This is a genomic window from Microvirga rosea (genome assembly GCF_020595095.1).
Classification (GTDB): Bacteria; Pseudomonadota; Alphaproteobacteria; order Rhizobiales; family Beijerinckiaceae; genus Microvirga; species Microvirga rosea.
The window spans coordinates 1-57,059 of the sequence record NZ_JAJDOP010000014.1; the positions used below are offsets into that span (position 1 = coordinate 1).

Annotated in this window: 55 protein-coding genes and 1 pseudogene (1 of these 56 running past the window's edge); 31 read left to right on the forward strand and 25 right to left on the reverse strand. The window is 56.6% G+C overall.

The genetic code is table 11. From position 1 onward, the window contains the following. The 4 genes from LJD17_RS21000 to LJD17_RS21015 all read left to right on the forward strand — a co-directional run. On the forward strand, nt 1-693 hold a 693-nt coding region (locus LJD17_RS21000), incomplete at its 5' end, for a transporter substrate-binding domain-containing protein (RefSeq protein WP_227386156.1). Between the two features lie 66 nt (nt 694-759). Further along, complete coding sequence (locus tag LJD17_RS21005) at nt 760-1,482, forward strand: ABC transporter permease (RefSeq protein ID WP_227386157.1); 723 nt, start codon at nt 760-762, stop codon at nt 1,480-1,482. Continuing rightward, nucleotides 1,482-2,207: an ABC transporter permease gene (locus tag LJD17_RS21010; RefSeq protein ID WP_227386158.1), complete on the forward strand. Its 726-nt coding sequence runs from the start codon at nt 1,482-1,484 to the stop codon at nt 2,205-2,207. The genes LJD17_RS21005 and LJD17_RS21010 overlap by 1 nt, the downstream gene beginning before the upstream one ends. Beyond that, nucleotides 2,200-3,018 (forward strand): ABC transporter ATP-binding protein, encoded by an 819-nt coding sequence (locus tag LJD17_RS21015; protein WP_227386159.1) that lies wholly within the window; start codon nt 2,200-2,202, stop codon nt 3,016-3,018. Before LJD17_RS21010 ends, LJD17_RS21015 begins: the two co-directional genes overlap by 8 nt. A gap of 21 nt (nt 3,019-3,039) precedes the next feature. Here the strand turns inward: LJD17_RS21015 and LJD17_RS21020 are convergent, their stop codons facing one another. Together LJD17_RS21020 and LJD17_RS21025 are read right to left on the reverse strand one after the other, a co-directional pair. Further along, entirely contained in the window at nt 3,040-3,435 is a 396-nt protein-coding gene (locus LJD17_RS21020; protein WP_227386160.1) for a hypothetical protein, read from the reverse strand. Between the two features lie 2 nt (nt 3,436-3,437). Then, the gene (locus LJD17_RS21025) at nt 3,438-3,875 is read right to left on the reverse strand and encodes a DUF4112 domain-containing protein (RefSeq protein ID WP_227386161.1); all 438 of its coding nucleotides are present in this window, start codon (nt 3,873-3,875) and stop codon (nt 3,438-3,440) included. Nucleotides 3,876-4,219: 344 nt separating this feature from the next. On the opposite strand from LJD17_RS21025, the gene LJD17_RS21030 reads away from it, so the two are divergent. Genes LJD17_RS21030 through LJD17_RS21040 form a run of 3 tightly spaced genes read left to right on the forward strand, consistent with a single transcriptional unit; the run spans nt 4,220 to nt 7,415 of the window. Beyond that, nucleotides 4,220-4,783 (forward strand): YcbK family protein, encoded by a 564-nt coding sequence (locus LJD17_RS21030; protein ID WP_227386162.1) that lies wholly within the window; start codon nt 4,220-4,222, stop codon nt 4,781-4,783. A 15-nt stretch (nt 4,784-4,798) separates the two neighbouring features. Then, the gene (gene ade / locus LJD17_RS21035; RefSeq protein WP_227386163.1) at nt 4,799-6,511 is read left to right on the forward strand and encodes an adenine deaminase; all 1,713 of its coding nucleotides are present in this window, start codon (nt 4,799-4,801) and stop codon (nt 6,509-6,511) included. Nucleotides 6,512-6,533: 22 nt separating this feature from the next. Further along, nucleotides 6,534-7,415 (forward strand): alpha/beta fold hydrolase, encoded by an 882-nt coding sequence (locus LJD17_RS21040; RefSeq protein WP_227386164.1) that lies wholly within the window; start codon nt 6,534-6,536, stop codon nt 7,413-7,415. Here the strand turns inward: LJD17_RS21040 and LJD17_RS21045 are convergent. The 4 genes from LJD17_RS21045 to LJD17_RS21060 all read right to left on the reverse strand — a co-directional run bounded on the left by LJD17_RS21045 (nt 7,410) and on the right by LJD17_RS21060 (nt 10,880). Further along, nucleotides 7,410-8,153, reverse strand: a complete 744-nt coding sequence (locus tag LJD17_RS21045; RefSeq protein ID WP_227386165.1) for a class I SAM-dependent methyltransferase — start codon at nt 8,151-8,153, stop codon at nt 7,410-7,412. The two genes, LJD17_RS21040 and LJD17_RS21045, sit on opposite strands and share 6 nt — an antisense overlap. Before the next feature lie 2 nt (nt 8,154-8,155). Further along, nucleotides 8,156-8,920: a LamB/YcsF family protein gene (locus tag LJD17_RS21050; RefSeq protein ID WP_227386166.1), complete on the reverse strand. Its 765-nt coding sequence runs from the start codon at nt 8,918-8,920 to the stop codon at nt 8,156-8,158. 3 nt (nt 8,921-8,923) lie between these two features. Continuing rightward, nucleotides 8,924-10,216, reverse strand: a complete 1,293-nt coding sequence (gene pncB / locus LJD17_RS21055) for a nicotinate phosphoribosyltransferase (RefSeq protein ID WP_227386167.1) — start codon at nt 10,214-10,216, stop codon at nt 8,924-8,926. Between the two features lie 157 nt (nt 10,217-10,373). Continuing rightward, nucleotides 10,374-10,880: a pyridoxamine 5'-phosphate oxidase family protein gene (locus LJD17_RS21060; RefSeq protein WP_406600861.1), complete on the reverse strand. Its 507-nt coding sequence runs from the start codon at nt 10,878-10,880 to the stop codon at nt 10,374-10,376. 237 nt (nt 10,881-11,117) lie between these two features. On the opposite strand from LJD17_RS21060, the gene LJD17_RS21065 reads away from it, so the two are divergent. The 3 genes from LJD17_RS21065 to LJD17_RS21075 are packed head-to-tail and all read left to right on the forward strand — an operon-like array spanning nt 11,118 to nt 13,132. Continuing rightward, the gene (locus tag LJD17_RS21065; RefSeq protein WP_227386169.1) at nt 11,118-12,242 is read left to right on the forward strand and encodes an Mrp/NBP35 family ATP-binding protein; all 1,125 of its coding nucleotides are present in this window, start codon (nt 11,118-11,120) and stop codon (nt 12,240-12,242) included. A gap of 6 nt (nt 12,243-12,248) precedes the next feature. Further along, nucleotides 12,249-12,917, forward strand: a complete 669-nt coding sequence (gene mobA / locus LJD17_RS21070; RefSeq protein ID WP_227386170.1) for a molybdenum cofactor guanylyltransferase MobA — start codon at nt 12,249-12,251, stop codon at nt 12,915-12,917. Continuing rightward, the gene (locus LJD17_RS21075) at nt 12,914-13,132 is read left to right on the forward strand and encodes a sulfurtransferase TusA family protein (RefSeq protein WP_227386171.1); all 219 of its coding nucleotides are present in this window, start codon (nt 12,914-12,916) and stop codon (nt 13,130-13,132) included. The genes mobA and LJD17_RS21075 overlap by 4 nt, the downstream gene beginning before the upstream one ends. Nucleotides 13,133-13,178: 46 nt before the next feature. Here LJD17_RS21075 and LJD17_RS21080 read toward each other — a convergent pair whose 3' ends face one another. After that, nucleotides 13,179-13,355, reverse strand: a complete 177-nt coding sequence (locus LJD17_RS21080; protein ID WP_227386172.1) for a CsbD family protein — start codon at nt 13,353-13,355, stop codon at nt 13,179-13,181. A 427-nt stretch (nt 13,356-13,782) separates the two neighbouring features. Here LJD17_RS21080 and LJD17_RS21085 point away from each other — a divergent pair, with 427 nt between their 5' ends. Continuing rightward, on the forward strand, nt 13,783-14,481 hold the full coding sequence (locus LJD17_RS21085; RefSeq protein WP_227386173.1) for a sensor histidine kinase: 699 nt from the start codon (nt 13,783-13,785) through the stop codon (nt 14,479-14,481). A gap of 22 nt (nt 14,482-14,503) precedes the next feature. Here the strand turns inward: LJD17_RS21085 and LJD17_RS21090 are convergent, their stop codons facing one another. Genes LJD17_RS21090 through LJD17_RS21100 form a run of 3 tightly spaced genes read right to left on the reverse strand, consistent with a single transcriptional unit; the run spans nt 14,504 to nt 17,708 of the window. Then, nucleotides 14,504-15,757, reverse strand: a complete 1,254-nt coding sequence (locus LJD17_RS21090; protein ID WP_227386174.1) for a glycerate kinase type-2 family protein — start codon at nt 15,755-15,757, stop codon at nt 14,504-14,506. A 33-nt stretch (nt 15,758-15,790) separates the two neighbouring features. Then, a complete protein-coding gene (locus LJD17_RS21095; RefSeq protein WP_227386175.1) occupies nt 15,791-16,834 on the reverse strand; it encodes an aldose epimerase family protein in 1,044 nt (347 codons plus the stop codon). 31 nt (nt 16,835-16,865) lie between these two features. Then, a complete protein-coding gene (locus LJD17_RS21100) occupies nt 16,866-17,708 on the reverse strand; it encodes a DeoR/GlpR family DNA-binding transcription regulator (RefSeq protein WP_227386176.1) in 843 nt (280 codons plus the stop codon). A 180-nt stretch (nt 17,709-17,888) separates the two neighbouring features. On the opposite strand from LJD17_RS21100, the gene LJD17_RS21105 reads away from it, so the two are divergent. The 7 genes from LJD17_RS21105 to LJD17_RS21135 all read left to right on the forward strand — a co-directional run bounded on the left by LJD17_RS21105 (nt 17,889) and on the right by LJD17_RS21135 (nt 25,223). Beyond that, complete coding sequence (locus LJD17_RS21105; protein ID WP_227386177.1) at nt 17,889-18,698, forward strand: HAD family hydrolase; 810 nt, start codon at nt 17,889-17,891, stop codon at nt 18,696-18,698. Between the two features lie 178 nt (nt 18,699-18,876). Next, complete coding sequence (locus LJD17_RS21110; RefSeq protein WP_227386178.1) at nt 18,877-20,085, forward strand: ABC transporter substrate-binding protein; 1,209 nt, start codon at nt 18,877-18,879, stop codon at nt 20,083-20,085. Between the two features lie 126 nt (nt 20,086-20,211). Then, a complete protein-coding gene (locus LJD17_RS21115; protein WP_227386214.1) occupies nt 20,212-20,970 on the forward strand; it encodes an ABC transporter ATP-binding protein in 759 nt (252 codons plus the stop codon). Beyond that, nucleotides 20,963-21,667: an ABC transporter ATP-binding protein gene (locus LJD17_RS21120; RefSeq protein WP_227386179.1), complete on the forward strand. Its 705-nt coding sequence runs from the start codon at nt 20,963-20,965 to the stop codon at nt 21,665-21,667. The genes LJD17_RS21115 and LJD17_RS21120 overlap by 8 nt, the downstream gene beginning before the upstream one ends. 8 nt (nt 21,668-21,675) lie before the next feature. Next, nucleotides 21,676-22,563: a branched-chain amino acid ABC transporter permease gene (locus tag LJD17_RS21125; protein WP_227386180.1), complete on the forward strand. Its 888-nt coding sequence runs from the start codon at nt 21,676-21,678 to the stop codon at nt 22,561-22,563. Next, on the forward strand, nt 22,563-23,543 hold the full coding sequence (locus tag LJD17_RS21130) for a branched-chain amino acid ABC transporter permease (protein ID WP_227386181.1): 981 nt from the start codon (nt 22,563-22,565) through the stop codon (nt 23,541-23,543). Before LJD17_RS21125 ends, LJD17_RS21130 begins: the two co-directional genes overlap by 1 nt. A gap of 48 nt (nt 23,544-23,591) precedes the next feature. Next, nucleotides 23,592-25,223: a GMC family oxidoreductase gene (locus LJD17_RS21135; protein WP_227386182.1), complete on the forward strand. Its 1,632-nt coding sequence runs from the start codon at nt 23,592-23,594 to the stop codon at nt 25,221-25,223. Nucleotides 25,224-25,237: 14 nt separating this feature from the next. Here LJD17_RS21135 and LJD17_RS21140 read toward each other — a convergent pair whose 3' ends face one another. Both LJD17_RS21140 and LJD17_RS21145 read right to left on the reverse strand, forming a co-directional pair. After that, nucleotides 25,238-26,311, reverse strand: a complete 1,074-nt coding sequence (locus tag LJD17_RS21140) for a mannose-1-phosphate guanylyltransferase/mannose-6-phosphate isomerase (protein ID WP_227386183.1) — start codon at nt 26,309-26,311, stop codon at nt 25,238-25,240. Between the two features lie 289 nt (nt 26,312-26,600). Then, complete coding sequence (locus LJD17_RS21145; protein ID WP_227386184.1) at nt 26,601-27,290, reverse strand: LuxR C-terminal-related transcriptional regulator; 690 nt, start codon at nt 27,288-27,290, stop codon at nt 26,601-26,603. Between the two features lie 524 nt (nt 27,291-27,814). Here LJD17_RS21145 and LJD17_RS21150 point away from each other — a divergent pair. Then, nucleotides 27,815-28,063 carry a DUF6894 family protein gene (locus LJD17_RS21150; protein ID WP_227386185.1) on the forward strand — a complete coding sequence of 83 codons (249 nt, stop codon included), beginning with the start codon at nt 27,815-27,817 and terminating at the stop codon, nt 28,061-28,063. Nucleotides 28,064-28,434: 371 nt separating this feature from the next. On the opposite strand, the gene LJD17_RS21155 is transcribed toward LJD17_RS21150, so the two are convergent. The 5 genes from LJD17_RS21155 to LJD17_RS21175 form a co-directional block, all read right to left on the reverse strand. Continuing rightward, complete coding sequence (locus LJD17_RS21155) at nt 28,435-29,166, reverse strand: LuxR C-terminal-related transcriptional regulator (protein ID WP_227386186.1); 732 nt, start codon at nt 29,164-29,166, stop codon at nt 28,435-28,437. Nucleotides 29,167-29,430: 264 nt separating this feature from the next. Further along, nucleotides 29,431-30,783, reverse strand: coding sequence for an HlyD family type I secretion periplasmic adaptor subunit (locus LJD17_RS21160; protein WP_227386187.1), 1,353 nt, complete (start codon nt 30,781-30,783; stop codon nt 29,431-29,433). A 9-nt stretch (nt 30,784-30,792) separates the two neighbouring features. Continuing rightward, nucleotides 30,793-32,715, reverse strand: coding sequence for a type I secretion system permease/ATPase (locus tag LJD17_RS21165; RefSeq protein WP_406600860.1), 1,923 nt, complete (start codon nt 32,713-32,715; stop codon nt 30,793-30,795). Between the two features lie 162 nt (nt 32,716-32,877). Then, entirely contained in the window at nt 32,878-34,869 is a 1,992-nt protein-coding gene (locus LJD17_RS21170; protein WP_227386189.1) for a hypothetical protein, read from the reverse strand. Nucleotides 34,870-34,954: 85 nt separating this feature from the next. Beyond that, nucleotides 34,955-36,028, reverse strand: coding sequence for a hypothetical protein (locus tag LJD17_RS21175; RefSeq protein ID WP_227386190.1), 1,074 nt, complete (start codon nt 36,026-36,028; stop codon nt 34,955-34,957). 1,167 nt (nt 36,029-37,195) lie between these two features. Between LJD17_RS21175 and LJD17_RS21180 the strand changes: the two genes are divergently transcribed. Next, on the forward strand, nt 37,196-37,786 hold the full coding sequence (locus tag LJD17_RS21180) for a hypothetical protein (protein ID WP_227386191.1): 591 nt from the start codon (nt 37,196-37,198) through the stop codon (nt 37,784-37,786). Nucleotides 37,787-37,897: 111 nt separating this feature from the next. Here LJD17_RS21180 and LJD17_RS21185 read toward each other — a convergent pair whose 3' ends face one another. Next, a complete protein-coding gene (locus LJD17_RS21185) occupies nt 37,898-38,632 on the reverse strand; it encodes a TerC family protein (RefSeq protein WP_227386192.1) in 735 nt (244 codons plus the stop codon). Between the two features lie 257 nt (nt 38,633-38,889). On the opposite strand from LJD17_RS21185, the pseudogene LJD17_RS24280 reads away from it, so the two are divergent. The 8 genes and pseudogenes from LJD17_RS24280 to LJD17_RS21220 form a co-directional block, all read left to right on the forward strand. After that, nucleotides 38,890-39,093 (forward strand): annotated as a pseudogene (locus tag LJD17_RS24280) (GntR family transcriptional regulator); the annotation flags it as partial. 36 nt (nt 39,094-39,129) lie between these two features. Further along, nucleotides 39,130-39,660: a FadR/GntR family transcriptional regulator gene (locus tag LJD17_RS21190; protein WP_319799717.1), complete on the forward strand. Its 531-nt coding sequence runs from the start codon at nt 39,130-39,132 to the stop codon at nt 39,658-39,660. Next, entirely contained in the window at nt 39,657-40,712 is a 1,056-nt protein-coding gene (locus LJD17_RS21195; RefSeq protein ID WP_227386194.1) for an ABC transporter ATP-binding protein, read from the forward strand. The genes LJD17_RS21190 and LJD17_RS21195 overlap by 4 nt, the downstream gene beginning before the upstream one ends. After that, nucleotides 40,709-41,806, forward strand: coding sequence for an ABC transporter ATP-binding protein (locus LJD17_RS21200; protein WP_227386195.1), 1,098 nt, complete (start codon nt 40,709-40,711; stop codon nt 41,804-41,806). Before LJD17_RS21195 ends, LJD17_RS21200 begins: the two co-directional genes overlap by 4 nt. An 18-nt stretch (nt 41,807-41,824) precedes the next feature. Next, complete coding sequence (locus LJD17_RS21205) at nt 41,825-43,324, forward strand: ABC transporter substrate-binding protein (protein WP_227386196.1); 1,500 nt, start codon at nt 41,825-41,827, stop codon at nt 43,322-43,324. A gap of 69 nt (nt 43,325-43,393) precedes the next feature. Beyond that, nucleotides 43,394-44,341, forward strand: coding sequence for an ABC transporter permease (locus LJD17_RS21210; RefSeq protein WP_227386197.1), 948 nt, complete (start codon nt 43,394-43,396; stop codon nt 44,339-44,341). Further along, the gene (locus tag LJD17_RS21215) at nt 44,338-45,207 is read left to right on the forward strand and encodes an ABC transporter permease (protein WP_227386198.1); all 870 of its coding nucleotides are present in this window, start codon (nt 44,338-44,340) and stop codon (nt 45,205-45,207) included. Before LJD17_RS21210 ends, LJD17_RS21215 begins: the two co-directional genes overlap by 4 nt. A gap of 22 nt (nt 45,208-45,229) precedes the next feature. Next, complete coding sequence (locus LJD17_RS21220; RefSeq protein ID WP_227386199.1) at nt 45,230-47,023, forward strand: gamma-glutamyltransferase family protein; 1,794 nt, start codon at nt 45,230-45,232, stop codon at nt 47,021-47,023. Nucleotides 47,024-47,035: 12 nt separating this feature from the next. Here LJD17_RS21220 and LJD17_RS21225 read toward each other — a convergent pair whose 3' ends face one another. From LJD17_RS21225 to LJD17_RS21255, 7 genes are all read right to left on the reverse strand, one after another. Beyond that, nucleotides 47,036-48,271 (reverse strand): phenylacetate--CoA ligase family protein, encoded by a 1,236-nt coding sequence (locus LJD17_RS21225; protein WP_227386200.1) that lies wholly within the window; start codon nt 48,269-48,271, stop codon nt 47,036-47,038. A gap of 33 nt (nt 48,272-48,304) precedes the next feature. Continuing rightward, nucleotides 48,305-49,153: an ABC transporter ATP-binding protein gene (locus tag LJD17_RS21230; RefSeq protein WP_227386201.1), complete on the reverse strand. Its 849-nt coding sequence runs from the start codon at nt 49,151-49,153 to the stop codon at nt 48,305-48,307. A gap of 63 nt (nt 49,154-49,216) precedes the next feature. Beyond that, nucleotides 49,217-50,539, reverse strand: coding sequence for an ABC transporter substrate-binding protein (locus LJD17_RS21235; protein WP_227386202.1), 1,323 nt, complete (start codon nt 50,537-50,539; stop codon nt 49,217-49,219). Nucleotides 50,540-50,620: 81 nt separating this feature from the next. Further along, nucleotides 50,621-51,706: a branched-chain amino acid ABC transporter permease gene (locus tag LJD17_RS21240; protein WP_227386203.1), complete on the reverse strand. Its 1,086-nt coding sequence runs from the start codon at nt 51,704-51,706 to the stop codon at nt 50,621-50,623. A gap of 12 nt (nt 51,707-51,718) precedes the next feature. Continuing rightward, on the reverse strand, nt 51,719-52,675 hold the full coding sequence (locus tag LJD17_RS21245) for a branched-chain amino acid ABC transporter permease (protein ID WP_227386204.1): 957 nt from the start codon (nt 52,673-52,675) through the stop codon (nt 51,719-51,721). A 9-nt stretch (nt 52,676-52,684) separates the two neighbouring features. Then, nucleotides 52,685-53,461, reverse strand: a complete 777-nt coding sequence (locus LJD17_RS21250; protein ID WP_227386205.1) for an ABC transporter ATP-binding protein — start codon at nt 53,459-53,461, stop codon at nt 52,685-52,687. A gap of 20 nt (nt 53,462-53,481) precedes the next feature. Then, nucleotides 53,482-55,464 carry an AMP-binding protein gene (locus LJD17_RS21255; RefSeq protein ID WP_227386206.1) on the reverse strand — a complete coding sequence of 661 codons (1,983 nt, stop codon included), beginning with the start codon at nt 55,462-55,464 and terminating at the stop codon, nt 53,482-53,484. Nucleotides 55,465-55,786: 322 nt separating this feature from the next. Here LJD17_RS21255 and LJD17_RS21260 point away from each other — a divergent pair, with 322 nt between their 5' ends. The 3 genes in view from LJD17_RS21260 to LJD17_RS21270 are tightly spaced (at most 30 nt apart) and all read left to right on the forward strand, a layout consistent with a single transcriptional unit that may run on beyond the window. After that, the gene (locus LJD17_RS21260) at nt 55,787-56,173 is read left to right on the forward strand and encodes a COG4315 family predicted lipoprotein (protein ID WP_227386215.1); all 387 of its coding nucleotides are present in this window, start codon (nt 55,787-55,789) and stop codon (nt 56,171-56,173) included. A 30-nt stretch (nt 56,174-56,203) separates the two neighbouring features. Continuing rightward, complete coding sequence (locus LJD17_RS21265; RefSeq protein WP_227386207.1) at nt 56,204-56,713, forward strand: sigma-70 family RNA polymerase sigma factor; 510 nt, start codon at nt 56,204-56,206, stop codon at nt 56,711-56,713. Next, nucleotides 56,710-57,059: the 5' portion of an anti-sigma factor family protein gene (locus LJD17_RS21270; protein ID WP_227386208.1), read on the forward strand. The gene runs 466 nt beyond the window's last position; 350 of the gene's 816 nt are visible here — the first part of the coding sequence; it begins with the start codon at nt 56,710-56,712; the stop codon falls past the right edge of the window. The genes LJD17_RS21265 and LJD17_RS21270 overlap by 4 nt, the downstream gene beginning before the upstream one ends.

A 57,059-nucleotide genomic window follows, 5' to 3' on the forward strand; every position in this document is an offset into this window, starting at 1 on the left:
GAGATCGATCTGGCCAATGATCTGTGCGCGCGCATGAAGGTGAAGTGCGAGATCGTGGCGCAGGATTGGGACGGCATCATTCCGGCGCTCAACGCCAAGAAGTACGATGCCATCATGGCCGGCATGAACATCACCGACAAGCGCCTCGAGGCCATTGATTTCTCCCGTCCCTACGCCTCCGGCCTCCACGGCTTCGCCACCACGAAGGACTCCCCTCTCGCCAAGCTCGAAGGCACCGGCGAGCGCCTGAACCTCGACAAGAATCCCGACGGCGCCCAAAAGGTCATCGACTCCTGGAAGACCGTGCTGAAGGGCAAGACGGTGGGCGTTCAAGGCTCGACCGTGAATTCTCAGTTCCTTGAAAAATACCTCAAGGACGTGATCGAGATCCGTGAATACAAGACCACCGAACAGCACGACCTCGATCTGGCCGCGGGCCGCGTCGATGCGATCTTCGCCGCTCAGTCCTCCATGAAGGCGACCCTCGATCAGCCGGAATTCAAGAACATGCTGATGGCGGGCGCCGGCGTATCAGGCGGAGTTCTCGGTCGCGGCGTCGCTGTCGGCTTGCGCAAAGGCGATACGGAACTAAAGAACGGCTTCGATGCGGCCATCCAGTCGGCTATTGCGGACGGGACGGTCAAGAAGTTGACCGAGAAGTGGTTCAAGGTCGACATGACGCCGCAAAGCTGATTGCGCCTCATCATTGTCGCATAGCGTCACCCTCCCGAGGGTGACGCACAACAGGAACGATCAAGCGTGCAGCAAGTCAGCTATTTCGAGCTTATTGGGTTTGGCCCCAATGGTTGGGGGTGGTCTCTTCTGATTGCCACGGGCATGACCTTGGCGGTTGCCTTGTGCGGCTTTCTGGCGGGATCCGTTGTCGGAACTCTGGTCGCCTGGGCCAAGCTCTCGCGCAATGTGGCGGCTCGCAGCCTTGCCGACGGCTACACCACCATTCTTCGCGGCATTCCTGATCTTCTCGTCATCTACCTTTTCTATTTCGGCGGCAGCGCGGCATTGAGCGCCATCGGCAGCCTGTTCGGAGCCGAGGGCTTCATCGGTGTCCCGGCGTTCGTCACGGGCGCATTGGCGATCGGCATCGTCTCGGGCGCCTATCAGGCGGAAGTATTTCGCGGGGCCTATCAGGTTGTCGGCCGCGGCGAGATCGAGGCCGCGCGGTCCGTCGGCATGCATCGCTGGCTGATGTTCCGGCGCATTATCGCGCCGCAGGTTCTGCGCTATGCCATCCCCGGTCTCGGCAACACGTGGCAGCTGGTTCTCAAGGAATCGGCGCTGATTTCGGTAACCGGTCTCGTGGAGCTGCTGCGCCAGTCCCACATCGCGGCAGGCTCCACCCGCCGCCCGTTCGACTTCTACATCACGGCAGCGGTGCTTTACCTCGCCATCACGTGGGTCTCCACCTATCTGTTTCAGCGGGCGGAAACCCACTCCATGCGCGGCATGCGGAGGGCTTCCTGATGGATTTCGCCTTCATGCGGGACACGTTCCTGCAACTCATGACCGGCGTTCCGCTGACGCTCAATCTTGCCTTCACGTCCGTTGCCTTCGGCGCCGTGTTTGCCATGCTCCTGGCGCTGATGCGCATGTCCAACGTCCGTGTTCTCGACGGCATTGCCCGAACCTACGTCTTCGTGTTTCGCGGCACGCCCCTTCTGGTGCAGATCTTCCTGATCTATTACGGGCTTGGACAGTTTCGTCCGGTGCTTCAGGAATGGGGTCTTTGGAGCTTTTTCCGCGAACCTTACTGGTGCGCGGTTCTCGCTCTCACGCTAAACACGGCGGCCTATGCCAGCGAGATCTTCCGCGGCGGACTTCAAGCCGTTCCGCACCAACAGGTCGAGGCGGCCCGCGCGTGCGGAATGTCCGGCTTCCTGTTGTTCCGCAGGATCATCTTTCCCATCGCGCTCCGGCAAGCGCTCCCCGCCTATGGCAGCGAGATCATTCTCATGGTCAAGGCGACGTCGCTGGCTTCCATCATCACGATGATGGAGATCACCGGCCTTGCCGCCAAACTCATCTCGCAGACGTTCCGGGCCGTCGAAGTGTTTATCGTCGCCGGTGCGATCTACCTGGTGCTCAACTTCGTGATTACGCGCATCATCATGGCCGTCGAGTGGTGGCTGTCTCCTCACCTGCGGCGTCCTCCTGCCATCGAGCCAAAACTGGAGGCAGCTCATGTCTAATGCGGCCTTCTCGTCCGTTTCAGTATCCCAGGGAGTTTCGCCCGTGTCCTCCACCCCGGCAGTTTCCGTTCAAGATCTGCGCAAGAGCTTTGGGGCGCTTGAGGTTTTAAAGGGGGTGTCTTTGGAGGCTCGGGAAGGCGATGTGATTTCGATCCTCGGCGCTTCCGGCTCAGGCAAGTCCACGATGCTTCGCTGCATCAACATGCTGGAGGTTCCCGACTCCGGAGAAATCAAGATCAGCGGAGAGGCCATTCGCCTCAAGCCGACACGGCGCGGCATGGAGCCCGCCGACCAATCCCAGGTCGACCGTATCCGCTCACGGGTCGCGATGGTGTTCCAGAGCTTCAATCTCTGGTCCCATATGACGATCCTCGAGAACGTGATCGAAGCCCCGGTTCATGTCCAGAAGCGGCCCAAGAGCGAGTGCATTGCGGAAGCCGAGGCCCTGCTTGAAAAAGTAGGCATCTTCGACAAGCGGAACCAGTATCCGTCCCACCTGTCCGGCGGACAGCAGCAACGCGCCGCCATCGCCCGTGCGCTCGCCATGCGCCCGCAGGTCATGCTGTTCGACGAGCCGACCTCGGCTCTCGACCCCGAGCTGGTCGGTGAGGTTCTGCGTGTGATGCGCTCGCTTGCGGAGGAAGGCCGGACCATGCTTGTGGTGACCCACGAGATGGGCTTTGCGCGGGACGTATCGAACCGCGTCATATTCCTCCATCAGGGCATGGTGGAGGAGCAGGGAACGCCCGCAGAAGTGTTCGGCGCACCGAAATCGGAACGCTTCAAGCAATTCATTTCCAGCCATCGCTGATCGGGCGAAAAGCCGGTCCGATCAGCGCCGCTCGATTTGATAGGGCCTTTCCGTGGAAGGAGGCGTCACATCCCCGGGCGTGACGTCCCTATAGCCTGGACGCGGGTAAGCGCCGCCCCAGTCCATGGGCTCGACAGGTCGGAACGCCTTTCCAAGAACGAAGCTGACGGTGGCAGGCACGGTCAGGATCAGGACCGTGACGAGACCCCAAATCAGCACAACGGCGGCAAGGCCGAGATTTCTGAGTGATCCCAGGCCCCACGACAGCCACTCGACGGTCTCAGGGTGATTGGTGACCACATCCGCATGGCGCGCCGCCGTGCTCCCGAAGAGGTCGATAAGGCCATAGGCGCCCCACGCCAGGAGAGACCAGAGACCGACCAGAACGAAGGCAACCAGCCAGACAAATCGCTTCATCGTCAACGCTCACCCATGCGGGTTGCAGTCCCGTCGATCTCGCGAGGACCGCGCTTGGCGATCCCGAGGTGCTCATGGATGATCCGCAGGTTCCGCTGGTTCGCCTTGAAGAAAACGTCGAACACGTCGCCGGCCAGCGGGATCGCTCCGAGAGCCGTATCCAACGCAACGTTGCCGAGCATGCGCGCGATCTTCCACCGTGGCAGGCCGAGCTGATGAGCCTCCCAGACGATGTAGCTCGCCAAGGCCGCCGAAATGGCATCCCCGACCCCAGGCACCAGGCCGATCACCGCATCGAGGCCGACGCGACGATTGAGGCCGGGAATCAGGAAAGCGCTGTCCATGACCTTCGCCACCATGGTGACGCGCGCAATCGCGTCCTCACGGGTAGGACCAGCGGTCTTCACGGCCTCAAAAAAAGCGCTGCGAGCAGCGTTCATCCTTCTTTCTCCTGTCTGCCCGATAGGCAGGTTCACGCACGTTGATGTGTGTATTCCGGCTTCGGGCTACAAGATGGGAGGACAATCGAAATATAGTTTCGGTTCTACAAAGGATAGTTTCAGATCTCGATTGCATTAGAGGAGGATTATGTTCGTTCCCCTTGGGCGTAGTTCAGACAATATTCCAATCTGCTGACTTGCCACGCTCAATTTCAACCTTAGCTTGCTTCCCTGGCAGCGGCAACTTAGCCGTTACATGCTCAATGTCTTGAAACAGACGCAGCGATGCGGCTGACGGTCGCTTACGGTCTGCGCATAACGGGGGCGTACATAGGGAGGACCCTATGAGCACCAGTCGTCAAGGAGCCCTGTCGTTCCAGGGGCTTTTCCGTGCCGGTTGTCTGGTTGGAACCTTGCTTGTTGGAGGGGGTGTTTCAGCCGCCCGTGCCGAGAGCGAGGGCACGACCTTCCCAGATCCTCAATATGCAAGTCTCCCGCCCCCCGAACGAATGAAGGATCCTGCCGCGACCGGAAGCCTGCCCAACGGGGGCACCAAACTGGAAACGATCTCGCCGTTCAGCCGCTCCGTCAACATCGGTGATATCGTGCTGCGAAAAGGCGCTCCGACCGGTTGCCTCCCTTCAACCTTACGGAATGTCGTGGCGGACCTATCGGCGCGGTTCGGGGAGATCAGCGTCGAGTCCACGCACAGGAGTTCCGGACGCAACAGACGTGCGGGAGGAGCTCAACATTCCCTCCACCTTGCATGCCGTGCCGTCGATTTTCGCGTTCATGGCCGGAGCCGAGGGGTGATGGCATATTTACGCTCGCGTCCCGACGTGGGGGGTCTTAAGATCTACCGGAACGGCATCATCCACATCGACAATGGAACGCGCCGAAGTTGGTAGGAGCTCGAAGGTAGAATGGCAAGGCAGCCCGATGCGCATCTCATCGCAACCCGGATCGCTCAGGGACGTGGAAAGGCTGCTGCAGATCTCGTCATTACCGACGTACGCCTGCTCGACCTCGTGACCGGCGCGCTCACGCAGACCGATATCGCCATCTGCGGCGATATGATTGTCGGCACCTATGGACATTATCGAAGCGCCCGCACCATCGATGGTCGCGGGCGCATCGCGGTTCCCGGATTCATTGATACGCATCTCCATGTGGAATCGTCTCTCGTCACGCCTCTGGAGTTCGACCGCTGTGTTCTTCCTCATGGGGTCACGACCGCAATCTGCGATCCCCATGAAATGGCGAATGTTCTCGGCACAGCGGCCTTCGATTACTTTCTCGCCTGCTCGGAACGGATGATCATGGATCTTCGCGTGCAGCTCTCGAGCTGCGTTCCGGCAACGCACCTCGAAACGTCCGGAGCACGCATCGAAGCACCGGATCTTGTCCGTTACCGCCATCACCCCAAGGTGATCGGCCTTGCAGAGTTCATGAATTTCCCCGGAGTGATCGCTGCCGATCCTGCTTGCCTTGAAAAGATCACAGCTTTCGCCGATGGCCATATCGACGGGCACGCCCCTCTTCTTCGCGGCCTCGATCTCAACGGTTATCTCTCCGCGGGCATCCGCACCGACCATGAAACGACGACAGCCGCGGAAGCCCTGGAGAAGATCCGTAAAGGAATGACTATTCTCATTCGGGAAGGATCGGTCTCCAAGGATCTGCATGCGCTGGCCCCCGTGCTCAGCGTCCAGACCTCGCCTTTCCTCGCCCTTTGTACGGATGACAGAAACCCTCTCGACATCGCGGAGGAAGGTCATCTCGACTATATGATCCGAACGTTGATCGGATTGGGATGTGAACCTCTTGCCGCCTATCGCGCCGCTTCTCTCACCGCGGCCCAGGCATTCGGTCTCGGAGATCGGGGGATGATCGCCCCTGGAAAACGCGCAGATATTGTTCTTCTGGATGATCTGGAGGCCTGCGCCGTATCCGATGTGATCAGCGGCGGTCGCCTGGTGAATGACGAACTCTTCAGAAGCAGGAGTTTCGTGGAGCCGATCGGGCGCGGCAGCGTCAAGATCGAGACGATAGGCGCTGACGCCTTTCGTATCCCTGTCTCTGCGGACGACCCTCACATCATCGGTGTCATTCCGGGAAAAATCATAACCGAAAGCCATAGGGCCGCTCTTCCCCATCGCAATGGGTTGATGGAAGTGGATCTGGGGCAGGATATCGTGAAAGTCGCGGTTGTCGCCCGCCACGGCGTCAATCGGAATATCGGCCTCGGATTTGTGAAGGGGTTCGGTCTCAAGCGAGGCGCCATCGCTTCCTCCGTCGGACATGACAGTCACAACATCTGCGTCGTCGGTGCCAGCGACGCCGATATGGCCGTCGCGGTCAATCGACTGCGTGACATCGAGGGCGGGTTTGTCGTCGTGTCGGACGGCATTGTCCGCGCAGAACTCGCTCTGCCCATTGCTGGCCTGATGAGCGACCGCCCCTACGAGGACGTTCGCGATGCCCTGTATCCTCTCAGGCATGCCGCGAAAGATCTTGGCGTGACGCTCCCGGAACCTTTCCTGCAGGTCGCCTTCCTGCCTCTTCCGGTCATTCCCCATCTGAAGATCACCGACTTCGGCATGGTCGATGTCGACCGAATGGCGCTTGTCTCCTGAAATGCGACAAGGATCAGGCACAATGCTCGAAGGTTTTACACATCGTCAGATCACGACGACCGAAGCAGTCATCAACCTCCGCTACGGTGGCGAGGGTCCGCCTGTCCTGCTCCTTCACGGACACCCGCAGACACATGTGATGTGGCATCTCGTGGCGCCGCGCCTCGCGGAGAATTACACGGTCGTTTGTGCCGATCTTCGCGGATACGGCGATAGCTCGAAGCCGCTCACGACGCCTGACCACGAGCCGTATTCCAAACGCGCGATGGCGCGGGATCTTGTGGAGGTCATGCAGATCCTCGGCTTTGAGCGCTTTGCCGTTGTAGGACATGATCGCGGCGGCCGATGCGCCTACCGAATGGCCCTCGACCATCCCCAACGCATTGCCGCCTTGTCCGTACTCGACATCATTCCGACAGCCGAGCATTTTGAGCGTACGGACATGGCTTTCGCCATGGGTTATTGGCACTGGTTCTTTCTTGCGCAACCCTATGATCTTCCAGAAAGGCTGATCGCCGGCGATCCTGAAGCCTTCTATCTTCGCAGGGGCCGCGGCATGTTCGATGAAAGGGCTCTCGCCGAGTACCGCCGCTGCTTCACGGACCCGAACACCATTCATGCCATGTGCGAGGATTATCGGGCCGGCGCCACGATCGACACGCGCCTCGACCAGGAAGACAGGAAATCAGGTCGCCGGATCCAATGTCCCGTGCAGGCGCTTTGGGGAAAAAAGAACGGCCTGGACCGGTGGTACGACGTGCTCGAGGTTTGGCGAGACTGGGCCGATCATGTTGAAGGTCACAGCATCGATTGCGGGCACTATCTCGCAGAGGAAGCTCCGGAAGAAACTCTCGCTGCCCTTGAGGCTTTTCTCTCACGGGCACGGAATGAGCGGAGCCTATAATCTCCCGATCCGAAACGAGAGAGGGAAACGGATCTCGCGGCGGCGATCGGGACTTCCCCATGCACTCCGCAGGTCCGACGCGAATTGCTCGATGGGTTGTCGCCCAAGCACCCTTTCTGCCTCTCGCACGGCAGACCATGTATCGGCGTAGCCGATCAAATCATCGGCACGCCATTCAACGGTGATGGCCATTGCCGGTGTCGAAAGCTCCTCGAAGGGAAAGTCGAAGCTGCGGTAGCCTTCCTCGACATGCCGGCGCTCCGGCGGCCAATATGGTCCGATCACATCCTTGTAAAAGCGCCGGATGACAGGATCGATCTCAGAGTCTGCTTCAATCACCCCATAGGTAATCAGGGCCAGGATAGCGCCCGGCTTGCCGACGCGGCGCGCCTCCTTATAGAAGGCCGGAAGATCAAACCAGTGAGCGGCCTGCGCCACGGTGATGAGATCGACGGACTGGCTTGGAAGGCCGCTCTGTTCGGCCGGGGCGACACGATAGGAAACCCGGTCGTGCTGTACCGCGCTTTCAATCTGCTTCCTGCTTGCATCCGTTGCGATAACCGAGCCGAACCTCTCCGCGAGAAGGACCGAGAGCTGGCCCGTGCCACACCCGACATCGAGTACGGTATCGGTCGTTCGGCAAAGCCCAGCCAGATAATCGACGAGCGCTGCCGGATAAGTCGGCCGGTAGGCGGCGTAGTCGGAAGAGCGCGCAGAGAAATGGTCTTTGAATGTCATGATCAGGATGTCGTGAACGGCGCGATCAAGATGCCGTTTGTTTCAAGGACAGAACGGACCGTGCGAGCCATGGCAACCGCGCTCGGCTCATCGCCGTGAACGCAAATCGTATCGACCGTGATGGGGAGCTTTCTCCCGGACACGGTCGTGACGGCTCCGTCCTGCAGAGTTTGCAGGACACGCTCCGCCGCCGCCTGCGCGTCGTGCAGGACGGATCCCGGCTTCTTCCGGCTCGTGAGAGTGCCGTTGTCCTCATAAGTCCGATCGGCGAAAAACTCTCTGGCGACCGGGATACCAAGCTTTTCCGAAGCACTCTCCATGAGAAGGCCCGGCATGCAGACATTCACAAGTCTCGCATCGACAGCCTTGATGGCCCGGGCAATGGCGAGTGCAAGGTCTTCGTCCTCATTCGCCATGTTATTCAGAGAACCGTGAACCTTCACATATGAGACCCGATGCCCCGCCACTGAAGCGACGGCCTGCATGGCGCCGATCTGGTAGGCGATCATGCGTTCGATATCCGCGGGACTGTCGCCTTTGATGACACGGCGGCCAAAGCCTTGGAGATCGTTGAATCCCGGGTGGGCGCCGATTGCGACCCCTTTGCGCTTTGCCGTTTCCGCGGTCCGAAACATCGTTCCGGGATCGCCGGCGTGAAAGCCGCAGGCGATGTTGGCAGATGACACGATATCGAGCATCGCGTCGTCGTCACCCATGGGCCAGGGTCCAAAGCCCTCACCCATGTCGCAATTGAGATCAACTTTCATAGCCTACACCAGGACTGGCTTTGCGTGCTGCGCGCCAACATTGAAGACACGCTTGTAATGCTCGACTTCCGCTTTGGGGCCCATGGCTTTGGTGGGATTGTCGGAGAGCTTCACCGTCGGGCGGCCATTGGCCGATATGACCTTGCAAACGATCGAGATCGGATCGAGACCGCCTTCCGGAACAAACCCGCGGAAATCATTGGTCAGCAGGGTGCCCCAACCGTAACCGATGCGCATGCGCCCAAGGAAGTGCTGATGGATATGCTTGATCACGTCGACATCGAGACCATCCGAGAAAATCGCGAGCTTGTCCTTCGGGTTCTGGCCGCGCTCCAACCACCAGGCGATTGCTTCCTCGCCGCCCTCGATAGGGTCTTTTGAGTCGACGCGGATACCCGTCCATGCTGCGACCCAACTCGGTGCGTTGTTGAGAAAATTCGTAGTGCCGTAGGTATCCGGCAGAATAATGCGCAGGTTCCCCTCGTAGTCGCTCTGCCAGTCGGCCAAAACCCGGTACGGCGCCATCGCCATATCCTGATCGTTGTCCGCGAGTGCGGTATAAACCATGGGAAGCTCATGGGCGTTGGTTCCCACGGCCTCCACCTCGCGCCGCATGGCGATCAGACAATTCGAGGTGCCGAGGAAAGCTGGACCCAGCCCTTCGATCATGGCCTGCACGCACCAGTCCTGCCACAGAAAGCCGTGCCTGCGGCGAGTTCCGAAATCGGTCACCGAGAGTTCGGGCAGCGTTTTGAGCTGCTGGATTTTCTCCCACACGCGGGTCATGGCGCGAGCATAGAGGACTTGGAGCTCGAACTTGCCCATTCCCTTGAGGACCCCACGGGAACGCAATTCGTTCAGAATTGCCAGTGCCGGGATCTCCCACATGGTGGTCTCGATCCAGGGCCCGTGGAAGGTGAGGACGTACTGCCCATCTTCCTTCTCCAACAGGTATTCCGGGAAGCGGAAAGTCTCCAGCCAATCCATGAATTCCGGCGAGAACATCTGCCGTTTGCCATAGAACGTATTACCGCGAAGCCAAGTCGACTCGCCCCTGGTCAAAGACAAGGACCGAACATGATCGAGCTGCTCGCGAAGCTCCCCCATGTCGATGATGTCCGCCAGCCGGATCCGGGTGGTGCGGTTTTGAATGCCGAAGGTGACTTGGACGTCTCGATGGCGGCGGAAAATCGTCTGGGCCATCAATAATTTATAGAAATCCGTATCGAGAACGGATCGAACGATCGGGTCGATTTTCCACGTGTGATTATAGACCCTTGTCGCGATGTCGACCATCGCCTGCTCCTTGCGGCTTCAGGAAGCCAGGACAATAGCGAAGGCGGACCTTGGATGAAAGGGTCGGCAGGATCGAATGTCGGCTAAGGATAACCCGGCGCGCGGGCCGGAAAACAGGGCCCGAAAGGCCCTGTTTTGCACAATAGTCCGCGATGGATCAGCGGAGATTGACCTTCTCCTGCTCGCCGATATCCGTCGGAGGAGTGCCGGTAATGGCCGCCTTCGCGTATCCGTAGAGATGAACGATCGTCGACGAAGGGCTGTCCCAGTATTCACCCTTGGCCGGATGTACACGCACAAGCGCGATGGATGGGTCATCCTTTCCGTCGGGAAACCACGCGCGCAGTCCTTCGGACCACTTTTGTTCGATCGTGGCCTTGTCCCTGACGATTTCGGCTTTGCCGGACACTGAAACGTAGTTCTGTTTTTCCGGGTTCGCATAGGCGAGATTGACTTCGCTATCGCGCGAGATCTCCGTCATCTTCGGCGACTGGACCTTGGTGAAGAACCACAGATCGCCGTTCTCATCCGCCTCCTGGCTGTACATAGGCCGGCTGTGAAGCGCGCCATCCGTATCGACGGTGGTCATCATGGCTATCTTCATATCCTTGATCATTCCATAGAGCTTCTGGGCATGGGGGTCGTCATGGCCGTGCTGATGCATCGTTATGTCCTCGATCTTGTGGTCAATCATCGGATCTCAAGCCAGTGACACGCAGGTGGCGCATTCGGCGCTGTGCGAGGCATGAAGGATCCGCCCGTCAAGGGGCTGCGGGGACAACGGACAAGGTGGGCTTTGGTTCGGCCCAGCTTAACAACGGCACAGCCTTCAAGAGCCTCTATTGACACTTTACATGGTGGCCAGAACCGTCACACAAGGTCCGACAAAGGAGACTCAATCGTGGCAATCACCCGGGAAGATGTGCTGAGGATTCTCGCGACCGTACCTGTCGATGCGATTGGGACCAACCTGGTGGCCTCCGGACGGCTTTCGGATATCGTGATCGACGAAGCCTCAAGGGTGATGTTCTCGATTTTCGTCGAGCCTTCAGAGGCTCCGGCCCTCGAGCGAGTACGCCAGGCGGCGCAGAACGCGGTTCAGGGACTGCCAGGGGTCAAGGGCGTTTTTGCCACGCTGACGGCGGAACGACCGGCAACCGCGGCGCCCCGCACCGCGCCAACGGGACAGCAACGTCCCGCAACCGGCGCCCAGACCAGAGGGCAACGAATTCCGGGCGTCAGACACGTGATCGCCGTCGCCTCGGGCAAAGGAGGTGTCGGCAAGTCCACGACAGCCTGCAATCTTGCTTTGGCCCTCCAAAGCCTCGGCCTTAAAACAGGCCTTCTCGATGCGGATATCTACGGCCCCTCCATGCCCAAGCTTCTTGGGATCAGCGGCAAGCCCCAAGTGCTCGAAAATCGCGTTCTCGAGCCCATGACGGCCTATGGCCTGAAGGTCATGTCCATCGGCTTCCTCGTCGAGGAAGAAGCCGCCATGATTTGGCGCGGACCGATGGTGATGTCGGCCATCACGCAAATGCTGCGGGAAGTGGCATGGGGTGAACTCGATGTGCTCGTGGTGGACATGCCTCCCGGAACGGGCGACGCCCAGCTTACGATGGCTCAGGCAACCCCCCTGGCTGGAGCCATCATCGTGTCGACCCCTCAGGATCTGGCGTTGATCGACGCACGGCGAGGGGTTTCCATGTTCAAACGCGTCGAGGTCCCGATCCTGGGCATTATCGAGAACATGGCAACCTTCGTGTGCCCACATTGCGGACAAACCTCTCACATCTTCGGGCATGGAGGAGCGCGCATGGAGGCAGAGCGCCTCGGTGTACCCTTCCTGGGTGAGGTCCCGCTGACGATGTCAATTCGGGAGTTGTCCGATGCAGGCCGCCCCGTGGTGGCCGTCGATCCGGACAGCGCCAACGCGGCCATCTATAAGAATATGGCCCGTCAGGTCGCGGATGTCCTCACGAGCGGCGTCGATAAGCGTTCTCCGCCACGCATCATCATCGAGTGAGCCGGAATGGCTCGGCAATTCTCTCATCCGCGCGTCACTGGGCTTATTCTCGCTGGCGGCCGCTCCTTGCGGATGGGAGGAAATGACAAGAGCCTGTTGCTGCTGGACGGAGACCCTCTTCTCAGCCATGTCATCCGGCGACTTGCTCCGCAATGTGACGCTTTGGTTTTGAATGCCAATGGGGACCCCGGTCGCTTCGCGCCGTTCAAGCCTTGTGTGATCTCAGACACCTTGCCGGGTTATCTTGGCCCACTCGCGGGGATTCTCTCAGGACTCGAGTGGACGGCCCTTCACAGGCCAGACATAGACTGGATTGTCAGTGTTCCGGCCGATACCCCGTTTATCCCGAGCAACCTCGTCATGCGTCTCCATGAGGCTCGGCTACGGGCCGGGAGCACCCTGGTGAGAGCGGAGTCGGCGGGCCGTAATCATCATGCAATCGGGCTTTGGCCCGTGAAGCTCAAAACCGATCTCTGCCATGCCCTGGAGCATGAGCACCTGCGCAGCATCCGACAATGGACCGAAAAGTATGATGTTGCCGAGGCGTCCTGGGCCGACACGCCCATCGATCCGTTTTTCAACGTGAATACGCCTGAGGACCTGCTTACGGCACGAGCTTTTTTGGCACGGGAACGCCCACGCCAGGACACTGATGGGAAAGACAACACCTTATGAAGGAACTGGACCTTTCCGGCTTGAAATGCCCTTTGCCTGTTCTGCGGACGAGAAAAGTCCTTCAGCAGTTGGCTTCAGGGTCTCGCCTCAAAGTCACATGCACAGATCCTCTGGCGTCCATTGACCTGCCTAATCTGGTCCGGGAAACGGGCGATACTCTGGAGGAGCAGGAGAGCGACGAGAACCGGTCCGTGTTTGTGATCCGCAAGGCCTGACGTTCAAAGGATTGGCCCGGCTCTTGGCCGGGCCATTCGTCTTCAATCAGTCTTTGTTCCGAAGGGAATCCTTCAGGCCGCCGACCGAGTTCTGAATCTTGCCCTCGGCCTTGTCCATTTTGCCTTCGGTCTCGAGCTTGGTATCGCCCACGGCCTTCCCGAGGCCTTCCTTGAGGCTGCCCTTGACACTCTTGGCGCTGCCTTCAATGCGATCCTTATCCATCGTTCAACTCCGTTTGCTGTACGTGGTTGTGAACGCCCATCGATTGGTAAGGTTTCCAGACACCCGACATTATAGCCGTGCTGGATCATTGGATAATTTCACAACAGACGGTGTTACCTGCAGTAGAGCCCTCCCTTTGCTTCTCGCCTATACATTGTGGTCCGAAGGAAATCTTTGCAAATCCTCCCCGTTCAGGGGGCGACATAGCCAAGCTTCTCAGGTAGCAGGCCGACAATGCTGAAAATGGGTCCCTCGTCACAACGAAGACCTAAAAAGTCGGCCAAGCACTTCTTGAAATTGATGGAATTGAACCATCTGGCGACTATAACGTTATATCTTTAAATTCCCAAAGAGTTCCTTTGTGCCGGACCATCGGATACCTTCCAAAAGGCCAAGTGCGTCTGCCTACCAGAACGGCAACGATGCCGTGAGGCATCTTGATCGTCTGGCCCTGCTCGCGCACCAGCTGGTGACGCCCCTCTCCACGATTTCCGCGCTCGCACAAGGTCTTGTGCGCCGCTCGGAGAGACTCAACCCGCAGGAGGTTCGAGAAAAGGGAGAGAAGATTTGGCAGGCAAGCCGCCGGCTTCATGAGCTGATCGAAACGATCATGTCCTATACACGGGCGAACGCCGGCGCCATTACGCCCACTCCTCGGCCGTTCAATCTGAAATCCGCCGTCCTTCGGATCTGCAACGAGCAGAGGCAACAGCAGCCGAACCGGACGTTTCGCCTGGCGACCGAGGAGCTGCCCGAGCTTTTTATCGGGGACCCTGTGCTGCTTGAGCAGGCCCTGATCATTCTTCTCTCGAACGCGATGAAGTACTCGTCTCTCGATCATCCTATTTCCATTGTCGGAAGTGGCGACGAGAAAGAAGTGAGCATTCGTATCGAGGATGAAGGCATTGGCGTGCCGGAACGGGATTTACCATTCCTGATGCAGCCTTTTTTCCGCGCCCGCAATGCGAAGCACATGCCCGGAACAGGACTCGGGTTAAGTCTTGTCTGGCATATCCTCCAACTGCACGGAGGCACCATCCGGATCGAGAGCGCCGAAGGACAGGGGACGACCATCACGATGGTCCTGCCACGGGGGCAAGGTCTCAACGAAGGAAGCGGTACCTGACCTGATTGCCGATTGTTCCCGATCAGGGCCGGACCAGAATACACCGAAAGTCGTTGACATTGGTCAGCGTCGGCCCTGTGACGACCAATCTGTCCATGGCGGAAAAAGCCGAATACGCATCGTTTCTTGAGAGATGTGCCTCGAGATCGATCCCTTTGTCATGAGCGCTTTTCACAAAGCTCGGGTCGAACCAGGCTCCGGCATTGTCTTCCGAGCCATCGATACCGTCCGTATCGCACGCCATGGCGGAGACCTTTGCCTCGCCCTTCAAGGAAATCGCCAGCGACAGCAGAAACTCCGCATTGCGCCCTCCCCGGCCTTCACCGCGCAGAGTGACAGTCGTTTCGCCTCCCGACAGCAAGACACATGGCGGAGGGAGAGGCTCTCCATGCTCGACAACGGATCGGGCCATACCGGCCATTACTCTGCCGACCTCTCTTGCCTCTCCTTCGATCGCATCGCCAAGGATCAGAGGCGCCAGATGCAGTTCACGGGCTCGTGCAGCCGCTGCATCGAGAGACATCTTGGGTGTCGCCAACATATGAACGACGCCCCTTGTTGTTTCGAGAGCCGTCACATTGGCGCGGATTGCGTTTGCCACCCGCTCCGGCACATCGATGGAATAGCGCCGTAGGATCGACAACGCGGCCTCCGGGTCGCCCCTTTCAGGGACCGTCGGCCCCGAGCCGATACTGCCGGGATCATCTCCAGGAACATCCGATATCAGGTAGGTGACAACGGGGGCCGGACTTGCCGCGGCAGCCAGACGACCTCCCTTGATGGCCGACAGGGCTTTTCGAACCTGGTTCATTTCTCCGATCGGAGCGCCTGACCGCAGGAGCGCACGGTTGATATCCTGCTTGTCGCCCAGGCTTATTCCGTCCGCAGGAAGCGACAGCAGCGCTGACGCGCCTCCGGAGATCAGGCAAATGACGAGATCGTCCGGCCCTGCGGCCTGAGCAAGCGACAGGATGCGTCCGGCAGCATCGAGCCCAGCTTGGTCAGGCACAGGATGAGCGGCTTCGACGATTTCAACCGAGCGGGTCCGCACGCCATGACCATAACGTGTGACCACAAGCCCCTCGCAGGATCCGCCGACGCTACTCCAAGCTTCCTCGAACGCAGCGGCCATTCGAGCCGACGCCTTACCGGCGCCCAAGACAATGGTTCGTCCCTTCGGCCTTTCGGGAAGCCTCCCGGCGAACTTGCCGTCAGGCAGGGCGGCCCGCAGAGCGGCATCGAACAACGTATGGAGTATTTCGGCGTCACTCAGCATGCGCAAGCTCTCACCTCATCAAGGCTTCCGACCTTAGACCAGAAAGAGCGGGATGCGCATCACGTGGCGATAGATCTCACCAGGATAAAGGAAGGCCGAAGGAAAATGCGGCACGTTCGGCGCATTGGGAAAATTCTGGGTCTCAAGAGCGAATCCGGCGTGCTTTCCATAAGGAGCCCCGCCCTTTCCGACAGCTGGCATCGCTTCAAAGTGGTTCGCCGTATAAAGTTGGACACCAGGCTGATTGGTCCAGATCTCCAGTGCTCTTCCCGAGACGCGGTCAAAGGCTCTGGCTGCGCGGCGCAGCGCCCCATCCGCGCCGTTAAGGCAGAAATTATGATCGTAACCGCCCTCAGGGAGCTGCGCACGGTCATCGAAAGCAGCTCCGATAGGCCGTTCCTGGCGGAAATCAAAGGCCGTGCCCGCAACCGGCGCAACGTCTCCGGTGGGGATCTTGCCAGGACCGACGGGCGTATAATGGTCCGCATCAATCTGAAGGAGCTGGTCTTTGACAGAGCCGGATCCATGGCCCGCAAGATTCCAATAGCCATGATAGGCAAGATTGACGACCGTCGGACGATCCGTCGTCGCCTCCATTTCGATATCGAGCGTCCTCTCATCCGACAGACGATAGGTGACGCCGACACTGACTGAACCGGGATAACCTTCATCCCCGTGAGGCCGATGCAAAACGAGTTTTACGGCATGGTTTGCTGAATCAGGCTCAGCGTCCCAGATTCTCTTGCTGAATCCCTTGAACCCTCCATGCAGATGATTGGGCGGCTCGTTCGGTGAGAGCTGACAGGTCTCTCCATCGATCACGAAGCGCGCATCCGCGATGCGGTTTGCATAGCGACCGCATATTGCGCCGGCGGATCCGCGATACCGCAAGTAGGAAGCCAGATCGTCATACCCCAGAACAATGTCCCGAACAGTCCCATTGCGATCCGGCACATGAAGTTCGCTCAGGATCGCGCCATATGTGATGACCCGGGCACGAAGGCTTCCGTTCTGGAGCAGAAATGCCTCGACGCTTTTTCCCTCGATATCACCGAACAGGGATCTTTCGACACTCATGACCGACCTACCAATACTATCTTGACGATTGTCATTCCCGGTTGAGATCCGCGTTCTGCGATGGAAGCTTGTAGTTCCAGCCGCCATCTCCGTAGCCGGGTTCTTCGGTGTGAAGAACAACGTTCGTTGCTGCAAGCCTGTCGGCGATTTCTTTTTCCGGCCCTTGATCGGTGATGATATCGGACAAAGAACTCAGCGGACAAACGACTTCAAGATGGCGGCGTCCAAATTTCGTCGAGTCGATCAGGAGAACCCGCCTCTCCGATCGTTCGAGCATGGCCCGCTTAACCCAGCAGGCCTCCATCTCGACATCGGTCGGGCCTTCGGTCGTCAATCCGCTTGCACCGATGAACGCGATATCGGCGTAAAACCTCTGAACAAAGCCGCATGTCTCCGAGCCATAGACACCCTGCTCCCGAGGAGAAAGCTCTCCCGGACATACGACGACACGCACGCGATCGGTACGGAGAAAAGCACTCGCGATGGGCAACCCGTTGGTGATGACCGTCATCGGCTCGTCGCGCGCGGCCAGCACCTGCGCGAGGCGGGCTGTCGTCGATCCTGTGTCGATCATCACCACGGCTCCCCGGGTCACAAGCGATGCCGCGATACGGGCAATCTGATCACGCTCCGGAATGGCCTCGACGTCCCGATCCGAGAAATTCGGCTGCGTGCCGAGCTGGCGCCCGGATGCGCCACCGTAGGTCCTGTCGACGATGCCGCGGCGCGTAAGTTCTTCGATGTCTCTGCGTATCGTCTCTATGGAAACCCCGAACCGCTGAGCCAGGGTCGAGGTCCTCACGGTCGGGCTCAACGCCAGCTCGGAGATGATCAATCTTTGCCGAGCAGTTTTTCGACCCTCGGGCAATGACATGGAAAGACCTCCGCGCCTAGATCCGACGTTACAAGTCGGTCATATTATGTGGATCATACCACAGAACTCTGCTTGATTTACCACCTTTCGTTCCATAGGCTCCAGCGCAAGATGAGATAAAGGATAATTTTCCTCGTGCGGCGTTTCCGTTCCGCATGCGACCCGTGAAAGGTAAGACCCGTGAAGCCGCTGTCCGAGCTGCCTCTGGAGCAGGCCCGTTCTGTTCGTGTCGTTCTATCCGACATCGACGATACCATTACGTCGGACGGTATTCTTACGGCCGCCGCCTATTCCGCACTCGAGGCGCTGCACCGCGCCGGCTTCCTGGTTATTCCCGTGACAGGCCGACCGGCCGGCTGGTGCGATCACATTGCACGCATGTGGCCGGTGGATGCCGTTGTCGGAGAAAATGGCGCGTTCTTCTTCCGGTATGACCGCCACAAGAAGAGGATGCACCATCACTTCTGGGCAAGCCCCGAGGAGCGTCGGCGAAATCGCACTCGCCTGGATCAGATCGAAAAGGAAGTCCTTGCAACGGTGCCGGGATCAGCCCTTGCCAGCGATCAAGCTTATCGTGTCGCCGATCTCGCCATTGATTTTTGCGAGGATGTCCCTCCCCTGCCAGAGCAGGAGGTCGATCGGATCGTCGAGATCTTCGAGCGGGAGGGCGCCCAGGCGAAGGTGAGCTCCATTCACGTCAATGGATGGTTCGGCGCCTATGACAAGCTTGGCATGGCCCGGACGCTCTTGGCCGATGTTTTCAAAATCGACTGGGCAGAGGCGCAAAAGAGCGTGATCTATGCGGGAGATTCGCCCAACGACGAGCCTATGTTCGCAGCTTTTCCCTTGAGCGTCGGCGTTGCCAACATCAGCGCTTTCGCCCACAGGCTGAAGAACAAGCCGGCTTACATTACTCAGTCCCATTCTGGTCTTGGATTTGCCGAGTTGGCCACACTCTTGCTCCAGGCCAAGGCGAATACCAAGGGGTGAGGCATCGCCTCAGTCCGAGACTTCACCGGACTTCTGCGACTTAAGGATGAACCTCGGCCGCATTGCGGCGCCGGATTCTCCCTCTAACCTTTCTTGACCGCTGCTGCGGGTGGTTCCACCATGCAAGCATAATCAGACCCGGCAGAGCCGGGCAGCGTGACAGAAGGGAAGGAAGTCCATGCGCGTTCTCAAGAAAGTCCTGTTCGCCTTAAGCTGCACCGTGCTGGCCCAGTCGGCATCTGCGCAGCAGGTCTCCGACAATGTTGTTAAAATCGGCATTCTGAACGACCAGTCGGGCGTTTACGCCGACTTTGGCGGAAAATCTTCCGTCGAGGCCGCCCGCATGGCTGTGGAGGACTTTGGCGGAAAGGTCTTGGGTGCCTCCATCGAAATCGTGAATGCGGACCACCAGAATAAGCCTGACGTTGCCTCAAGCATCGCCCGGCAGTGGTATGATACCGAAAAGGTCGACGCGATCATGGAGCTGACCACTTCATCGGTCGCCTTGGCGGTTCAAGGCCTTTCGAAGGAAAAGAAAAAGATCAACATCGTCACCGGCGCCGCCACGACGGATCTGACCGGCAAGCAATGCTCGCCTTACGGCTTCCACTGGGCGTATGACACTCACGCCCTCGCGGTAGGCACTGGCGGAGCGCTGGTCCAGAACGGTGGCAACAAGTGGTTCTTCCTGACGGCTGATTACGCCTTCGGGTACTCCCTGGAAGACGAGACGTCGAAGTTCGTGAAGGCCAAGGGCGGACAGGTGGTGGGCTCGGTTCGCCATCCCTTGAGCACGAACGATTTCTCATCGTTCCTGCTTCAGGCTCAAAGCTCCGGCGCCAACGTGATCGGATTGGCGAATGCCGGGCTGGACACCTCCAACGCCATCAAACAAGCCTCGGAGTTCGGCATTACGCAGGGCGGGCAACGCCTCGCCGCCCTCCTGTTCACCCTGGCGGAGGTTCATGGTCTCGGACTGAAAGCGGCGAACGGCCTGACGCTCACCGAAGGCTGGTACTGGGATCAGAGCGATGAGAATCGCACCTTTGCCAAGCGTTTCATGGATCGTACCGGCCGCATGCCGAACATGATCCATACCGGCACCTATTCCTCGGTGCTGCAATACCTCAAGGCGGTTCAGAAGTCGGGGACGGACGCAACCGAACCAGTTGCGAAGGCCCTTCACGAAATGCCGGTGGAAGACGTCTTTGCCAAGAAGGGCAAGGTCCTGCCGAACGGCCGCATGGTCTACGACATGTATCTCTTCCAGGTGAAGAAGCCTGAAGAGAGCAAAAGCGAATGGGATATGTACAAGCAGCTCGCCACGGTTCCCGGCGATGAAGCCTTCCTCAAGGCTTCCGAAAGCGGCTGCCAGCTGACGCAATGATGTCGGACGCGCCTGCATGATGGCTTGATGCCGTCGACTTAGCCATCATCACTGCCGCGGCGCCTCAAGCATAGTGTGGCGCCGCAAGTCCGACATGTTCAGTATCGGGGAATGATCGACCTTATGATGGTCAACGCCACGCCTATCCTGAACGCCAGTGGAATCACGATGGAATTTCGCGGCTTCGTTGCCGTGAACAATGTGAACCTTTCGATCCGCGAAGGCACCATTCACGCGCTGATTGGCCCGAACGGAGCTGGAAAGACCACTGTCTTCAACATGCTCACCAAGTTCCTGACCCCGACCCGCGGAAGCATTGAGTTCCGCGGTCGGGACATTACGGGACTGAAGCCCGCGGAGGTCGCTCGTCTCGGTCTCGTGAGATCCTTTCAGATCTCGGCGGTGTTTCCGCACCTGACGGTGCTCGACAATGTGCGGATCGCTCTCCAGCGTCCTGCCGGCCTCTCAACCCAGTTCTGGCGTTCGTCGAATGTCCTTTCGAGATTGGATGAGCAGGCGATCGAACTGATAGAGGCCGTCAATCTAGCGGCCTACACGCACCTGCCCGCCGTAGAATTGCCCTATGGACGCAAGCGCGCATTGGAGATCGCCACAACCCTGGCCCTCGATCCTGCCATGCTTCTTCTCGACGAGCCGATGGCCGGTATGGGACACGAGGATATCGGGCGCATCTCCGACCTTATCCGGAGAATTTCCAAAGGGCGGACGATTCTCATGGTCGAACACAATCTCCACGTCGTGTCGGATCTCTGCGACCGGGTCACCGTCCTGGCACGCGGGGAAATTCTGGCTGACGGAAGCTACGATGTCGTCAGCGCGGATCCCCGTGTGCGGGAAGCCTACATGGGTACAGAGCATGACTGACGCGCTCCTCAAGATCCGCGCCTTGAACGCTTGGTATGGCGAGAGCCACATTCTTCATGGCATCGACCTCGATATCCGCCAGGGCGAAACCGTCACGCTGCTTGGCCGGAACGGTGCAGGGAAGACCACTACGCTACGGGCCATCATGGGCATCCTGCGTCGACGTGAGGGGACTATTAATCTGGCCGGAAAGGATCTTACGGTTCTGCCTCTCCATCGCGTCGCCCAGATGGGGCTCGGGTACGTTCCCGAGGAGCGCGGAATTTTTGCCAGCCTCAGCGTGGAGGAAAACCTCACCCTGCCGCCGAAAGTGGCGGAAGGAGGCATGAGCGTCGAAGAGATCTATCGGCTGTTTCCCAATCTTCAGGAGCGTCGCAACAGTCAAGGGACAAAGCTGTCTGGCGGCGAGCAGCAGATGCTCGCGATCGCCCGGGTTCTGAGGACCGGAGCGAAGATCATCCTCCTCGATGAGCCCACGGAGGGATTGGCTCCGGTCATCGTGCAGCGCATTGGCGATGTGCTGGTGGCACTGAAACAACGGGGGATGACCATTCTGCTCGTAGAGCAGAATTTCCGCTTCGCCCGGAAAGTCGCCGATCGCTTTTATCTCATGGAAGATGGCCGGATGGTCAATTCATTCGCCGAGCACGAGCTCGATGATCATATGAATGAACTGCACGACGTGCTGGGAGTGTAAGAGAACAGATGAGCACGATTTTCGGCATTCCGGCCCCTGCCCTCTACGGTCAGATTCTGATTGGCCTCATCAACGGGTCCTTCTACGCTCTTCTCAGTCTCGGCCTGGCGGTCATCTTCGGCCTGCTGAGGGTTATCAACTTCGCCCATGGCGCCCAGTACATGCTCGGCGCTTTCGTGTCTTATGGCCTTCTGAACTACTTGGGTATCGGTTACTGGCTCGCTCTCATTCTCGCACCCTTGATCGTCGGTGCGGTCGCCATTGTCATCGAACGTACGATGCTCAGCCGTTTGTATGGCCTCGATCCCCTTTACGGCCTGCTCCTCACCTTCGGGCTGGCGCTGATTTTCGAAGGGGCCTTCCGGTATTGGTTCGGCACTTCCGGCAAGCCCTATGCACCGCCCCCCCAGCTGACCGGCGCGATGAATCTCGGCTTTATGTTCTTGCCGATCTACCGGGGCTGGGTCGTCGTCGCATCCCTTATCATCTGCCTTGGGACGTGGCTTCTCATCGAGAAAACACGCCTTGGTTCATATCTACGGGCGGCGACAGAAAACGCCACTTTGGTTCAGGCTTTCGGTGTGAACGTGCCACGGCTCCTGACGCTGACCTATGGCCTTGGGGCGGCACTGGCCGCTCTTGCGGGCGTTCTGGCCGCCCCGATCTACCAGGTCAATCCGCTGATGGGATCCAACCTCATCATCATCGTCTTTGCCGTGGTCGTCGTCGGCGGCATGGGGTCCATCCTCGGAGCGATCATCACGGGTTACATGCTCGGGATCCTGGAGGGATTGACCAAGGTCTTTTATGCCGAAGCATCAAGCATCGTCATATTCGTCGTCATGGCCGTCGTCCTCCTGATCAGGCCGGCCGGCTTATTCGGAAGAGAAGCGTGATGTCGGTGGAAGTGCAATCCCAGCCTATAGCAAGGCAACCTGACCTTCGCACTCTGACGAGGCTGCTGACGGCGCTGGCCCTCGTCGGGCTCCTGGCGGCGCCCTTCGTCGTCTATCCCGTTCTCCTGATGAGCATGTTGTGCTTTGCGCTTTTCGCATGCGCATTCAATCTGCTCATCGGCTATGTCGGCCTTCTGTCGTTCGGCCATGCGACCTTTTTCGGCGGAGCCGCCTACTTCACGGCTCACGCCGTCAAAGTTTGGGGATGGGATCCGCTTGCGGGAATTCTCCTGGGAGTGCTTGGAGCAGCAATCTTGGGCTTGGTAGTCGGTTTCTTGGCAATTCGCCGCCAAGGGATCTATTTCGCGATGATCACGCTGGCTCTTGGACAGATGTTCGCCTTCATCTGCCTCCAGGTGCCCTTCACGCATGGCGAGGATGGAATTCAGGGTGTTCCACGGGGGCATCTCCTCGGGTTCATCGACCTCAATGAGCCCCTTTCCATGTATTATGTGACACTTGCCATATTCCTGTTCGGCTTCTTTGCCGTATGGCGGATTGTAAACTCACCCTTCGGCAATATTCTCAAAGCGATACGCGAGAACGAGCGGCGGGCCGTCTCACTTGGTTATCGTGTTGATCGCTACAAGCTTGGGGCATTTGTGATGTCGGCTGCCCTGGCAGGCCTTGCGGGCGGAACGAAGGCCATCGTTTTTCAGTTCGCAACGCTGACCGACGTTCAGTGGCAAATGTCCGGCGAGGTCATTTTGATGACCCTTCTCGGAGGCATTGGAACGTTGGTCGGCCCTGTTGTCGGAGCAGCTTTCGTTATCGCCCTCCAGAACTATCTGGCCTCATCGGATTTTCCGGTCACTGTTCTGATTGGCATTATTTTCGTGGTGTGCGTGCTGGTTTTTCGGCGGGGCGTTGTTGGTGAGCTTCTGGAATTCGTGAGGCGCCGAGAAGGACGGCCTGATTAATTTCCATTCTCAATGCCCACTGAGAGCGCTGGGTCACGAGGCTGCGGAATGTCGGACAACGAGACCTATGATTATATCATCGTCGGCGGCGGATCGGCGGGTTGCGTCCTGGCCAACAGACTTTCTGCGGATGCTCGCAACTCCGTCTGCCTGCTGGAGGCAGGTGGCAAGGATGACTGGATCTGGTTTCACATTCCGGTAGGCTATCTTTTCGCTATTGGGAATCCCAGATCCGACTGGATGTTCAAGACCGAGGCCGAGGAAGGCCTGAACAACCGCGTGCTGAACTATCCGCGCGGAAAGGTTCTGGGAGGCTCGTCCGCCATCAATGCCATGATCTATATGCGCGGGCAGCGCGAGGATTATGATCATTGGCGCCAATTGGGATTGCGTGGCTGGGGATGGGATGACGTCAAGCCGATCTTCCGGCGCCACGAAGACCATTATCTCGGCGACAATGAGCATCACGGCGCAGGCGGAGAATGGCGCATCGAAGCCCCTCGCGTTCGATGGGATCTCCTCGATGCCTTTATCGAAGCGGCTGTCGAGGCCGGGATTCCCCGGACGAACGACTTCAACACCGGAAGCAATGAAGGAATCGCATACTTTCACGTCAACCAGAAAAACGGGCGCCGCTGGTCTGCGGCACGTGGTTTCCTCAAACCTGCTCTGTCTCGTGCCAATCTCAACGTTAAGACTCACGCTCGCGCGACAAGGATTTTGTTCGAGAACAAGCATGCCGTTGGCGTGGAATATCTCCAGGACGGCATAGTGCGGCGGGTCATGGCGCGGAAGGAAGTGGTGATATCGGCGGGGGCGGTTGTGACGCCGCAATTGTTGCAACTCTCGGGCCTCGGCGACGGCAATCTTCTGCAGCAGCATGGCATCGAGGTCATTCACCATCTGCCAGGCGTTGGCGAGAACCTACAGGATCACCTGCAACTGCGTCCGGTCTATAAGGTCCGGGGCGTTCGAACGCTCAATGAGGATTACCGCTCTCTCCTGAAAAAAGGTCATATGGCTTTGCAATATGCTCTCTTTCGGCGCGGGCCTTTGACAATGGCGCCGTCTCAATTGGGCGCGTTCACACGCTCGTCGCCCCAATACGCCACGCCGAATCTGCAATTTCATATCCAGCCTCTTTCTCTCGATAAATTCGGAGAAGAGCCTCACCCGTTTCCAGCTTTTACGGCCAGCGTCTGCAACTTGCGACCCACGAGCCGAGGAAGTGTCAAGCTGCGTGCCCAAGATCCGACGCAAGCTCCCGCCATCAGACTGAACTCATTGGCCACGCGCGAGGACCAGGATGTTGCGGTCGATGCGCTTCGGTTGGTCAGACGGGTCGTTTCCATGCCCGCGCTGCAGAAATATCAGCCGGAGGAGTACAGGCCCGGCGCCGACCTGGTCACAGACGAAGAGCTTCTTTATGGAGCTCGCGAAATCGGGACGACCATCTTCCATCCCGTCGGCACAGCAAAGATGGGCATTGAGGATGATCCGCTGGCGGTAACGGATGAACGCCTTCGCGTGCGCGGTGTTTCCGGTCTTCGCGTCGTAGACGCCTCTGTCATGCCGACGATCACCAGCGGCAATACGAACTCGCCGACTTTGATGATTGCTGAAAAGGGAGCCATGATGATCCTTGAAGAGCAGGCGGCAAGCACGTCGTCAGCCGCATAAGCGCCCTTTCGATCTCAGCGGCGCTCCTTCATGCGTGCAATCTCCTCTGCGAGAAGCTTGACGTCCTGGGAGCGGCTTTTCTCCACCACCAACACTGCCTCGGAGGTTACCACGATAATGAGATCCTGGACTCCAATAGCTGCGACGATGGGCCCCTCGGAGCGAACATAGCTCGCCTTGCTGTTCTTCAGAATAGCGCTGCCTAAGACGACATTTTGCTCAGAGTCCTTGGCCCCGATCTCCCACAGAGCGGACCAAGTGCCGATATCGTGCCATTCCAATGGCGATGGGATAACGGCTATGTTTTTGACTCTCTCAAAAAGCGCGTGATCGAGGGAAATGCTCTTTGCGTGCGAGAAAGCCTGATGGTCAAGATGCAGGCCCTCAGGGCAAGACACAGCCTCTGAGACCGCCTTACGGCACGCTTGCACCATGTCAGGCTCCCGTTGCTCAAGTTCGCGGATGAGAGCATGGATCGGCAGCAAGAAGATTCCGCTGTTCCATAGATACTCCCCGCTCGCCAGAAAGCGCTCTGCCGTGGTTCTATCCGGTTTCTCCGTAAAGCTCTTTACCATGCGAGCTCCTGTTTCCGGACCGATCGGAAGATCCGCTTGAATATACCCGAAGCCGGTTTCCGGAGCAGACGGTTCAATGCCGAACAGAACGAAATCGCCTTTGAGAGCGGCAGCGCAACCTTTCCTGATCACCTCCCCGAAGACGTCGCCGTCAGTTATGACGTGATCTGTCGGCATGACCAGCATGAGATCGCTCGATGAGCGTTGTTCTGCGACGAGTGCGGAAACGAGGACCGCGGGTGCGGTATTCCGGCCGACGGGTTCAAGGATGATGCATGGGGCGTCGAAACCAACCGCACGCAACTGCTCGCCGATAGCCATACCATGTGCGGCGTTCGCGACGATAATGGGTGCTTCAAAGAGAGTGTCGTCCTTTAGCCGCATCGCAGCCTGCTGCAGGAGGGTTGTTTCGCCACCCAAGGTCAGCAGCTGCTTTGGATGCGCTTGGCTGGAAAGGGGCCACAGCCTACTCCCAGATCCTCCCGATAGGAGAACAGGAACGATCTTGGTCATGAGGTCCTCCGCAAGCCATCTCGCGGACCTCAGATGTTCCGAAGAGAACGCCGATAGAAGCGGCGTCAGTGTATCTAAGGGGATTAGGTGACAATACTCACTGAACGGGGAGGATCGGCGGTCTTTGTCAACGAGCGTCCAGACCCGCTGAACGATACTCGAATTTCCTGACCTTGCCGTCTAAATCCGAGAGCGGCCTTCCCAGCCTATAAGTGTTTTGCGAAGTTTCCGCCCAAATCATCGGGTCGCAGCATTCCAACGTTTAGCCGGAACGCTGCAACTCCCAAGATCAATGTGCACTGTCTGCCACAGCAGCCTGCTCTCCAGAGCGGAGGTGGCTTGCAGCCCAAATAGCAGCCTGTGTTCTATTTTTCGCGCGTATTTTGCGAAGGATCGCTTTGACATGCACCTTCACCGTCGCTTCGGTGATATCGAACTTCCTTGCGATCAGCTTATTGGAATCGCCCTGCATAAGGCAGCGAAGGATAACGGTCTCTCGCGTGGAAAGGCCCCGTTTTCCCAGCTTGCTTCCCGCTTCCATCAGCACCTCGTCCGGATCCTCTTGGGCCTCGTCGGCCCCGGCGGATGAGGTTTGGATCAAGCTTAGAATGGCTGCCGGATAAACCGCCTCGCCGAGCATGACCAGATCGAGCGACTTGACCAGCACCTCGAAAGACACTGACTTCAGCAGATACGCGTCGACTCCAGCCTGAAAGGCCGAGAGAACCTCCTTCATATCGTAATGTTCAACCAGAACGACAACCTTCGCGGACTGGTGTTCTGCCTTGAATTGCCTGATTTGATGGAAGACTTCGCTGTAATCGCCATTGGCACTGACGACGAGCATGAATGGTTCGTCCACCCAGCGATTGCCGACCTCGGCGAAATTGGCGCAGGAAACAACGACATTAAAGTGTGTGTCCGCGAGAATTCGCCTCAACCCTTCCCTGAGCAGAGTGTTAGGCTCCACCAGAAGCATGGGAACATGACCTGGGTCACGGCTAGCCGTGCGACCCCGCCCCTGAGAACGGAGGTTTGAGCTTTCCGAGAAAGTCTCTTCCGAGACAAAACTATCCAAGTTGGATAGGCTATCGAAACTATAGTTCTTTCTCATTGCCTGCTTCTCTGACCAAACCCCCGGACAGTTCAGCATCATCTTTATTTGTATTTCCCTTGCGTGAAAACTAGCCTAATTGTTTCTTATGTACAAATGCCTTGTTAATGATCTTAGCCCCAAAAGCAGGCATGTACCTATTTTTGCAAACAGCTCCTTAAGAGTGGGCCCGCGAAGCACCTCATATCCTGCAATGGTGCAAGCCTCTTCAAGCTGAACTCGCCTCAGGAGTCTGCATAGACCTTGGTTTTCCTGATTCGTCTGTACTCTTGAGAGTAGTATGGGCAGTAAGCACAGGGATGAACCTAGACATACAAACTCAGCAGATTTAAACCGGTTGTTACGAGGGGTTCAGATTTACCAGATCCTAAGCAAGATTATAGACACACATGGAGCCACCCCTTGTCATCATGAGATGTTATTTCAATCTTATCGATAATTATGAGAAGATCCTCGATCACGATGGCATCGAAGTAACGGATCTGGATCAGGCTCGGGTTCAAGCCATAAAAGCGATAGAAGAACTTCTAGAGGAAGAAGAAGAATTCGCTGAAGATTGGCGAAACTGGACGCTCGAGGTGACGAACGAAACCGGGAAAGTTCTACTTTCCATTCCGCTCAACAGCATCCTTCATTGATGGTCGGCTCAGCCCCTCGGGATGTTTCCCGGTTTCTTGCGCGAGCCTCTGAAGCATCATTCGAACATGCTCTTTGACCATATCCTTCGTGGTCGGAAGATTTTGAGGTCTGGCTTTACTCTTCTTGGAGACCATAGGTTAAGCCTCTCGAAAAGCGATTATATTCTGTAGTTTGTTCGAATGACAAAAAAATTTGAGTACGGCCTTTTTCAGGTCCGAAGTATAAGCCTTCTATTCTTCATCAACCCAACCTACTAACGTCCGTTCTAAACCCTTCGGTACTGAGATGAGGGCTCCAAACGCCTATGGAAACCTTTATCTCAGTACATAGTACTCATTATGAAAGCACGCGATGGGGCGAGCCCTACTCGTTATGAGGATAAACTTGGCTGATCGTCCTGGGAGCCGTTGGAGAAGTGAGCCACAGCCCACATGGCCGCCTGAGTGCGATTTGTGACCCTGATTTTGCGAAGAATGGCTTTGACATGGACCTTCACAGTCGCTTCGGCCACTTCAAGTTTGCGTGCGATCGTCTTATTGGGCGCCCCTTCCATGAGGCAATGCAGAATTTCTGCTTCTCTGGCTGACAGCATCCTGCTTGGCAGGCTTGTGGCAACTACCTGCATCCTCTGGATATCCGACGCATCATAAAACCGCGGCGAGGATGGAGCGACTTTGGGCTCTGCGATTTGGGAAAGAACCATTCCGGCAGGGAAAACCTTTTCCCCCAGCATAACGAGATCCAAGTACTTGACCAACGTCTCGCATGCGATCGTCGCGAGACAATATCCGCTTGCCCCCGCCTCCATGATCGCAATCATATTTGCAAGATCGAAGCTGTCTGCAAGGACAACGATATGCGCCTTTGGGCTCTGTGCTTTCAAATCATAAATGATGCTGGGTGTTTCAGCATGATGAAGGTTCTCATCAATGATGAAGAGGGATGATTTTTCATCTGCAGGAGCGGAAGAATTGCTTTCTTCGTTGCCGTAATCCGACTGCACGCTGTAGTGCGTGCTTGATAGAATATGGCGTATCCCTTCTCGTAACATAGCATTCCGGCACAGAAGGAACGTTGTTACAGGAGACAAGTTCTGCGACATATGATGACATTCCTTCTGCAAATTTCCTTGAATTATACAATTCATGACTTGTTAATCATTAAGGCAAAAGGGGTAATTTTACCGCTTAGGTGGTACCAGAACATCATCCTAAGAGACCCAGGCTCAGGACATTGATTCCTACGGTCAGAATATTCATAGCAAACCTAACCTCCAGGATGGACAATTTTCACAGTGGCCTGGCAACAGGAGGTAGGAGATTCCACGATGGTGTCGGTGCAGCCATAAGGTCCTAACGCCAACTCGTTACATTTCACGAAATGCGCGGGCCATGCTGTCGCGGATGGGTTGGAGGAGATACTCGATAAAGGTGCGATCGGCAGTTTTGATATAGACCTCCGCGGGCATTCCCGGCGTCGGAGCAAAATCATGAACCTTCGATATCTCTTGAGGATTTAGTGAAACCCGCGCGACATAAACGTCATTCCGCGTCAGCGCACTCTTTTCATCAGGAAGCGCATCCGCCGAGACATACACAACCTCTCCTTCGATCATGGGCGTGACACGTTGTTTAAGAGCAGTAAGGCGAACGATGGCTTTCTGTCCTAGTTTGACGTTTGGAATATCCTGAGGACGCACCCTGACTTCGATCAAGAGATTATCTTGCAAGGGAACGATTTCCATTACGGTCTTGCCGGCTTCGACCACCCCACCAGGGGTGTGATAGCGAAGCTTAACGACAACGCCCTTCACTGGGCTGGTAATCTTCACCCTCTCCACAATGCGAGAAGCAGACAATATGCGCTCTCGAACATCCGCAAGTTCCCCCAACGTTTCGTGCAGCTGCTCGACTGACGTTTTGATGGCCGCGTTACGTACGCCGATGATCTGCTCCTGAGACCGCGCGATACGCTCCTTGGAATCTCCGATTTCACCGGTTAAGCGTCCAGCCTCGCCCTGGAGATTGGCGCGAGCACGCTGAAGAGCCAGGACCTCTGATCGTCGGATCAAACCATTCTTCAGGAGCTGCTCCTTTGCTTGGAGCTCCTCGTCAAAGAAAGCGATCTGCTCCCGCACCGAGGCAAGCTGCGTCGTGCTTCCCTTGATGCGTTCCTGCAAAGCTTCAATACTCGTCTTGATTGACGCAATCTCGCTTTCCAGGCTTTTTTGACGTGCCTCTATGGTTGCCCGTTGCGCTTTGATGATGGTCGCAATATCCGCGTCGGTCGATACTCTCGACAACAGCTCCCCCGAGAATGCAATCTCACGCTCCTCGGCCATTTCGGCCCTTAAGCGAGACTCGATGGCAACGAGACGTGCCTCGCGCAGCGCAAGCCGACGCAATTCAGCACGTGGGCCTGTCTCGTCGAGTTGAAGAAGAGTTTCTCCGGGTTCAACAACATCGCCTTCCTTCACCAGGATATCTTGTATGACGCCGCCTTCGAGATGCTGAATGATCTTGTTCTGCCCTGTCGCGACGAACGCGCCGTTGGTCACGACCGCGCCGGCAATAGGCGCAATTCCTCCCCAGTACCCAAAGCAGAGTAAGGTAAGAGCAAGAATTGCAATGCCTGTCACGGTAGGAAGACGCGTACTCCGAGGTACGTCTGCGTACCATTCCTGTTGCTTCTGCAGTGTCAGATTGGCCGTATATGACATGATGAAAATCTACGCTTCGAGGACTGGCGGGCCATTCTGGGCCCGTCCACTCATGAGAGGAATGATTTCATCGCGCTTCCCGAAAGCTTGAACGGAGCCATCTTTCAGCATCATGATCTTGTCGACGCTCTTAAGCAAAGCCGGACGCTGAGTGATGGCCACAATGGTAATGCGGCGCTCCTTAGCCCGCATCAGCGCCCTGGCAAGAGCCTGCTCTCCCGGGAAATCGAGATTCGAATTCGGCTCATCCAGCACGACAAGGCGTGGATTTCCAAAGAAGGCGCGAGCAAGACCGATACGTTGACGCTGACCACCGGAAAGCGGGCTTCCATCCATACCGACAATCGTCTCATAGCCCTGCGCAAACTGAGAGATCATCTCATGGACATCGGCCAGCGCTGCGGCATCGAAGATGTCATCATCGCTCACATCCTCCCTCATCCGTGCGATATTCGCCTTGATCGACGCAGGAAAGAGCTGCACGTCCTGTGGAAGGTATCCGACACTCTCCCCAAACTGCCGGGGGTCCCAGTTCCGTAGATCCATCATGTCGAGGCGGACGCTCCCAGCCGTCGGAATGATCGAACCAACCAGCATTCTTCCGAGAGTGGATTTTCCAGTGCCTGAAGCCCCGACGATCGCAAGAGATTCTCCAGGATCGAGCTGAAAGGAAATTCCGTTGAGAATGACCTTTTTATTCGGGGGGGGCACATAAAGGACGCGCTCGACGCTGAGCCGTCCCTGCGGCTGCGGCAGTCGCAATCTTTCCATGTTGAGTGGGGAATTCTGAAGCAGTGACCTGATGCGTCCATATGCGGAACGCGCCTGGACGAAGCTTCGCCATCCTTCAATCGTCCCTTCGACGGGAGCAAGAGCGCGACTGGCAACGATCGACGATGCAATTACCATGCCGCCTGTCAACTCGCCGGCCATGGACAACGTTGCGCCCCATCCCAATAGGGAAACCTGAGTCGCCAGTCGAATGAAACGCGAAAGACCGGTCATGAGGATGTTGCGGTCTTGAGCGATGACTTGCGCCTTCAGAGACTCGCCAGTCTCACGCCCCCACATCAAGACGCCTTCCGGGATCATCCCCATGGCGTTAATAACTTGAGCGTTACGAGCCATCGCATCGGCTTGAAGATTCGCTCTTGAGGCATAAGCGTTTGCTTTTGCAAAAGGAATGGCCGTCAGTTTTTGATTGAAGAGCGCCACGCTCAGAAGCAGGATCCCTGTAACAGAGACGATGTATCCCAGCTCAGGATGGATCATGAAAACAGCAAAGAGATAAACTGGAGCGACAGGAGCATCCAGCATCATCAGAAGCACAGGCCCCGTCAGGAAGCTTCGCACGTGCTGCAAATCAGACAGAGTTTGAAATTCTTTGCTCGATCCATTCTGTGAGGCTTTCGCCGCGGCACTCAATACGGGCGCCCCCAGCTTGCTTTCGGCCTCAACAGCAATTCTCATTAAAATGAAGCGGCGCATCATATCCATGAGAACATGTGCAACGATCGCGCCTACAACGATCAGAGAGAGCATCGCCAGCGTGTCGACGCTACGACTGGTCAAAACGCGGTCAGATATATTGAAGAGATAAATAGGAATTGCCAGAACAAGAACGTTCACGAAAAACGAAAAAATCGCGACAGTAATTAGATTCCGGCGGCAGGTAGCCAACCCCTTGCTCAAGACCTCTCGAAAGTCACGATCCGCATAACGCTGCTGTAATTGTGGCCCTTTGCCGAGAGGCAGCTCTCCACTCCCAGAGGCGCTCCGCTTTCCATTCCGATAAGGTTCATGCCTAAGCTTTGCTTTGTCACTTTCTCTTGGATATGCAACCGCCGCCCTTCCCTGAAAAATGGGTGAAACGACGGCTTCATCTCTACCAGGGATCTGTGATTGCGGTGTCGGCTTCGAAGTACCATGCATCGAGGGTGGATCCTCAATTAGCCCTATCTACTGACTTGGAAAGAAAGCCGTTAATGGACTGATTCCGATGGAAGGTTTGCGTCAGATAAGCTGATGTAGAACTTCAACGATCGCGCTTAGGGCCCAGACTCCAGCTGCATCGCCGCCCCATTCCCCTGAAAATCAAGTCAAAACGTGCCCGAAAGTGTCATGCTGGCTGCCGAAGATATCCTTCGTCCAGGCGCCGGCGTCGACCTGCGCGGCCTCGGAGCTATGATCTACGAAAGCGACGAGTTCGGTCACCAGAGCATTAGGGTCAGTCGGGATCGTCTGCGTCGAATCGGAGACCAAGTTAGCCTGCAGCAGAATAGAGTCCTCATAGACATCACCTCCGATTATCTGACTTGATGTCGCACTCCCATCGACGATCACCGCATAGTTGCTCGCCGCATTTCCGCCGGTCGATACCCATTGAAAGGTCGATTGATCGTTTGCGACTTGTAAGGCCACATCCGGATCGGAGATATAATTAACCTGGCTGATAATATTAAGATCGTAATAGTCGCCTGTGACGAACAAAACGTTCAGGGAACCTTGAGCGGATCCATGAAAGCTCGACCAGTCCTGTCGATCGACAGTTTCACGGCCGTTCAGGCTTTGAATGAGCTGCTCAATATCGCCGGTCAGATTGGAAAAGCTCGAAGTGCCATAAGTGTGAATGGCGGCCTCATTCTGTAGGTTGTTCTGATCGGAGAAAACATGTGTGACGTTTTCATCCGAACCGGAATTGAGGCCTATAACATCATCGTCGAGCACAACATTCAGCTGCGAAATGACGTTTGCAGAATGATAATTTCCAAGGACGACTATGATGTCATAGTTCTGCCCCCAATCCTCGAATCGCGCAACATTGTATTGCTCATTGCCGCCGCTGTGGACTTCGGCATAAGTGTTCATCTGAGTTTGGATCGTGACATCGCCATCCTTGAGATAGCTACGCTGTGTCAGCGCCTTAATGTCGAACAGGTCGCCGTCGACATAGTCGACATTGACCTTCAGATCCCCTCGAAGAGTGTGATAACCACCTATTTGGAGATCTTCTTTAGGGCTGACCGTTGCAGTGTTGTCGGTCGAGTTTTGCCCTTCATCAATCACCGCAGGCTTGCTGCCCGCGTCAAGGATGGCATCATTGTTCTGCAGGACGTTCGCTTGTAGAATGGCATTTGTTGAAAAGTAGCTGCCTTGCACAATAAGTGCCGCCGGCATTTCGTTGAAATCAAGAACAAGCGCAACGTTTTCGGCTTTGTTACCTCCTGCTTCAACGATCTGGGCATTGTCTGCTTCGACGTTGCCGGGCTCGGGTGGCTTCGGAGATTCGACCGATGCATCATGCGAGGAAGAAGTGTCCTGGCTCTGCAGTACTCCGTTCACATATCGGCCCGGCTCCTGAATAACGGACTCGTCCTGTCCTGACGAAAGCGCTTCATCATGAGCCGTTAAAGCGGCGACGCCAAAGTCTCCGAGTTGCCCCGCTGACACCTGAGACGCAGGAATGATGTCGGTCCCCATATTGACGAGATCCGCCATCGGATACGTGTCGTCGAGGCCCTGGATAATGTTGTGAGCCTCTCTCCCGTCGGAGAAGCGGTCATTGTCGGACAGCATGTTGACTTGCGTCAGCTTTCCGACGACCCCGCTCGGCGGATCGTCATAAGACATAGTATAAGTCGGCGTGTGATGATGGGTGTCTCGCTCCGCTGGAGAATGCGGGTGCCGTTCACCTTGGTGGGTGCCGTGCAGGTATCGAATATGAAGCCCCGAGTGGACCGAAAACGCGCCGAGAGCGCTTCCGTCCTCCATCGTATCTCGGAATAAAGATGGAGCCGGGACGCCAGCGTCAATATGAGGATAGTCCTGATGTTGCAATTTCAGACCGGCAGGAAAGCTACTTGAACCGTGGAGAGCTGCTCCTAGAGATGCATGAACAGCGCTCGATCCAACATCCAGAATGCCCGGGGATAGCGTTCCACCGTCGGTTAGGTTGATCCTGTAATCGGAGCTATGGTCTTTATAGAAAGCTTCGTCGTAGTCATGGCGCGTCGCAGCGAAGTCTTGGATGAGATGCCAGTATCCGGCGAAATGCCAAATGATCTCGAGCACACCGCCTGGGGCCATGAAATGCTCCTCTTACTTTCGACGTCACTCGAAACCATGAGTTGGCCCGCGCTAATCCGCGCGGGCCGATGATATGTGCGAGATCTTAGCTGTGATGATCGTCTGTGAAATCGCCACCGACGACCGTCATCGTATGGTACTGGATGTTCGCACCCATAGAGATGTTTTGGTTGAACGCTTCAAGATGAGAGGTCGCAGCTGCGGTCGCCTCTGCAGCAACTGTGCCGTCCTCTCCCGCACCTGAAGCAAAGTCGCCGGATGCGCCATTGATACCGCTCGCGTCGCCTCCATTCCACTCGCCGCTCTGGCTCCATTCCGAGTTGCTGGATAGGTTGGCAGTCAGTGTGTCACTATCCGTCATCTCGCTGATTTGCGTCAGGCTGAAAGCTTGGCCGGCGCCATCGCCAATCGCGGAAAGTACGCCATTGAAATCGGTGTTATCCAAATTGATCCAGTTCGTCTCCGAGTAGTTGAACGAGTCCTGGATATTCACGCTGAGGTCGAAATCGGCTGTGTTATAGCTGTCGACGGGGTTGTAGCTATCGTTGATGCTGTGGTCGCTATTATCGTTGTAGCTGTCAGTCGGATTGTAACTGTCGTTTACGCTGTTATCGCTGTTGTCCGAATTGTCGGAATTATCGTTATAACTGTCGTTCGTGCTGTTGTCGCTATTGTCGCTGTTGTCTGAATTGTCTGAGTTATCAGAGTTGTCGTTGTATGCATCAGTGATGCTGTTATCACTGTTGTCGCTATTGTCCGAATTGTCGTTATAGCTGTCAGTCACGCTCTTATCGTTGAGAGCATCGTTCAGTGCGACGTCAACGGTGGTTGTATCGCTATTGTCGTTATAGCTGTCTGTAGTGCTGTTGTCGCTGTTGTCGCTGTTATCCGAGTTATCACTATTATCGGAATTGTCCGAGTTATCGGAGTTATCATTATAAGCGTCAGTGACGCTGTTGTCGCTGTTGTCACTGTTGTCCGAGTTATCACTGTTGTCGGAATTGTCACTGTTGTCTGAGTTATCGTTATAACTGTCAGTGACGCTGTTGTCGTTACGGCTGTCCGTATTGCTTTCGTCCTCGTAGTTTCCGTTCTCTTGAGAAGCAAAGGCAAATCCGGCGATGGCGGCAGCAACGTTGCCATTTTGATCAGTAGCCATAATGCTTATTCCATCATTTGCGATGGCAGCGCCTCAACTCATCTATCTCATCCATTACGTGATTAGCTGAGTTGTTGAGTGCCACAGAGCTGATAAAATTCATAGCTTTTGGTATTCAGACCCGCAAATCGCAAGGGCTGACTACGTCTTACCAGTTATGCTCGCGCTGTACTTGGCCGGGCGCCTCCTTGATTGCTTTAAATAGGATCAAGTCAAACAGCATTCGCTCAGCTTTGAGCATTTGCTTTACGGCGGCATATACATTGCCGGCCAAGCAAAAGCCCATCGCTTCCACACAAGCGCCCCAAGTGCTTTCCTGATATCAGAGCAAGCCGTATGTCTCATCTTGTGATGAGACATCCTAGACTTCTCACCTCGATCCTCACTTCCGGCAGTCACTGCCTACAACACGCTTTGTTGTTTCCCGTGAGATCGAGCATCTGAAGCGTTTCTTTTAAACCTGCCTCAGATCGCAAAATTAGACTTTAATTCATGAATTTAGTCCAGTCGCGCAAAGGGAGTAGTCCCCTCGACGGGAAGGAAAACTATATGATTTCAGGTGACAGCCTCAACTCTCTCTTCGAATAAGCTTTTCCATATAATCCGAAGCTCATTGTGAGATCTGGGCGAACTATGATGATAGTAATGCTCCTGGCTATTTTCGTCCCAGGAGAAGCTTTGTCTCAACAGAGAATGAAACGTCAAAGCTTGATGACAGCCGATCTGGAACTCCAAATCTCCATTTATACTTAGGGTGAAGATCTCCTCGCCATATATATCTGCGGGCTCTCCACTCAGTTCGGCAAGCGCTTCGGATTGAATGAGCCCAAGAGCATAGGAACTGAGCGAAGTAGCGATGGCGGATCTCGCCTCGAGGGTGATCAGCATGGAAATGAAGCCAAGAATGTATGGGTCGTGCCATACGGCCGACGGAATAGGCCCTAGGCTTCGCTCGCTTGTTTCCAGGAAAGGCCCCAGCATCGCGATGGCTGCCTTTCGTCCTTGCCGGGCTTTCCATATCTGGAGCATCGGTCACCGTCTTGAATTTTCTTGAAGATCAGCGGCCCATAGTTCGGCTTCAATCGCCCTTTGGGATAAATTCGCATATAATAGAGGAACTTTATAGGCACTCTGATGGGACCTCGTCGGGTGCAGGGAGGCAGAGGTATGCCAGCACAACTACCCCGGAAGCCGGACTTCGACAGCATCGAGGCTGCGGCAATCACCTCTGCCGATCACAGAACGATGGTTCTGGCTCTCATCGGCAACCTCGTCTTCAGTTGGTCGAATAATGAGAGCATGTTCATTTATGTTCTCATGCTGCTGCTCGAAACCGACGAAGTATCGGCGGCGATTGTCTTCGCCACATTGAACACAACGCGAGCGCGGTTGGACTTGGTGCAACGACTTGCAAAAGCTAAAGTTGCCGACAAAGCGGTCGCTCAACAGCTTGAAGGACTCATAAGTCGTTTCAATGCATGCACGAAAATTCGCAACGAGTTCAACCATTGCATGTATGCGGTGAGCGACCAAGGTGAAATCACGCACACACATGCCATGAAGATTCGCGAGAGCGGCGGAAAATTAGTCTTGGGTGAAGTTCGCGCGGTTGACGATAGTCGTATTCGCGAGCTGACAAAGGCCATTGAAGATTTGAAAATACTCAATCGCGAATTATGGAACTTCCTCCCTCACCTGCAGGCTTCCGTGCGCCCCCTGTCCAATCAATCACAAAATACGCGCCAGGATCATGTCTAGACAGACGTGACTGCTCCGATCCCGTTCTGGAAAGATCGTCCTCCTTCAGGGGAACGCCTTGGCGGCGTTCCCGCATTGCTAAGCCAATCGGCAATATCAAACGAGCTCTTGCTATTCCTTTTTCTTCGCCCGTCTTGAGAGCATGTTGAGGCCTTCGATAAGTGCCGAGAAGGCCATGGCGGCGTAGATGTAGCCTTTTGGGACATGAGCGCCAAAGCCCTCCGCGATGAGAGTCATGCCGATCATCAGGAGAAATCCCAAAGCCAGCATGACCACGGTTGGATTGGCTTGGATAAACCGGGCGAGAGGGTCCGAGGCAAGCAGCATGACCGTCACGGCGAAGACTACCGCGATCACCATGACCGGGACATGATCGGTCATCCCGACGGCTGTGATGATGCTGTCGATCGAGAACACCAGGTCGAGGACAAGGATTTGGCCAATGGCGGATGCAAAGCCGAGGGTGCTCCGACCGTTCTCGAACATATCCGGCCCATGGTCCGGGTCGACGCTGTGGTGGATTTCCTTCGTGGCCTTCCACACCAGGAAGAGACCACCGGCAATAAGGATAAGATCTCGCCAAGAAAATCCATGGTCGAAGACAGTAAAGAGCGGCTCGGTGAGCTGTACGATCAGGGCCACAGTTCCGAGCAAGCCGAGACGCAGGATTAGCGCCAACCCGATACCGATCCGACGGGCCTTCGTTTGCTGATGAGCAGGGAGTTTATTGGTCAGGATCGAGATGAAGATCAGATTATCGATCCCGAGCACGACCTCCATCACGATCAGGGTTGCGAGGGCAGCCCATACGGTGGGGTCGGCAAAGAGGGTTAGCATTCCACTCATCAAACATTTTCCTTGTGACGTTTCCCGTTATCTTGGCTGTTTTTGCGCTTTCGCAAGGGCGAGTAGCCAGAACAGGCCGGTTTTTAGGATTTTTATCCGGTTCGACCTTCACATCTTGGACCTTGATGAACCTTTGCGAAACCAATTGCAAAATGGTTCACGAGTGAGCTAGCTTTATTTCATGTGCCGGGCTTCGCGGGAAACAAAGAACCAAAGTCAGCTGCATCGTTGTAACAAATTTGTTTAGGTTTTGCAGAGTGAGTGAACCGCTTTCAGATAGTTCCGATTTCGCGCTGAGGCAGTTGCGAGGACTGCTTGCTCAGCTGTCAGACCATGGGTCTGATGCACAGCTTCCGCCGGAGCGGACCCTGTCTCTGCAAATCGGAGTTGGTCGGCGTGCGCTCCGACGCGCCCTGGAGGTTCTTGAGGCCGAAGGTCGCATCTGGAGACGACAGGGCAAAGGCACCTTTGTCGGCTCCGAGCCTCAAAGAAAGGAAGTGGATCTCGAAGCCCTATCCAGCGGCACCAACCCCCTTGAGATCATGGAAGCTCGACTTGAAGTCGAACCGGGCCTTGCCCGGCTAGCGGCGTTGCGAGCCTCGAACGGGGATCTGGAACGTCTCGATCACCTTGCGAGGAAGACAGCATCGAGCGCCGACGGCGATATGGATAGTCGAGAGCTGTGGGACGGGGCCTTCCACCGAGCAATCGCGGAGTCGGCGGGCAACAGCCTGCTGCTCGTCTTCTTCGATATCATGAACCAGATCAGGCAAGACCCCACATGGCGCCGCCTTCGTGAACAAGCGCGCTCACGCCCCGGGCAACGGCAGTACGTCGATCAACATACGCGGGTCGTCGAAGCGATAGTTGCAAGGAATGCGGAAGCTGCAGAGCAAGCCATGCGCGAACACCTTGAAACAGTTCGAGAAAGTCTCCTGCGGCTTATGACCCGCTCTTCAAGGCCGCGTCAGGACAACGACCCTGCCGACAGCCCCTCTCCCGACGGTCAAGGAAGGCCCGCAGCATGATTGATAACGTCGCGCTTCACGCAAGATCGGCCGACACCACGGGAGCAACCCATTCAGGACGTGACGCTCTGCTTCGTGTTGAAAATCTGTCGATCCGTTTTGATGGCGCGCCCCCAGACGTCAACGTGGTCGACGATGTCACTCTTTCGGTTGCCAAGGGTAAAACGCTTTGCCTCGTGGGAGAGTCGGGCTGCGGCAAGAGCGTGACAGCTCTGTCGCTGATGGGACTTTTACCAACGCCTCCCGCACGCATCGTCGGCGGATCCGCCTATTTTGGCGGGAAAGATCTCTTCCGCATGTCGGAACGAGAGAAAGCCGACATGCGCGGCAACCAGACGGCCATGATCTTTCAGGAGCCTATGACTTCCCTCAATCCCGTTTTCACCGTCGGCGACCAGATCGTAGAGGGAATTCTGAGACATAGAAAAGTCTCCAAATCCGAGGCGAGGGAGCGGGCCCTCGAAATGCTTCGGCGCGTACGGATACCTGCGCCCGAGAAACGAATGCAGGCCTATCCACACGAAATGTCTGGTGGCATGCGGCAACGAATTATGATTGCGATGGCGTTGGCGAATGGGCCAGAGCTCCTCATTGCAGACGAGCCAACGACTGCCCTTGACGTCACAATCCAGGCACAGATCATTTCCCTTATTCGCCAGCTTCAAGATGAGAGCGGGATGGCGATGATCCTGATCACCCACGATCTCGGCGTGGTCGCTGAGATCGCCGACGAGGTTGCGGTTATGTACGCCGGCAAAATTGTCGAAGCAGGATCTGTCGACAAGATATTCATGGACCCCCAGCACCCTTACACGATCGGGCTGATGGGATCCGTTCCGTCCATAGGCCGTCGGCAGGGAAAGCTGGCGACGATCCGCGGGACCGTGCCACCCGCCGAATTAATGCCCAAAGGCTGCCGGTTCATGCCTCGATGCCCCTTTGCGGATGTGCGCTGCGTTACCGATCCCCCTCCTCTCGCGGAAATAACTCCTGGGCATTCGGCACGCTGCTGGTACGCACCTCTTGAAATCCATCGAGGAGGCGTCGCATGAGCGAGACGACGTCAGACGTGATCCTTGAGAGCATCGATCTCGTAAAGCACTTCGGCAGCAGCGGATTTTTTGGACCCCCAACAGTCGTTCATGCTGTTGACGGAGTTTCACTGACTATTCGGCGCGGAGAAACTTTCGCGATTGTTGGAGAATCCGGCTGCGGCAAGTCAACCCTTGGGCGACTGCTGCTACGCCTCATCGAGCCGACGCAGGGAGACGTTCTTTATGAGGGACGCTCTATTCTCTCGCTCGATGCAGCAGAGATGCGCCGCCTTCGCCGCGATTTGCAGATTATTTTTCAGGATCCGTTCGCCTCTCTCAATCCTCGCATGAATGTCGGCGACATCATCAGTGAACCGTTATGGCTTCATGGTCTCGGCAGTAAATCGGATCGGAGAGAACAAACTGCGGAATTGCTGCGAACCGTCGGGCTCTTGCCCGCCCATGCGGATCGCTATCCGCACGAATTTTCGGGAGGCCAGCGCCAGCGCATCGGGATAGCCCGCGCGCTCGCCGGCAATCCGAAGCTTATTATAGGCGATGAGCCCGTTTCCGCTCTGGATGTTTCCATTCAGGCCCAGATCGTGAATCTTCTCGAAGACCTCAAGGAGCGATACGGCCTGACGCTCGTGGTCGTGGCGCACGATCTCGCAGTTATCCGGCATATGAGCGATAGAGTCGCCGTGATGTATCTCGGCGAAATCGTTGAGCTAAGTTCCACGGACGATCTGTTTGAAAATCCGCTTCATCCGTACACCCAGGCGCTGCTGACGGCTATTCCGATCCCCAATCCGCAGGGCCGACGTCCAAAGCCTCTGCTGCAAGGCGACGTTCCAAGTCCGACCGCGCCACCATCGGGCTGTCGTTTTCATACGCGTTGCCCACATGCGCGATCCATCTGCAAGGAGAATCATCCTGTCGCCGAGAACGCCGGCGGCGGGCGAATGGTCGCCTGCCATTTCTGGCGCGAAATTCAGAACGCCGGAAGCGGCGCGCTGTCTGCTCCGGCACAGAGTCCTGCGCTCACAAAGCGCATGGAGCTCTACATGACGTGGCGTGAACGCCAGGAACAAACCAAAAATTCAAATGGATAAAGAACAGAGGAGAAATCGATGAAGAAAGCTCTATCCATTTTGGCCGCGGCGGCAACGCTGGCCTTAACGACTACGGCTTCCGCTCAAACTCTCAGGATCGGTCTGAATGAAGATCCCGATGTTCTCGATCCTCATAGAGCAAGAACTTTCGTTGGCCGGATTGTTTTCACCTCCTTGTGTGACAAGCTTGTCGATATCACGCCCGACCTGAAATTCGTGCCGCAACTTGCTACTGAATGGACGTGGACGGACCCAAAAACTCTTACGTTCAAACTCAGGCCTGGCGTCAAATTCCACGATGGCGAACCATTAAACGCGGCCGCGGTTAAGGCGAACCTCGACCGAGCCAGAACGCTTCCGGATAGCCTTCGGAAGAGCGAGCTGGGTTCTGTGGAGAGTGTCGAGACCGTCGATGACCTGACGGTTGCAGTCAAATTGTCCCGCCCCGACGCAACCCTGCTATCGCAGCTCTCTGATCGCGCCGGAATGATTATGTCGCCCAAAGCTCTGGCCTCGGCTGATTTCGGTCAAAAACCGATTTGCTCCGGGCCCTATCGGTTTGTCGAGCGAGTGCAAAACGACAGGATCGTTCTTGAACGCTTCAAGGATTATTGGGACGCCAAGAATTATAGTTTTGAACGAGTCGTCTTCCAACCAGTGCCGGATACAACTGTTCGCCTCGCAAATCTCAAAGCGGGCAACCTCGACTTGTTGGAGCGTCTTGCCCCAAGTGACGTCGCTGCAGTGAAAGCAGACTCGTCACTGACCTTCGCTCCCGTCAGCGGCATCGGGTATCAGGGTTTGACGATCAACACGAATAATGGAGAGCGATCCAAGACGCCTTTGGGTCAGGATAAGCGCGTCCGCCAGGCACTTGAATATGCCATTGACCGCGACGTGATCAATGAAGTGGTCGGGGCTGGCATTTTCCCCCCAGCGGGTCAGCCGTTTCCCGAGGCCAGCCCGTACAACGACAAGAAGTTCGCGGCCAAGAAGCGCGATGTCGAGAAGGCGAAAAAGCTGCTCAAAGAGGCCGGTGTCGATCGCGTGAAGTTCGATCTGACCTTTGGCACCAGCACGACAACGCAACAGATCGCCGAGATCATTCAGGCAATGGCAGCGGAGGCGGGCTTCGATATTTCCCTACGTCCGACTGAATTTGCCGCCATGCAGAAAGAAGCTCAAGCTGGCAATTTTGACGTCAATGTTATCGGATGGTCAGGCCGCGTCGATCCGGATGGGAACATTCACCCGTTCGTCACTTGCAAGGGCGGATTGAATGACGGGCGCTACTGCAATCAGGAGCTTGACCGTCTTTTAAACGAAGCTCGCATCACGAATGACGAAGCCAAGCGAAAAGAGCTGTACGACGCAGCACAGACGATCCTTCAGGACGAGGTTCCGATTATCTACACCTATTATCAACCCTGGCCCTTCGTCCTTGCGAAAAAGGTTCAAGGCTTCAAGCCTTATCCGGATGGCATGATCCGTCTCAAGGGAGTGAGTTTCTCCTCATAATACAAACCGCGAGCGTGTCCGGGTCCTGCTCGGACACGCTTCTCAGAACCGCACCGAGACTCGAAACGTATGCTTCGCTACATTGCCAAACGTATTCTGATCGCTATTCCGACGATACTCATCGTTTCGGTTCTGGTATTCACTTTACAGCAGCTTCTGCCCGGGGACCCCGTTCTAACCTTGGCCGGCGAAGAACGCGATCCGCAAGTATTGGCATTTCTCCGGGAAAAATATCGCCTCGACGATCCGATTCCGGTTCAGTACTTTGCTTGGTTCAGCCAGGTTCTCCAGGGAAATCTAGGCATATCGCTGCGGACCGATATTCCTGTCTTACACCTTATCCTTAGCAAGCTGCCCGTCACAATCGAGCTCGCAATCTTTGCCATGGTGATTGCTCTTGCCATAGGCATTCCGGCCGGCGTCATCGCTGCTGTACGGAAAGGGACATCAGTCGATTACGCGGCGAACGTCATAGCCCTTTCCGGACTGTCTATCCCCAATTTCTGGCTCGGGATCCTTCTCATCATGCTGGTTTCCGTCCGCTGGAAACTTCTTCCGGCATCTGGCTTCGTCCCCCCGAGCGAAGATCTGTGGCTGAATATCAAGACGATGCTCATGCCTGCATTCGTTCTCGGCACCGGCCTTTCGGCCAGCCTGATGCGACATACAAGGAGCGCCATGCTCGGCGTATTACGTTCTGACTACATTCGAACAGCCAAAGCCAAAGGGCTGCTGAGTCACGTCGTCATCATGAAACATGCATTACGCAACGCTCTCGTACCGATCATCACTTTATCCACCCTTCTTTTCGGAGAGCTTCTTGCCGGTGCAGTGTTGACTGAACAGATCTTCACGATTCCCGGCTTCGGCAAACTCATTGTCGATGCCGTTTTCAATCGGGACTATGCAGTCGTTCAAGGTGTCGTCTTGTGCACTGCCGTGGGCTTTATCGCCATGAACCTTTTGGCTGATGTTCTGTATGTTCTCGCCAACCCTCGCTTGAGGCACGCTCGATGACACTGGCACTGACTAACGATGTCGCGCTTCCGCGAAAGCGCAGCAGAGTTTTAAGGAAATTTGCCAAGAACAAGGGCGCTCTGTTCGGCGCCGGGATCGTTGCGTTTTTCCTGCTCGTCGCAATTCTCGCCCCGCTCATTGCCACCTTTGACCCGGTGAAGCCGAGTTTCACGACCATCCGAAAGGCGCCGTCCGCTATCTTCTGGTTCGGGACAGACGAATTAGGGCGCGACGTCTTCACGCGTATGCTCTGGGGCGCTCGGGCGTCTCTTTCGGCGGGTGTTATTTCAGTCACCATTGCCGTTCTTATCGGCGTCCCGTTCGGTCTCTTGTCCGGATACTTCAGCGGGTGGATCGATGCGGTAATATCACGCTCGACGGAGGCGATGCTTGCAATCCCGTTTCTGATTTTTGCCATCGCCCTCGCGGCATTCTTAGGCCCCAGCCTCAGCAACGCGATGATAGCGATTGGCCTTTCGGCGGCACCAATCTTCATTCGCCTGACCCGTGGCCAGGTTCTATCCGTCAAATCCGAGGACTATGTCGAGGGCGCGCGGGCGATCGGATTACCCGACATCTGGATCATCCTGCGCTACATCCTGCCCAACGTCGTCCCACCCATTCTTATCCAAGCGACGCTGACGATTGCCAGCGCCATCATCGCAGAGGCGAGCCTCTCCTTCCTTGGCCTTGGGCAGCAACCGCCTAATCCTTCCTGGGGGTCGATGCTGAATACTGCCAAGAACTTTATGGAACAGGCGCCGTGGATGTCCTTCTTTCCGGGCTCCGCCATCTTTCTCATCGTACTGGGCTTCAACCTTTTGGGAGACGGCCTGCGCGATGCACTTGATCCCCGCGAGAACTGAGTTCTAACATCGGACTACTGCAATGTTCACGACACGACCTGAAATTCTCGGCACCTTCGGTGTCGTCACATCGACCCATTGGCTCGCTTCCGCAGCCGGAATGGCCATGCTCGAGCGGAACGGCAACGCCTTCGACGCCTGCGTGGCGTCAGGCTTCGTCCTCCAAGTCGTCGAGCCGCATCTGGTAGGACCGGCAGGCGAAGTTCCGGCAGTCTTCTATTCGGCCCGAACAGGAAAAATTGAAGTCCTTTGTGGTCAGGGCACCGCGCCCAGAGGGGCAACGATCGATCATTATAGGCGCGAGGGATTGTCGCTGATCCCCGGCAATGGTCTTTTGGCTACTGTCATACCCGGGGCTTTCGACGCATGGATGATCCTGCTGCGCGATCACGGGAGCCTGCGTCTGCGCGAGGTTCTCGAACCGGCGATCTATTATGCGGAGCAGGGTCATCCTCTTCTTCCCCGTGTGGCGGACACGATCAAGGGACTTAAAACATTTTTCGAGACTGAATGGCCGACATCCGCAGGCGTTTTTCTGCCGCAAGGAAATGCCCCGGAAGCTCGACAGCTATTTCGCAATCCGCAACTTGCCGAAACCTGGAAGCGTATCCTGCGAGAGGCGGAAGCCAAGGGCGGAAATCGCGAGGCCGAGATAGAAGCAGCTCGGGAAGCATTCTACAAAGGGTTTGTTGCTGAAGCGATTGATCGCTTCGCGCGTAATCATGAGGTCATGGACCAGTCTGGATCAAGACACCGCGGCGTCATCACAGCAGATGACATGGCCACTTGGTCAGCGAGCTACGATGTACCGCAGACCTATGACTATCATAATTATAGGGTCAACAAGATCCCTCCCTGGGGCCAAGGGCCCGTCTTCCTGCAGACCTTGTCGCTATTGAGAGATTTCGACCTGCAAGCCATGGGCCCCACCAGCGCGCCGTTCATCCACACGGTGGTTGAAGCAATGAAGCTGGCTTTTGCAGATCGTGAGGCCTATTACGGCGACCCGGATTTCGTAAAGGTTCCCATCGAGACTCTCCTGTCGGACAGCTACGCTCGAGAAAGAGCCAAGCTGATCGGCGAGCACGCATCCCTTGAACTTCGGCCTGGACGTGTCGAAGGCTACGAGCTGCAAGTCGAGCGCACATTACAGGCATTGCGGAATCTATCGACGACGGATCGAAAGATCACAGGAGGCGAGCCGACACTTGCGTCGATGCGGTCAGCCCGCCGTGGCGACACGGTGCACATTGATGTCGTCGATCGTCACGGAAACATGATCGCCGCGATGCCGTCGGGCGGATGGTTGCAGTCCTCTCCGGTCATTCCTGAACTTGGCTTTATGCTGAATTCCCGCGCCCAGATGTTCTGGCTGGAATCGGGCCTTCCGGCGAGCCTGGAGCCGGGCAAGCGTCCCAGAACCACCCTGACCCCTACCCTCGCGGAGAAGGACGGCGAACCCTATATGGTTTTTGGCTCGCCAGGTGGCGACCAACAGGAGCAGTGGCAATTGTTACTGTTTCTGCGCCATGTGCATCATGGCCTCAACCTGCAGGAGGCGATCGACCTGCCGATGGCGCATACGGCTCACTTCCCGTCGTCGTTCTATCCACGGGAGCAGAAGCCAGGCCACCTCGCCATTGAGGAAACATTCGGAAAAGACGTTATCGATGAGCTGCGCGGGCGCGGGCACGATGTGGAAGCCATGCCTGCTTGGACGGTCGGCCGCCTCGTTGCCGCCAGCCGGGACAAGGATGGCATCCTTCACGGCGCGGCAACTCCACGCCTGATGCAAGCTTATGCGGTAGGACGATGACTTCTGAGAGCGCTACCGGTCAAGGACCCGCTCGTCAGAGATGACTTTTCCATCGTTGGGAAGACTAGCTGGAGGGACGAGCTCGACCCGTCCCTTCAGCTTAGTGAGGTCTTGCAATGTGGCGGCTAACACCGGGGACAAGCCGGGATCATGCCCCGAGGTTTCGACCTTGAGGGTCATTATGTCGGTTTCGTTTTCTCGACTAACCACGAGACGAAGGCGGCCGAGACCGGGATGGCGCCGAGCGAGCTCGGCAATCTGCTCAGGTCGAACAAACATACCTTTGATCTTGGTGGCCTGATCAGCGCGCCCCATCCAGCCTTTGATCCGCATATTCGTGCGGCCGCAAGAGCTCATTCCGGGAGCGACCGCCGTTAAATCGCCAAGCGCCAATCTGACCCAGGGGCGATGGTAGCTAAGCGTCGTTACGACGATTTCACCCACATCTCCAACAGGAACCGGATCGCCCGTTCCGGGACGAACGATCTCGACGATGATGTTCTCATTAACGATGAGGCCCTCGCGTGCGGCCGTCTCGTAAGCGATGAATCCAAGGTCAGCGGTTGCGTAAGCCTGAAACGCCGCAATTCCTCGCTGGGAAAATTCCTCCTGCAGTGACTTTGGGAAGGCCGCTCCGGATACGACTGCGCAACGAATGGAGGAAATGTCTCGTTTGGATTGGTCAGCACCGTCCGCCAGGATCTTGAGAAAGTCAGGAGTTCCGAGATACGCAGTTGGCCGGTAGGCCTCGATCAACTCGTATTGCTGCTCAGTGTTCCCGGGCCCGGCTGGAATCACCGTGCACCCAAGAGCCCTGGCGCCGGAGTCCATGATGAAGCCCCCGGGTGTCATGTGATAGCTCAATGTGTTGATGACGACATCGCCACGGCGGAGTCCTGCTGCGTAAAGACCTCGGGCTGCCCACCAGGGATCCGGCTCTGCGACCTCTGCTTCGAAGATTGGGCCTGGCGATGTGAAAAACCGGGAAAAGGAAGTCGCCTCCCCTGGCACAAGACCACCAAAAGGCAACTCACCTTTCTGAAGGGTGGAGAGATCTGATTTTCGCAAGACCGGCAAACGGGATAGCGCTTCCCGACTTGTTATCGCTTCGGGAACGATATCCTTCAGATGCTTCTCGTATCGCGGCGCCTGCATCGCACGCCTCAAGATATCAGGTAAGGCTCGGAACAGACCCGCTTCACGAGCTGCAGGGTCACGCGTCTCAAGTGCATCGTAGAAGCTGGTCATGCTCATTCCTCGTACGTCCCGGCAATGTCGCCTTCAAGCGAGCCAGCGCTTACGGCGCTTATAGCTCTTGACCTCGCAAAAGGACTTTCGATCTCCCTCTGACACGCCAAGATAGAACTCTTTGACATCCTCGTTCTCACGCAGCATGGAGGCCGGTCCGTCCATAACGACACGGCCAGTCTCAAGAATATAGCCATATGTTGCGTACTTCAGAGCCATGTTGGTGTTCTGTTCGGCCAGGAGAAATGACACGCCCTCGGTCGCGTTCAGTTTGCGGACGATTTCAAAGATCTCCTCCACAATTTGCGGCGCAAGACCCATGGAGGGCTCATCCAACAGGATCATCTTCGGGCGAGACATCATGGCTCTTCCGATAGCGCACATTTGTTGCTCGCCACCGGACGTGTAACCTGCCATTGACTGGCGGCGCTGCTTCAAACGGGGAAAGTACTCGTAGATCGCCTCCAGATCCTGACGGATTGCAGCGCTCCCATCGCGGCGCGTGAACGCTCCTGTGAGGAGATTTTCCTCGATTGTGAGATGTCCGAAACAGTGCCTGCCTTCGAGGACCTGAATACATCCCAAACGCACCAGTTCATTTGCAGACAGGCGATCGACCCGCGCACCCTCGAACTCGACCGTTCCTTTCGTCACCTCCCCCCGTTCCGCCTTCAGGAGGTTAGAGATCGCCTTTAACGTTGTCGTCTTGCCCGCTCCATTAGCGCCAAGAAGAGCCACGATCCCTCCACGGGGGACATTCAAAGATACGCCTTTCAGAACAAGAATGACATGGTCATAAATGACCTCGATGTTGTTCACAGACAAAATGAGCTCACCGGGACGCCGGTCACGCCCCTCTGCAATTGAAGCGGCTTCACTCAACAACGCCTCCTTGCTGTTGCGGACAGGATTTCCTCCTGCCCGCATTGAACTTTTACATAGAAGCTAGCTCGCCTTGTCGCAGGTCTCGGTTCTCTTGGGCCAACCTGCGTTTTTCTCAGCATAATCCTTTGCCGCCGCTTCGAGCTGCGCGCGAACACGGTCTCCCATCGGCTCGATTGGGTCCGAGATCTTGGTCCACTTGCTGCCGTCCCACTCCTGCATAAAAGCCGGACGGTGTCCGTTGTGATCCGTGCAGGAAAGAGCAATCGAGTCAGTAAATCCCTCAAGACCTAAGGCCTTGAGACGTGCGGCGTCCAGATTGATCGTCTCCATGCCGCGGCGGACGTCTTCGCCGCTGACGACTTTCTTTCCTGTCAGCTTCTGCGCATTCGCGATGGCCTCTGCAATCAGCAGCGAGTTGTAGACGCCACGATTGTAGAGAAGCTCGCCGACCTTGTCCTTGGACGTCTTGGACAAACCTTTGTCGACGACGTTCTTCATGATGTCCTGGAGGGCCGGATAGGTCGCACCGACACCATGCCAATTCAGCATCTTGAAGCCCTTGGCTCCTGCGCCGCCACTTCTTGCATCGTCTTCACTGGGCCACCACACCGACAGAAACTTGTCCATAGGATACCCGGAACGCACGGCCTCCTTGATGGCTCCTCCGTTCATCGACCCCCAGCCCCACATAATCATGTAATCCGGTCGATCGCGACGAACGCTCAGCCACTGCGAAGACTGATTTTGCATATCTTGCGCCGCAACGGGATACAGCTTGGCCTCGAAACCCAGCTCCTTGGCCAGTTCCTCGAGAAGCGGGATAGGCTCCTTTCCGAAGCTGGCATCCAAGTGAAGAAACCCGACTTTCTTGCCTTTCAGCTTATCGAGCCCGCCCTCTTTCTCGCCGATGAACTTGATGATCATCGACATGCCGTCCCAATAGGTGCTCGGGGGGTTGAAGACCCACGGGAAAATGTCCCCGCGCGCCGAGGCGGAAAGGCCATAGGCCATCGACAGGATCGGAATCTTGTCCACCGCAGCTCGGGGGATCAGGGGGAGAGTGATACCGGTGGACCATGGATTGACGATGACAGGGTTTTTACCCTTCACGGCCTCATAGCACTCGACGCCCTTCTTCGTATCATATCCGGTCTCGCATTCTTCAATCACGAGCTTCACGCCGCCGATACCGCCATCACGCTGGTTCAGCATCTCGAGGTAGTCGTGCATGCCATCTGCGATATACGTGCCTGATCCGGCGAACGGACCGGTTCTGTACGTGAAGAGAGGCACGTAGATCGAATCTTGAGCAGCGGCCGGAAGGGCCGCGCCTCCCAACAGCGTCGCGACAACCAATCCAAGACTTAGACTACGAAGTGACATCTTCATTCCTCCCATGTTGTCCGGTCGATCCGGTCTTTTCCTTTAGCGTCTCCTGAGTGGAAACTCGTGGGATGGCCGCCCTCAATAGGGAAACGGCCAGACCAGGAGCTTCTGTTTTCCGATCTGCCAGAGCCGTGCCAGCCCGTGCGGCTCCACAATCAGGAAAAAGATAATCAGAGCACCGACGATCATGAAGCGCAGATGTTCAATCGTTTCCGCTCCGATTGCGATGCCGAAAGGAGCAAGCATTATCGGCAGCACGATCCCGAGAAGAATTGGCATGATGAAAATAAGCGCCGCCCCAAAAAATGATCCGATAAGACTCCCAAGCCCACCGATGATCACCATGAAGAGAATAAAGAACGACTGATTGATGTTGAAGACGTCGTACTCCGCTCCGCCATACCACAGAAATACCATGAGCGCGCCCGCGACACCGCAATAATAGGACGAAACGGCGAATGCGAGGAGCTTTGTCTGAAGGAGCCGAATACCCATCAGTTCGGCCGCCAGATCCATATCGCGGACAGCAATCCACATGCGGCCGATACGTCCGCGAACGAGATTGGACGCAACCCAGGTCAAGACGATAACGAGAGTGAGAACCACGATATAGCGCGTCTGCGGTGTCGCCGTTGCCCCAACCACGGGAACTCCGAAGAGGGTGCGAAGCGGTGCATCCAATGCCCCTGAGACGTTGTAGTTGACCAGCCACGGAATGCGAATGAAGCACCACTGGAGAAAGAACTGCGCCGCCAGGGTGGCGACGGCAAGGTAGAAACCTTTAATGCGCAGGGATGGAAGACCAAAGAGAGTGCCGACCGCAGCAGAAAAGAAGCCTGAGACCAGAATCCAAACAATGACGTTTATATCGGGAAATGCCGTCATCAGCTTATAGCAGGCATATGCTCCGACACCCATGAACGCACCGGTGCCGAGTGAGAGCTGCCCCGCATAGCCTGTAAGGAGATTGAGACCTATCGCGGCAAGCGCGAAAACCAGGAATGGGATCAGCACGGCCTGCAATAGGAAGTCGCTGCCCATGAAGGCGAGCGCATAGGCCATGAGAATGATCACCGCCAAGCCGGCGCGGTCTTCCTTCAGTCGGAAGACCACCATGTCGGACGCATATGTACTCTTGAACTGCCCGGCCTCACGATAGAGCACGCAGGATCCTCCTCATATTCTCTCGATGATACGCTCTCCGAAGAGCCCCTGTGGTCTATAGAGAAGGAACAGAAGAGCGATGACGTAAGCGAGCCATGTGTCGATCCCGCCTCCGAGCAGCGGGCCCCAATAGAACTCGCCGATCTTCTCCCCGATGCCGACGATCAGCCCGCCGATGATGGCTCCTGGTATCGAGGTGAACCCACCCAGAATGAGGACTGGGAGCGCCTTCAGCGCGATGATCTGGAGCGAGAAGGAAACGCCTGAACGCGCGCCCCACATGATGCCGGCGACAAGCGCCACAATTCCGGCTGCAAACCAAACAATGACCCAGATCTGGTTCAGTGAAATGCCGACCGACAGGGCGGCCTTATGGCTATCGGCCACCGCTCTCAAAGCGCGCCCGATCCGTGTCTTCGAGAAAAAGACGGCCAGTATGGCAATGATGATCGATGCTATGATCGCAGCCGCAATATCGAGATGCTGGAAGCGCACCGGGCCGCCCAAAAGGGTGAGCTCCGTTGTGCCCTGCGGCAGGTAGAGGGCTCCGGTGATCATTTCCTTGGGCGAACCGCCGAAGATGAGTTCGCCGAGCCCGATCAACAGGTAAGTCAGGCCGAATGTCGCCATGAACAGAATGATGTCGGGCTGATTCACGAGGGGCCTGAGGATGATCCGCTCGACAGCGAAAGCAAGAAGCAGCATGACCGCTCCCGCCAGCACCAGCGCCAAGAGGGCCGGAACTCCCTTCTCATAGAGGCCGACCAAAGTGAGGGCGGCAAAGACAACCATGATTCCCTGGGCGAAATTGAAAACTCCCGAGGCCTTGAAGATCAACACGAAGCCGAGAGCGATCAGTGCATAGAGAACACCCGACACAAGCCCTTCCCAGAGCGTCTGCAGAAGGAGGTCCGGGGCCTCTCCCATGAACACGAAAGGTTCGATGAGAACCTTATAAAGGACGTCCATCACGGTTCCTCAATGCGGAATGCCAAGGTATGCATCGATGACGCGCGGATCACTTTTGACTTCCTGCGGCGTTCCATCAGCGATTTTGCGGCCGTATTCCAGCACGACGACCCGATCGGAGAGATCCATGACAACTCCGATGTCGTGCTCGATCAAAGCAATCGTCGTCCCGAACTGCTGGTTGACCTCCAGGATAAAGCGGGACATGTCCTCCTTCTCCTCCAGGTTCATTCCGGCCATCGGTTCATCGAGCAGAAGCAGATCAGGCTCCATGGCGAGGGCGCGTCCAAGCTCCACCCGCTTCTGCAACCCATAGGGGAGCTTCCCCACCGGTGTGCGGCGGATGTGGGGGATCTGAAGGAAATCGATGATTTCTTCGACGGACCGACGATGAACGACTTCTTCGCGCAGCGCGGGACCATAGCGGAACAATTGCCAGAAGAAGTTGGCCTTCATCTTGAGAGAGCGGCCGGCCATAATGTTGTCGAGGGTGGACATGCTTTTGAAGAGAGCGACATTCTGGAATGTACGTGCGATTCCACCGCGTGCGGCCTCGTGCGGGCGCATCTTGCGTCTTGTCTTGCCTTTGAAGGTAATGCGCCCCTCGGACGGGTAATAGAACCCGTTGATGCAATTCAACATCGACGTCTTGCCCGCGCCGTTCGGACCTATGATCGCCCGTATTTCTCCTTTCCTGATGTTAAAGGAGACATCGCTCAGTGCCTTGACGCCGCCGAATCTCAGGGAAACGCCCTCCACTGAAAGAAGCACGTCATCTGCAGCCATGTGAGGGTCAGAGGCCGACGTCATTCTGCCGCCTCGGGAAGGAAGGTGTCGCCCTGATAGGGGTGAAGTGCCATGTCACGCAGCTTGACTCGCGCGGAAATAGTCCCTTTCCGGCCATCCTCGAATGTCACTTCCGTTGTCACGTCCGTTTCGCGGGATCCGTCATAAAGCGCCTGAATGAGGGTCGCGTATCGTTCCGCAATGAAACCGCGGCGCACCTTCTGCGTGCGCGTCAGTTCCCCGTCATCCGCATCAAGCTCCTTATGAAGAATGAGAAAGCGCTTGATCTGTGCGCCGCCCATCCGAGGCTCGTTCGAAAGCGAGCGGTTGACCTCGTTGACGTGCTTCTCAATCATGTCATAGACGAGGGGATGACCGGAGAGCTCCTGGTATGAGGCATATGTCACGCCATTGCGTTCTGCCCAATTGCTGACAGCCACCAAGTCTATGTTGATGAAGCAGGCGACATAGTCACGGCCGTCACCAAAGCAAACAGCCTCTTTGATGTTCGGATAGAACTTCAGCTTGTTCTCGACATATTTGGGCGGAAAAAGAGATCCGTCGCGCAACCGACCGACGTCCTTCGCACGATCTATGATCTTGAGATGGCCTGTTGCATCGAAAAAGCCAGCATCTCCTGAGCGAACGAAGCCGTCCGGCGTCTTCGTCTCCCCCGTCTTTTCTTCATCCTTGTAGTATCCGAGGAAAACACCGGGCGAGCGATAAAGCACCTCACCGCTCTCGTCGATTCTGATCTCAACGCGTGGCGCCGGCTTCCCGACAGTGTCAGCCCGGATTTCTCCGTCCGGCTGCATGGTGATATAAACCGACGCCTCGGTCTGTCCGTACAGCTGTTTGAGATTGACGCCGATTGAACGAAAAAACCGGAAGATCTCGGGCCCAATCGCTTCACCAGCGGTGTATCCGACCTTGAGCTTGGTCATGCCATACCGGTTGCGCAAGGGTGCATAGACCGACAGGTTTCCGAGATGCCAGAGCAGCCGATTCCAAAGGCTGACATCAGGATCTTGATTGAGGATCCTTTCACCGACTTTCCCGGCATGATCGATGAAGAACCTGAAGATGTGCCTCTTGATCGGCCCCGCGTCCTCCATTCGAACCATTGTCAGGGTCAACAGGCTCTCGAAGATACGGGGTGGCGCAAAGATATAGGTCGCTCCGATTTCGCGCCTGTCCTCCGCGATCGTCTCCGGACTTTCGGGACAGTTGACGCAGAGGCCCGCGAGGATCGCTTGCGCGTACGAAAAGATGTGGTCACCGACCCAAGCGATGGGAAGATAGGCGATGATTTCATCTTTCTCATCGAGGTTATCGAAGCCGCAACCAATCTCAGCCGCAGCGATCACGCTTTCGAAGGTCAGCATGACGCCCTTCGGGCGCCCGGTCGTGCCGGACGTATAGAGAATAATGGCGAGATCGGATCCCCTGCCCTTCTCCAATTCGTCCTGCAGGAGAGCCATGCTCACAGGATCCTTGAGCTTTTCCTTTCCGCTTTCAACGATCTTTCGAATGGGGTGCAGGCGGCTGTGGTCGTAATCCCGCAAGCCTCGATCTTCATCATATAGAATATGGTCGAGCCGTGGGAGATTGTCGGAGATCGAGATGAGTTTGTCGACCTGCTCTTGATCCTGCACCGCCGCGTGAGTGACCTCGGCATGAGCGAGCACATAGGCCATCTCGTCCGCAACGGAGTCGGCATAAACCGGAATCGGTGTCGCACCGATCCATTGCGCCGCCATGATCGTCCAGTACAAGTACGGGCGGTTATGACCGATGACGGCGATTTTGCCTCCCCGCTGCAGGCCAAGTCCCAAGAGACCTGCGGCATAGGCCCTGACGATGTCGTGAACCTCGCCCCAGGTCCAAGATTGCCAGATGCCGAGGTCCTTATGACGGAAGGCCGTGCGCTGAGGGCGAAGACGTGCATTGCTGACGATCAGCTTCGGGAATGTATCCTCGCGCGAGTCAGCAGTCGCCGTCACCGACGCCTCCTCCTTGACGCGACGTGCTTTATGCACGCCGTGCGGCTTCGTTTCCTCTGCGGCGCAGTTTTTCCTACGCACATCGCCGGCTTGGCCAGCTTAAGCCCCTTGGGGCCGTTTGCAGGCATTCTGTATCGCGCTTGCCATTCCGACAAGGGCCAAGCGCCCTTCGCCCCCCACTACGATGGGCTAATGCGGCCCGCTCGTCGGACCGGGAAGCAGCCAAGGACGTGAACGCATTTTTTCAGGCACAGCTGGAATAATGTGCCTACCGGGAGCGTCTTTCATTCAGGTCAGTTCCGACCTGGGGAGAAACGTCATGATGAAAACGACTTTCTGCGCCGCCATAGGTGTAGCAGCCCTGCTTTTCGCAGGCGCAGCGTCTGCTCAGACCGCTATGCCCGCTAAAACGGCTGAGACGTCGAAGGGAAAAGCTCTCGTCGACGCGAAGGGCATGACCCTTTATACCTTCGATCGGGATGCGGCTGGGAAATCGAACTGCAACGGGACCTGCGCACAGAATTGGCCGCCGCTTATGGCCGATGCAAGCGCCAAAGCCTCCGGCGAGTGGAGCACGGTCAAGCGCGAGGACGGGTCCATGCAATGGGCCTATAAGGGAAAACCACTCTATACCTGGGTCAAGGATACCAAGCCGGGCGACGTTACAGGCGACGGCGTCAACAACATCTGGCATATTGCGGCACCGTAGTCGCGAGCGTCAAAGACGAGAGTGTCCGCCTTGGACGAGATTGCTGCTCTTCTGGAACCCCTGATTCCGAGCCTGAGGCGCCATGCCTGGGCTCTTCTCAGGGACAGTGAGATGGCTGACGATCTCGTCCAGGATACCCTTGAGCGCGCGATCACTCGGTGGGCCTCCCGAAAGCGGGATGGCAATCTGAAGCCTTGGCTCTTTGCCATCCAGCACAATCTTTTCATTGATCGGGTGCGTCGGCAGAACCGACGAGGTGTTCAGGTCGGCACCGAGGAACTGGGGGAGTTGGCTTCTCCGGACGCTAGCCCGGAAGAACATACAGGGCTTCACGATGTTCTCGCGGCGTTGGACTCTCTTCCGGAAGAGCAACGATCCGTCATGCTCCTCGTGAGTGTAGAGGATTTGTCCTATGAGGACGCAGCGAAGGCTCTTGCAATTCCGGTCGGCACGGTGATGTCGCGGTTGAGCAGAGCTCGGGAAAGGATGAGACGATATCTGGAAACCGGACGAGCGACAGTGCTCAGGAGAGTTAAATGACGGCGGAGAGGCCAATCGGGGAAGACGACCTCCACGCCTATGTGGATGGCCACCTGCGTCCGGAGCGCCGCGCCGCCATTGACGACTATCTTAAGGCCCATCCGGACGCCGCCGCGCAGGTTTCTTCCTATGTCCAGCACCGTGAGGAGCTTCGGCAGCGCCTCAGCGCCAAGGGCAGCGAGCCTATCCCGACTCGGCTCCGGGTCGCGAACATCATGGCGGCCCGAAAGCGGAGCCCGCTCCGTGACTGGCAGCGGTCAGCCGCGGCGGCGGCAATTTGGCTTCTGGTTGGCTCGATCCTCGGAGCGACCAGCCACGCCTGGATTGTATCGAAAAGCGGTTCTGC

Bases quoted from the DNA above. Each gene is read 5' to 3' on its own strand.
- LJD17_RS21120 (WP_227386179.1), top strand. From the start codon at position 20,963: ATGACTGACGCGCTCCTCAAGATCCGCGCCTTGAACGCTTGGTATGGC.
- LJD17_RS21200 (WP_227386195.1), top strand. From the start codon at position 40,709: ATGAGCGAGACGACGTCAGACGTGATCCTTGAGAGCATCGATCTCGTA.
- ade (WP_227386163.1), top strand. From the start codon at position 4,799: ATGGCAAGGCAGCCCGATGCGCATCTCATCGCAACCCGGATCGCTCAG.
- LJD17_RS21060 (WP_406600861.1), bottom strand. From the start codon at position 10,880: ATGCATCAGCACGGCCATGACGACCCCCATGCCCAGAAGCTCTATGGA.
- LJD17_RS21020 (WP_227386160.1), bottom strand. From the start codon at position 3,435: ATGAAGCGATTTGTCTGGCTGGTTGCCTTCGTTCTGGTCGGTCTCTGG.
- LJD17_RS21170 (WP_227386189.1), bottom strand. From the start codon at position 34,869: ATGGCCCCAGGCGGTGTGCTCGAGATCATTTGGCATTTCGCCGGATAC.
- LJD17_RS21030 (WP_227386162.1), top strand. From the start codon at position 4,220: ATGAGCACCAGTCGTCAAGGAGCCCTGTCGTTCCAGGGGCTTTTCCGT.
- LJD17_RS21185 (WP_227386192.1), bottom strand. From the start codon at position 38,632: ATGAGTGGAATGCTAACCCTCTTTGCCGACCCCACCGTATGGGCTGCC.
- LJD17_RS21040 (WP_227386164.1), top strand. From the start codon at position 6,534: ATGCTCGAAGGTTTTACACATCGTCAGATCACGACGACCGAAGCAGTC.
- LJD17_RS21245 (WP_227386204.1), bottom strand. From the start codon at position 52,675: ATGGACGTCCTTTATAAGGTTCTCATCGAACCTTTCGTGTTCATGGGA.
- LJD17_RS21225 (WP_227386200.1), bottom strand. From the start codon at position 48,271: ATGACCAGCTTCTACGATGCACTTGAGACGCGTGACCCTGCAGCTCGT.
- LJD17_RS21115 (WP_227386214.1), top strand. From the start codon at position 20,212: ATGGTCAACGCCACGCCTATCCTGAACGCCAGTGGAATCACGATGGAA.
- LJD17_RS21250 (WP_227386205.1), bottom strand. From the start codon at position 53,461: ATGGCTGCAGATGACGTGCTTCTTTCAGTGGAGGGCGTTTCCCTGAGA.
- LJD17_RS21220 (WP_227386199.1), top strand. From the start codon at position 45,230: ATGTTCACGACACGACCTGAAATTCTCGGCACCTTCGGTGTCGTCACA.
- LJD17_RS21150 (WP_227386185.1), top strand. From the start codon at position 27,815: ATGGAGCCACCCCTTGTCATCATGAGATGTTATTTCAATCTTATCGAT.
- LJD17_RS21010 (WP_227386158.1), top strand. From the start codon at position 1,482: ATGGATTTCGCCTTCATGCGGGACACGTTCCTGCAACTCATGACCGGC.
- LJD17_RS21145 (WP_227386184.1), bottom strand. From the start codon at position 27,290: ATGCTTCTGGTGGAGCCTAACACTCTGCTCAGGGAAGGGTTGAGGCGA.
- LJD17_RS21015 (WP_227386159.1), top strand. From the start codon at position 2,200: ATGTCTAATGCGGCCTTCTCGTCCGTTTCAGTATCCCAGGGAGTTTCG.
- LJD17_RS21215 (WP_227386198.1), top strand. From the start codon at position 44,338: ATGACACTGGCACTGACTAACGATGTCGCGCTTCCGCGAAAGCGCAGC.
- LJD17_RS21090 (WP_227386174.1), bottom strand. From the start codon at position 15,757: ATGCTGAGTGACGCCGAAATACTCCATACGTTGTTCGATGCCGCTCTG.
- LJD17_RS21140 (WP_227386183.1), bottom strand. From the start codon at position 26,311: ATGACCAAGATCGTTCCTGTTCTCCTATCGGGAGGATCTGGGAGTAGG.
- LJD17_RS21175 (WP_227386190.1), bottom strand. From the start codon at position 36,028: ATGGCTACTGATCAAAATGGCAACGTTGCTGCCGCCATCGCCGGATTT.
- LJD17_RS21235 (WP_227386202.1), bottom strand. From the start codon at position 50,539: ATGTCACTTCGTAGTCTAAGTCTTGGATTGGTTGTCGCGACGCTGTTG.
- LJD17_RS21135 (WP_227386182.1), top strand. From the start codon at position 23,592: ATGTCGGACAACGAGACCTATGATTATATCATCGTCGGCGGCGGATCG.
- LJD17_RS21155 (WP_227386186.1), bottom strand. From the start codon at position 29,166: ATGTCGCAGAACTTGTCTCCTGTAACAACGTTCCTTCTGTGCCGGAAT.
- LJD17_RS21095 (WP_227386175.1), bottom strand. From the start codon at position 16,834: ATGAGTGTCGAAAGATCCCTGTTCGGTGATATCGAGGGAAAAAGCGTC.
- LJD17_RS21050 (WP_227386166.1), bottom strand. From the start codon at position 8,920: ATGAAAGTTGATCTCAATTGCGACATGGGTGAGGGCTTTGGACCCTGG.
- LJD17_RS21080 (WP_227386172.1), bottom strand. From the start codon at position 13,355: ATGGATAAGGATCGCATTGAAGGCAGCGCCAAGAGTGTCAAGGGCAGC.
- LJD17_RS21165 (WP_406600860.1), bottom strand. From the start codon at position 32,715: ATGCATGGTACTTCGAAGCCGACACCGCAATCACAGATCCCTGGTAGA.
- LJD17_RS21130 (WP_227386181.1), top strand. From the start codon at position 22,563: ATGTCGGTGGAAGTGCAATCCCAGCCTATAGCAAGGCAACCTGACCTT.
- mobA (WP_227386170.1), top strand. From the start codon at position 12,249: ATGGCTCGGCAATTCTCTCATCCGCGCGTCACTGGGCTTATTCTCGCT.
- LJD17_RS21075 (WP_227386171.1), top strand. From the start codon at position 12,914: ATGAAGGAACTGGACCTTTCCGGCTTGAAATGCCCTTTGCCTGTTCTG.
- LJD17_RS21180 (WP_227386191.1), top strand. From the start codon at position 37,196: ATGCCAGCACAACTACCCCGGAAGCCGGACTTCGACAGCATCGAGGCT.
- LJD17_RS21045 (WP_227386165.1), bottom strand. From the start codon at position 8,153: ATGACATTCAAAGACCATTTCTCTGCGCGCTCTTCCGACTACGCCGCC.
- pncB (WP_227386167.1), bottom strand. From the start codon at position 10,216: ATGGTCGACATCGCGACAAGGGTCTATAATCACACGTGGAAAATCGAC.
- LJD17_RS21125 (WP_227386180.1), top strand. From the start codon at position 21,676: ATGAGCACGATTTTCGGCATTCCGGCCCCTGCCCTCTACGGTCAGATT.
- LJD17_RS21260 (WP_227386215.1), top strand. From the start codon at position 55,787: ATGAAAACGACTTTCTGCGCCGCCATAGGTGTAGCAGCCCTGCTTTTC.
- LJD17_RS21110 (WP_227386178.1), top strand. From the start codon at position 18,877: ATGCGCGTTCTCAAGAAAGTCCTGTTCGCCTTAAGCTGCACCGTGCTG.
- LJD17_RS21210 (WP_227386197.1), top strand. From the start codon at position 43,394: ATGCTTCGCTACATTGCCAAACGTATTCTGATCGCTATTCCGACGATA.
- LJD17_RS21100 (WP_227386176.1), bottom strand. From the start codon at position 17,708: ATGTCATTGCCCGAGGGTCGAAAAACTGCTCGGCAAAGATTGATCATC.
- LJD17_RS21025 (WP_227386161.1), bottom strand. From the start codon at position 3,875: ATGAACGCTGCTCGCAGCGCTTTTTTTGAGGCCGTGAAGACCGCTGGT.
- LJD17_RS21195 (WP_227386194.1), top strand. From the start codon at position 39,657: ATGATTGATAACGTCGCGCTTCACGCAAGATCGGCCGACACCACGGGA.
- LJD17_RS21205 (WP_227386196.1), top strand. From the start codon at position 41,825: ATGAAGAAAGCTCTATCCATTTTGGCCGCGGCGGCAACGCTGGCCTTA.
- LJD17_RS21160 (WP_227386187.1), bottom strand. From the start codon at position 30,783: ATGTCATATACGGCCAATCTGACACTGCAGAAGCAACAGGAATGGTAC.